The organism is Neokomagataea thailandica NBRC 106555, assembly GCF_001598495.1.
GTDB classification, from domain to species: Bacteria; Pseudomonadota; Alphaproteobacteria; order Acetobacterales; family Acetobacteraceae; genus Gluconobacter; species Gluconobacter thailandicus_A.
Genome location: NZ_BCZB01000007.1, coordinates 57,672 through 109,244, shown reverse-complemented (window position 1 = coordinate 109,244; position 51,573 = coordinate 57,672). Strand labels below are relative to the sequence as shown.

The window sequence follows — 51,573 nt, the reverse complement described above, 5'->3', positions numbered from 1 at the left end:
GTTCTGCGCCCAACCAAACAAGAGTTCTAATGCTCTTTTAAACACTGTCTTTGGGCGGCATCACACCGCCCAAAGACACACCCATTACTTCTTCAAAACACGCCCTGCCACAGCATCCAGCTTCGCCACCAGAGCCGGGTCACGCTTTTCAGGCGCCGTAATCAACGCAAAATCCAACGCACGCTCTGCCGTCAGATCAACTGGGCGCTTTTTACCCAATTCAGGAATAACAGCCTTCACCAAGCGGCGTGCATTCGCAGCATTACCCTGCATCACCTTCACAACCGCTTCCACCGTGACGCTATCATGATCCGTGTGCCAGCAGTCAAAATCGGTCACCATCGCCACCGTCGCATAGTTCATCTCGGCCTCACGGGCGAGCTTCGCTTCCGGCATGTTGGTCATACCAACCACCGAACAACCCCATGAACGGTAGAGTTCACTCTCAGCACGCGTCGAGAATTGTGGCCCTTCCATCACGATATATGTGCCTCCACGCGTCACCGGAATGGACAAGCCCGTTGCAGCCTTTTCCAGAGCATCCAGCAAACGATGCGACACTGGATCTGCCATGCCCACATGCGCCACACAGCCCGTTTCAAAGAAGCTCTTTTCACGCGCAAAGCTACGGTCAATAAACTGATCAACCAGCACAAAACGCCCCGGCTCCAGTTCCTCTTTCAAAGAACCCACAGCAGAAAGTGACAAAATATCCGTCACACCCGCACGCTTCAGCGCATCAATATTCGCGCGGAAGTTCAAACGTGATGGCGGGATTGGATGGCCACGACCATGACGCGGCAAGAAAACGCACTGAACGCCATCTAACGTCCCGAACAACAACTCGTCGGACGTCTCACCCCATGGGCTTTCAACCCGACGCCACTCTTTATTCTCCAACCCGTCGATATCATACAGGCCAGAACCACCAATCACGCCGATTACCGGCTGAACTTCAGACATCCCATTATCCTTCAGCTACAAAAATATCCGTATTGAGGACCACAGCATCAACTGTTCCGCAAGCCTTGATTGATATTCATCAACTCTCGAAAAGATGCTTAACACCATGTTAGCACACACAGCGCCATGCTTTTGCCGTAGAGAGTAGAGACTATACATCCGCTCCATCGGTGCAGCGCACGCTATTCGTCGCCCGTTCATTCTGCTAGGACGTCTCGGGTCAAGGTCATCTCATCCCACGGGGATAGGGAAACGGAACATGGATCAGACTACCGCCGCTTTCAGCCCATTACAGCGCGCCGATGTGCCACATGACGCACTTAAAGACCAAGCACGTGCATGGTTCGAAACCCTACGTGATCGGATTTGCGCCTCCTACGAAGCCCTCGAAGACGAAGCCGCTGCGGGAGACACACAAATTCTCAAAAATGCCAGTACCCCCGGTCGCTTCACCCGCACTGCGTGGACTCGTGAAGAAGGTGGCGGCGGTGTGATGTCCGTCATGCGCGGTCGCGTTTTTGAAAAAGTCGGCGTAAATGTCTCCACCGTATGGGGCGAATTTTCTCCAGAGTTCCGCAAAAACATCCCCGGTGCCTCAGAAGACCCACGTTTCTTCGCCACTGGCGTCTCTCTCGTTGCCCACCCATGCAACCCCCATGTGAGCGCCGCACATTTTAACACCCGTATGATCATCACGACCAAAGGCTGGTTCGGCGGTGGCGGGGACATCACACCCATGTTCCCACAAAGCCAAACAGCACGCAGCGACGCGGATTATTTCCACAAAATGTTCCAAACCGCGTGTGACAAACACGACCCCGAATACTATCCAAAGTTCAAAGAATGGTGTGACCGTTACTTCCACCTTCCCCACCGCAACGAACCACGCGGCTTAGGCGGTATTTTCTACGACCAACACTCTACCGGGAGCCTCGACGCAGACTTCCAGTTCACACAAGATGTCGGCATGGCCTTTCACGATGCCTACCCGGCCATTGTACGCCGCCGTATGTATACACGCTGGAATGACGCAGATCGTGAAGCACAATTGATCCGCCGTGGCCGCTACGTAGAGTTCAACCTCCTGCATGATCGCGGCACATTATTCGGCATCAAAACAGGCGGGAATACAGAAGCCATCCTCATGAGCATGCCGCCGGAAGTACGCTGGCCGTGAAAAACCCTGCCGCGCTTATACTCCCCTGCACACAAACCTCGCCCCGGTCACGCGCACTCTCTCGCCGTCGCTTTGTCGCGTCGGCCCTAACAAGCCTGACCTGCGCCCCCTCACTCCTCCGCGCGGCTACCATCCCCCCCCTACCTAATGCACAATTGCTTATTGGTGGCACATTGCACTCCATCCCCGGCCAATTTGGGGAACTCGCCACCAATGCTCTCACCCACGGATTGGGCCTCAACCTCCCCATCCAACTTTCCCCAGATATTGGCCTTGATGGTGTCAAAGTCGCCAATGAATTCGATAGTAACGTCGCCGCAGACGGGCAAACGGCTTTAGTCGTACCGGGCAGCGCTTTTATCGCTGCCCAAACAGGTGATCCACGCACACATTATGATTTTACACGCTGGATCCCACTCCTTGTCGCTCATACGGCATCCGTTGTTGTCACGCGGACGGATACACACCAAGACTTTGCACACCGCCTCCGCAGCTTTTTCCACGGCCGCTCACTCAAGCTCGCAGTGTCCCGCCCCACGGGCAATGAATTAAGCGCTCTACTCGGCCTGACCTTACTCGACTTACACCCCACCCCAGTCTCTGGCTTCGCAACCGCACAAGATGCGCTCCAGGCCCTCAACGCAGGCCTTGTCGATGCCGTGCAGATATTGCCCACACGAGGCGATGCGCCATTGCTCGAAACCCTCAAAAACCTCCCTGAGGGCGTTGCACCACTCTATCACACAGGTGACCTTTCCGGCACGCCACTCAACGATATTCCAAATTTCCTAGAAGTCAGTGAGCAGATGCGCCGCAGACCACCAGAGGGACAACTCTTTGCCGCGTGGCAGGCTGTCTCCGCCGGGATCTGCACACCTTTTGCGGTGGCCCTTCCAATGCTTACCCCTCCACCACTGGTTGAACATTGGAGAAACGCCTGCGCAGAAGCCGTAGACGATGATGACATGCGCCATTGGGCCGAAACCTACTATTTCTCACTCGCAACAGGTGAGAACGCAGCACCATTCTTTTCACGCATCCGCCCAACACCTGAATCTCAACTCGCCCTGCGTCGCTGGATTGCCATCAACACACCGCGCTGGCGCCTTGGACAAGAAACACGGCTCTAATACGCAGCAATTCGGCCGCTTTACCGGCGCGTTTTCAACAAAATACGGACGGCCCCTTGATTGGCTTTGTGCGTATGCACCACCGCCAAAATCATGCCGCGAATATCCGCACGCTGTAACCATAATGGGAGCTCCCTACGGATAGCACCGCTCTGTTCTCCGCTCCCTAGCCCCGTCACCACTTCAATACATTTCAGGTTATGCGTACGGGCACGCTGCAAAAAATCCAACAAACGCTCAAAAGCATCCTGCACAATATAACCGTGCAAATCCAACTTCGCCTCTACGCGCAATTTACCACGCGTAAGACGCTTCCAACTTGTATCATCCAAACCCGGCGCACGCACACCCACCTTCAAAGCCCCAGCCTTGGGCAGGCGCCTCATTGAACGCGCCATCATATCCGCAAAGCTCGGCTCCGGCACATCCACACGATAGGCCGCCTGTTCATCAGCAAGCGTTGCCTGAATCGGCACCGTGGAGGGTGCAGGCGCTACAATAACCCGGCGCTTTACCTTCGGACTCACGCGTTTTTTGGGCGGCGGCACCTGATCTGCATCTTTTTGCGCAAGTATGGCGCCCTGCACCGCCTCCTTTTCCAGACTCAGCGCATCAGAATGCAAGGGCACAACATCGCGCATGACCAAACGCCACAACGTTGCCTCCTCTTCCCGCACATTCCGTCGCTTCGCCATACGCTCCACAATCCTCAACATCGCCCACCCTCACAGCACCGCACCGTGAAGATGCCTCACTGTTAAAAGCAGAGCACAGATCAAACAACGCCCGAAATACAAAAATGGCCTTGAGAGAACCCTCCCAAGACCATTTTCCGTCTCTAAACACGCGAGGTGTCGTTAATTCGCAGCTTGCCCTGCGGGTTTCAGCTCCGGCTGCTCCGGAACCTGATCCAGCGGAACGCCCTGATACTTACCCGTCAGCGTCTTCAAGAAGGCAGTAATATCATTCACATCCTGATCAGAAATATCATGATCTGGCGTTTGATACTTCGCCATCATCCGCACAGCATCTTCCAGCGTCTTAGCCGAACCATCATGGAACCACGGGCCAGTCAACGCGACGTTACGCAGGTTCGGAACCTTAAAACGATGTTCGTCATTCGGGTTCTTCGTCACCCCAATACGCCCATCATCAGCAGCCGTCAGTGCCGTATGACGATCCGCAAAGTATGGCCCTTCAAGGCCCATCACTTCATACGCATCACCACCCATAGCCACACCACTATGGCACCCTGAGCAACCGATTTCCTTAAAGCGCTCATAACCACGCTTTTCTTGCGCCGTGATTGCGCCAGAAGCACCCTTCAGATATTGATCAAAACGACTATCTGGCGTGATCAACGTCTTTTCGTATTCCGCGATCGCATCCGTCACAGTGTCTTTGCTGATCGTGCTATCTGGCCCATACACAGCACTAAACTGCTCGGCCATGCCCGGTTCATCACGAACATGTGCCGCCGCCTCATCCCAGTTATGCGCCCCCATTTCCTTCGGGTTCGTCACAGGGCCAGCAGCCTGCCCAGCCAGATCCTTCGCACGGCCATCCCAGAACTGCGCCATGTTAAACGTCGCATCATAAACAGACGGCGCGTTGATCGGTCCCTTCTGCCCATGAATGCCAGTAGACGTCACAAGGTTATCAACACCCCCCTTGTTCAAGCCATGGCAGCTTGCACAATTCAGCGTGCCATCACCCGACAAATGCTTATCAAAATACAGCGTCCGGCCAAGCGCTGCTTTCTTCCAATCTACCGAAGCCACTTCCGGAATCGGCTGTACAACTTCCCCACGGAACGCCGGTGTAACATCGGCGCTCGCATAATAGCGTGCGCGCTGCTCACGTACCCATGTGAGAATATCGTTGCGCTGCTTTTCATCCAGATACGCATGTGGGTGCATCGTCAGATACACTTTCGGCGGCATCCGGTTTTGAGAAATCACTTCCTCAATACGTGAAAGTTGCTCAATGGTCGGCGGCTTGCCTTGCTGGAAATCAGCAATAATCGGCGCAAAATTGAAGTGCAACTGCCCTTCCGTCAAATCATGACTCATGATCTGATTAGCCAAAGGCAGTTTGAAGTAGAATGGCAGATCCGCCCCCTTCGTATGGCAGTAATCACAGCGCACTTCTTGGAACGCCGAGAACGCTGCCATAGAAACTGGATCGTGCAGCGTCAGACTGCCTGCTGGCAGCTTTGGTGCCCCAGCATGGTCAAAATGCTCAAGATACGTGACAGTTCCACCCCAAGTGGCAACACCAAGGGCTGCGAGGGCTGCAATGCCTCGTATAATTGTGCTTTGCCGCACTGCACTCACTCCATGTAGCGGTAGATAAGCTCAAAATGAGCAAGACAGTCACAAATGTCCAAGCGATTGAACCTGTCAGAAAAACAGGCCCTGCCGATCAAACGTGATCACCGCCCGCCAGTTCCGTGCACAGCATCAAGATGAAACGAACAGAACCCACAGCATAAGGGCTTACTATTATAGGAGCGGTAAAATGCGCCAGTATGCTCTACCCGCCCCACAGGTAAGCGCCGAAAAGAAAACCTCTATTTATGAATCCCATGCCGCATCACTCTCGCGCCAATTCTCCCCAATACGCCCCCCCGCAGCGCCATAACCGAAACAACGCTCAATACACTCTAAGCGTAAACACGGCCACGCATAGCGGTTCTCATTCCTCTTCTGCCTTTTGCGCGTTGGTCAAAATATCAAACTTAATGCGCTCAAGAATACCAATTACCTGCGAGGCATTGTCGATATCCCCCCGCTCAAATACCCAAGAACCATCACGCAAGAAGATAATACTCATCGCGTTGGTCGCATCATCATGAGTGGCAATATCCATTGCCCGTTGAAGAGCGTCCTGCGCATTCGTATCTTTTTTGCGTTCAATCGTGATAATTTTCGGTCGATCCGTCATTACTACCCCTTATTATTCATAAAGTTCTTCATTCAATATAATCCATATACCAATACTGTTTATTTTAAGTCTGAAATAATTCCCCTCACTTCCTTACGTAAGCATGATCACCGTCAATATGCCGCTAACTGTATAGGTCAAAAGAGAGGGCGGATTAACGGCACATATCCACGCTCTCAAGCACTCTAATACGATGGAACGCCTCGCACTGGCCTACAGGCACTACCCCGTATTACCCCTCCCAATTATCCAAAAAGCTACGCAGACGCTTCCGCGCGTGATTCACATAACGCGTATCCATATCAATCCCCACACCCCGCAACCCCTGCCTCTCCGCCGCAATCAAGCTTGTACCAACACCCATAAACGGATCGAGGAGCACATCCCCTTCCTTCGCACCGTGAAGGCGCAAGCACGCTTCCGGCAATTCCACAGGAAATGTGCCCGGATGGCTAAATTTTTCTTTTTGGCTACGGACCGTCTCATACGGAATAAACCACGTATCACCACGGCATCTCCGGTCCACTGCATGGCGCCTTCGATGTATATTGCTCTTATCCGTAAACGGCACCCCCGCCGCCAAACGGGATACCGGCACCTCTCCCGTCTTCGTTAAATGAAAAACATGCTCGTGGTTTCGGTTCACAAAACGGTGGGAGTTCAAAGGCTTAAAATGCCCATGCGTCTTCTCTCCTACGGAGACAGATTTGATCCATGTAATATGATTTTGCAGCACAAATAATTCACGCAGCCGCACCAAAAGCTCAAACGGCAGCCAAGGCTGCGATGATGAACCTGACATATTGAGAAAGAAGGACCCACCATCCTTCAAAACACGCTTCAAACTCGCACAAATCTCAATCATCCACTCCAGATAACACTCTTCCGGCAGACGGTCCTGATAACTTCGGTAATCAATACCAAGATTATAAGGGGGCGAGGTCACAATCACATCAACACTTTGAGCCGGCATACGCCGCAGAACCGTCGTACAATCCCCTCGGATAAGCGTGTGGGCCCCTAAACGTTCCCGGCGGCTGCGTATCATGGTGTAGCACTCCCCGCAGGAACTGCACGCGGCAGCAAAATCATCACCCGACCAGTCGCATGCAAATGCCCCGCCACGTAAGCGGCTTGCTCACCCGCCCCTGCAAAAAGATCCAAGCGCCCTACCCCGCGAATATCCGTCCCAACATCTTGAGCAAAAACCAAATGCTGCCATTTTTCAGACGTTCCATCCGCCAATGGCAACACCGTCTGCACCCAAAGCGGCGCACCAAACGGCACCACCGCACGATCCACCGCCACAGAGCGCCACGGCATCAAAGGCACACCAAAAGCCCCTTTAGGCCCTACGGCACTGGCCTCACCATCCAAATGGAAAAACACATAATTCGGATTGCGTTCCATCATGGCATTCGCCTGTCCCGGATGCGCCTCCAACCACGCACGAATACTCTCCATGCTGACAGTCCCACTGGCCAATACCCCATCACGCACCATTGCGCGGCCTAATGGCACATAAGGCTGGCCATTACGCCCATCATATCCAACAGCCACACGCCGCCCATCCGGCAACACCAAGACGCCAGAGCCTTGCACTTGTAAGAAAAAACGATCCACCGGGCTTTTCAACCAAGCAATTTCCAAACCACGCCCGCGTAACGCACCATGATCAATCTCGGCCCGATCATAATACGGCACCATATGCCCATCCTGCCAACGGCCAGAAACCGTAACGCTCTTCACCCCCGGCACACTGACCAAATCTGACGGGCGAGCATAAAGCGGCGTTTGATATGCCCCGCCAGGCCGTAACGCTGCCTCAAAAACTGGCTGGAAATACCCCGTCACCTCACCTTGTTCCGCCAAGATGTAAGGACGAAACCACGCTTCAACAAAATGGCGTGCTACAACGGGAGACGCCGCCGTCATATCTTGAAGAGCCGCGCACACAGCCCCCCAATCCCCAGCATACCGCCCTGAAGGTAATTTTTCTGCCCCGCCGAGTAGCGTCTCAGGCGGCAATTGACCAATGCGCCGACATTGAGCCCGCAAAACAGGCAAAACCACCGAGGCCGTTTCCGCCCGCCACCCAGATAGGGCCACATAATGCACCGCCCGCAAAGGCTTGGCCATAATGGCACCATGCCCCCATCCCGTGCAAATAAGAGCGATGCCCCCTAGCACGACAATGCGCGCTCTTCTCCCCCGCAACATGCGGCGCATTTTATGCCGGACGAGAGGCTGCAAGGCGCCAGCGCGTATCATCACTGCCCAAAGATGTCTCAAACAGCCATAAATCATGAAATTCCGTTACGGCTTCCGTCCCCACAACAAGCTGACCATTTTCTCCCATTAGCGCATTGATCTGCCGCGATATAATATTCACTTCAATACGTGCCACAGGCGCGTTGTCCACGCTCACAATCGTAGCATCCTGAATGGAGAGAACATCCACCCCACGCAGTTCACTGCGCTGCGTCTGCTTCGCGGCTTCACGCTCCGTGATGGCGTTATTAAAGACCTGTGCCACGTCATCCGTCATCACCGTTGCCAGAGTTGCACGGTCCCCTTGCGCATAGGCAGAGACAACCTTACGGAAACTCATTTCAACGCCCTGCAAGAATTCCTGCGGATTAAAGCCTGAACGCATCTTCACCAGGTCAACCAAGACACCACCAACCCGGGTGGCCGGCGCTGGGATCTCATAACGCGCGCGCATAGGCTCTGCCCCACTGCCCACGCCTGCGCCTTCCGGCAATGGTGGCGGCACCGTACGCTCAGTCCCCGCCGGTGCAGCCATTGGCCGTGACATAGCCTGTTTCACACCTTGAACACCCACACGGCGGCCCAGAATACGATACAGACGAAATGCCAACGCAGCAGCAATCACGGCAAGAATAACGACATCCCAAGGGAAAGAATGACCGCCTTGGCTCGTCAAGAAACTCGGAAAATGAAAAGTGTCAGAAGACATGCAGGCTTAAGCTTCACAAATGAAGGGGATCACGGAAAAGATTCTCACTAGATAGGTTGAGACAGCCCACAACTCAACCATTTGTCATAGAACCCATGACGTTTCCCCAGAACGACTTGGCGATAAGAGCACATCATGCTACCGCCATGAGGTCGCAATTATTTCATCGCTTGTTGCCCACGGGCGACACCGGAGAGCATTTATGTCCGAAAATTCGACTGCTAATACCACCACCCAAAACGCAGAAGGCGCACCAGCCCCCCTGCCATTGGCCGTTAACCTGCAATACACGAAAGACCTCTCTTTCGAAGTGCCCGCAGGTGCTGCAATTTTTGCATCTCTGCGCAGCGCACCACAAATCGGTGTGAACATTGACGTTCAGGTGAACCGCCTGGAAGAAGAACAACCTGTTTTTGAAGTCGCTCTCGCTGTTCGCGCAGAAGCAACAGAAGCTCCGGAAAAAGAAGGCGACAAGCCAGGCCGCGCTGTCTTCATTGCAGAACTGACCTACGCAGCCATCGTCACCCTCGGCAATGTTCAACAAGAAGTTGTTGAACCACTGCTGCTGGTTGAAGTGCCGCGCCTGATCTTCCCATACGCACGCAGCATCATCAGCGATGTCACCCGTGACGGGGGCTTCCCACCAGTTGTTCTGCAACCGATCGACTTTGTTGCTCTGTGGCAAGCAAAGCGCGCTCAGCAGTTCCCAGAACCCGCTGGCGAAGCCTAAGCTTCCCCTCGGGAGGGCTACCTTCCCGAGACTGGCCCCTCGCCCAACAGGGCGAGCGGGTCACCATACTCCACAGACCTCCAAGCTGCTTCTGACACACGCTCAGCAATCGCCTTGGACAAACATATGGCCCGTACCGTTTTTAAGCGCGCCATCAGCCCCTCGGGCAACGCCGCACAAAAAGCATCCACCGTTCGGCCTGAATAGAATAAAACAGCAGCAACCCGTGCCTCATAGACACTCTGTATCGCGTGCTCAGAAAGCACCCAAACCGGTTGCACATCATACACATCCCGCCGCCGCACCTTCAAAGACCGCGCCAAATCCACACCGTAGCCGCGCCCCGTAACCAGCAACACGCCCGCTCCCATAATGCGCTCAGCACGGCAATAACGCGCCAAAGACCGCGCATCACCCTCGGCAGCCTCAACGCTCTGAAACCCCATTTCCCGCGCACGCTCAGCCGTCTTCTCACCCACGGCAACAATACGCTGCGTCCTCGGCCACGCCACCAATGCAGGCAAAGCCTGCCCACTCGTCACCAAAAGCGCTTGCGCAGGCTCAACCGGTAAGAGCCCTAATCTCTGCACATTCAACATTGGACTGGCCACGCTGCGCCACCCCTGCCGCTCCACGGCCTGCACCGTTTCGGACAAGCCCGGCTCCGGACGCGTCACCACAACTCCATCAGGGTGCGGCGACATCATGCTCAATCACGCGTCATTTCAGCGAAAATATCTGCCGGCGTATCTCTCTTCAACATCGCCCCCACTTCACGGCCAATCGCCGCCGCATCATGCGGCGCACCACGCAATTCACGATGCAGAATGAAAGACCCATCTTCGCTGGCCACTAACCCGCGCAAATACAGCTCATTATTTTCAATCCGCGCATACCCACCAATCGGCGTCCGACATGAACCATCCAGCAGATCCAACAGCGCACGCTCAGCCGTAGACACCCAACGTGCCTCCAGATCTTCAATCGCACCAAGCAATTCACGCAGTTCTTCGTCACTGCGCCGCACCGTCACGCCAACAATTCCTTGGCCCGATGCCGGCAGCATATGCTCTGGCTCCAAAATAATATCAGCCCGATCTTCCAAACCAAGGCGCCGCAACCCCGCCAAGGCCAGCAAAGTCGCGTCACATGCACCATCCGCAAGCTTCGCCAACCGAGTCTGAACATTCCCACGCAATAAGCAGAATCGGAGGTCCGGCCGCCGCGCCAGCATCTGAGCCTGCCGCCGTACTGACGCACACCCAATAACAGCTCCTTCCGTAAGAGCCGCAAATGGATCATTCGGATCGACCTCTACCGAACGATCGCGCCGAATAATCACGTCCCGCGCATCTTCACGCGTCATCGTACACGCCAACACCAGATCATCTGGAAGATGCGTTTCCAAATCCTTCAAACTATGCACGGCGAAATCAATCTGCCCCGCCTGCAACGCCTCGTGAATTTCTTTAGCGAACAGCCCTTTCCCGCCAATTTCCGCCAAACGCTGCGTTAAATTCCGATCCCCCTCCGTACTAATCTGATGCTCCTGAAAAGCCTCAAGATCACGCAAGACCGGGCAGAAATGACTTAATCGATTGAGGAAGTGCCGCGTTTGCACCAGAGCCAATGGAGACGTACGCGTCCCCACACGAAGAGGGAGCGTACGACGAGAAGACCCACTAAGGCCATGGGAGCGACGAGCAGCTTCAGCCGCAACCCGGAGCAGTGCATCGGAAGGAAGGAGCGTGACATTCATGACGAGCAGCCATAAACGATCCTGACGACACTGTCATGATGACTGTATTTAGCATAGTAAAAGGTATGACCGATCAATCACACCTCGTAGCACCACTCTTGGCTATTGAATCGTCTTGTGATGATACCGCCTGCGCGATCCTCGCGCCGAATGGGGACATCCTCGCCGAGAGCGTGCTGTCACAAATGGACCATGCGGCACTTGGTGGCGTCGTGCCGGAAATCGCAGCCCGCGCACATTTAGATGCCCTGCCCGGCATCGTACAGACAACCTTGCAAAAAGCAGAACTCACCTTGCAGGATATTGGCGCCTTTGCCGCTTCAACAGGCCCCGGCCTGATTGGTGGATTGATCGTCGGCAGTTCTTACGCCAAAGGCCTCGCCATGGCCTTGAATCGCCCTTTCATCGCAGTGAACCATATCGAAGCACATATTCTCACCGCACGTCTTCCATCCCTCCCGACGCCACCCGCTTTCCCTTATTTGACCCTTCTCGTCTCCGGCGGGCACTGCCAATGCGTGGCCGTTCATGGTGTCGGGCATTACGAAAAACTCGGCGGCACGATTGATGATGCAGCCGGAGAAGCCTTCGATAAGGTCGCTAAAATGCTGGGGCTTGGCTGGCCGGGCGGCCCCGCTCTTGAACGCCTCGCCCTAGAAGGTAACGATAAAGCCTATGCCCTACCGCGCCCCCTCATGGGCCGTGACGGCTGTGACTTCTCCTTTTCCGGCCTCAAAACAGCCGTTAGCCGCCTGATTGCCCCCCATGGACAAGGCGCACTCCCACGGCAAGTCGCCGCAGATATTGCCGCCAGCTTCCAGCGTGCCGTTGCGGATGTCATGGCAGACCGTACCCGCCATGCGATCAAAGCCTTACCAAACGCTACCGCCATCGTGGTTGCTGGCGGTGTTGCCGCAAACACCCTCCTGCGCAACACCCTCGAAAACATTGCAGCAGACCATAACCTGCCTTTCTTAGCGCCACCTCTGCGCCTCTGCACCGATAACGCCACTATGGTCGGCTGGGTCGCGCTCGAACGCCTCAACGCTGGTGAACACCCCAACGACATCACTCTCGCCGCCCGCCCACGTTGGCCGTTATCCGAACGCAGCCCAGCCGCCCTTTAAGGATCAGACTTTTACCGTGAACTACCGCCACGCCTACCATGCCGGAAACTTCGCAGACTGCATGAAGCACGCCCTGCTCCTGTCTTTGCTGCGCGCCTTAGGCAAAAAGCAAACCGGGTTCTGCGTCCTCGATACCCATGCAGGCCTCGGTCATTACGACCTCCAAGGTATTGAAGCGGAAAAAACCGGGGAATGGCATGACGGTATAGCGCGCCTCCTCGGGCAAGATATTCCCGCCCTGGCCGAATATCAGAGCGCCGTTGAAGCTCTCGGCCTCTACCCTGGCTCCCCCGCCTTCACGCAGCATGTTTTGCGCCCGCAAGACCACCTCATGGCCTGCGAACTCCACCCGGAAGACGTCAAACCCCTACGCCGCCGCTTTCGTGGTCTGCCCAATGTCTCCGTCCATCACCGCGATGGTTACGAAGCCCTCCGCGCACTCTTACCGCCCAAAGATGTACGCCGTGGCTTGGTTCTGATTGACCCACCCTTTGAAAAACCAGATGATTTCACACGCTGCGCCGAGGCGATCTCTTATGTCCGCAACCACTTCCGTGCAGGCATTGTCGCTGTGTGGTTCCCTATCAAACACCGCACGCCTATCCACGCTTTTTACAACAGCTTAAAAGACGCCAAAATCCCCGATCTCATCACCTGTGAGTTCCTGCTGCGCCCACCTCTTGACCCATCACAGCTGAATGGCTGTGGCTTCCTCGTGGCGAATGCGCCATACGGGTTTGAGGCCGAAGCAGGCAGCATTCTTGATGCACTCGCCCAATACCTCACCACAGCGGATAACCCCGCTACTAATGTCCGGATCGAACGGCTGACGGAGGAATAATCATGACCGCGCCAAACGCAACGCACACCCGCCCACATATCGCCGTCATCGGTGCCGGGGCATGGGGCATCGCGCTTGCCTGTGCAGCTGCTCGCAATGATGCCGACGTCACCCTCTGGATGCGCGGCCCCGTCCCAAAAGACACGCGTAACCTTCCCCGCCTGCCGGATATTTCCGTTCCAGACAACATTACCCTCACGAATGACTTCCCGCACACGGCAGATGTCGTGCTGCTCGTCACACCCGTTCAAGCCAGCCGCCATATCTCGGAAAAGCTGGAAAAAGTACTCGCCCCCGGCATCCCCATCATCACATGCTGCAAGGGCATGGAAGCCACAACAGGCCTCCTCCCCCTTGATGTTCTGGCGCAAACCATGCCGGGCCGCCCAAGCGGCGTCCTCTCAGGGCCCAATTTTGCCATCGAAGTCGCGCAAGACCTCCCTGCCGCTGCGACGTTAGCCTGCACAGATTTCGCTCTCGCGCAAAAACTTGCAGCACTGCTCAGCACACCAACACTGCGCCTCTATGCCAGCGATGACGTCACCGGCGTACAACTCGCAGGAGCGACCAAAAACGTCATCGCCATTGGTGCCGGCATTACCATCGGCGCAGGCTTAGGCGAAAATGCCCGCGCAGCCCTCATCACACGCGCCGTCGTCGAAATCGGGCGCTTGGCTGAAGCCATGGGCGGACGCGCCTCAACGCTCACCGGGCTTTCCGGCATGGGAGATCTTATCCTCACCTGCACCGGTCGCGGCTCCCGCAACTACTCCCTCGGGCTGGAACTGGGCACAGGCTTTAAGCTCTCACGCATCCTTGCCGCCCGCACCACCGTTGCAGAAGGCGTGCTCACCGCCCCCACACTGCGCGAGCAAGCCGCAAAGCTGGGCGTAGCAACGCCTATTATTGATACCGTAGCCCAACTGCTCTCCGGCGAGATCACACCGGATCAAGCCCGCACGCTCCTACTAGACCGCCCGCCCACTGTCGAATAACCTAACTTTGAAATAGCCGAAGGTCTTTTGCGCATGTGGATGAGAAATGAAACGATGCGTCGCTTCTTGGGTGGAAACCGCATCGCCCGTGCCCTGACCTTCGGCGTACAAAATCGCCTCCAAATGGCCCTACTCAAAGGCCATAAATCTCCACAAACCCTCAAACGCCTCGCCCAGTGCGCCCGCACAGCACATTCGCTGCTCAGCACAGACGAAGCCTTCACGCTGCATGAAATCGCGCACGCCCAAACCGCGCTCCCCGGTGATTTCGCAGAGTTCGGCGTATATCGCGGCGCCTCCGCAGCTCTCATCGCCAGCGTCAAAAAGAGCAAACATCTCCATCTTTTTGATACGTTTGAAGGCTTGCCCGAAGGCACACACGCCGCAGAACGTAAGGTCTTCCAAGAAGGTCAGTTCACAGGCTCACTCCCCGCCGTTCAACATGCCCTACGCCACTTTAACGGCCTGTCCTTCCACAAAGGCTTCTTCCCCAGCACAACAGCAGGGTTAGAAGATCATCGCTTCGCCTTCGTCCATCTCGACGTTGATTTGCATGACGCCACCCGCGATGCCCTCGCCTTTTTCTACCCACGCATGGTCTCAGGCGGCATCATTCTCACACATGATTATTCCATCATCCCCGGCGTCGCGAAGGCCTTTCAAGACTTCTTCACAAAACGCCCGGAACACATCATCGAACTGACTACCACACAGGCGATGGTCATCATTCATCCGCGCTAACACCCCCACCCGAAGCACACGCACATGAGCCTTCAAGAAAAACGGACACTCCACATCGCATCCGCCATCTTAGATGATGGCAATGGACGCCTACTTCTCGTCCGCAAAACTGGAACACCATGGTTCATGCAAGCTGGTGGGAAAATTGAACCCTCAGAAAGTGCCGTGCAAGCACTCTGCCGGGAGTTAAACGAGGAATTAGGGCTAAACATCGCTGAGACTCAACCCGAAGCTCTTGGTACATTTCACGCAATCGCAGCAAATGAAGAACAAACCCTTCTCAAGGCCGAACTCTTCTTTCTACGCATCGCCCCCTCCATCTCTATCGCTGCTGAAATTGATCAAGCCATTTGGCTCACGCCCGATGAAGCTGAAACTTTTCCTCTCGCACCACTCACACGCGATCACGTCTTGCCCATCACTCGGAAAAGATTCGGTGCATCAACGTAAAAACGTGACACTCGCTTTTATGAGCACAGCATTTTGATCAAAATATAGGGTTTACCATGTCTATTTTTAACGGCCTCTCAGCCTTTCCCATCACACCAACCAACGAACAGGGCATTGTCGATACTGATGGCGTTTCACGCCTCTCAGCCCACCTTTCCTCTCACGGCGTCCATTCCATTGGTTTGCTCGGCAGCACCGGAGGCTACGCTTATCTAAACCGAACAGAGCGCCGCCGCGCTGTACATGCTGCCGCCACAATACTAAAAGGTAGAACGCCTCTCATCGTCGGGATCGGCGCCTTACGCACCGATGATGCACAGAATCTTGCGCGTGATGCCGCCGAAGAAGGCGCTGATGGCCTATTATTGGCCCCGATGTCTTACGCCCCTCTGACCGAAGAGGAAGTGTACCAACACTACGCCGCTGTTGCCAAAACGACATCTCTACCACTCTGCGTTTACAACAACCCCGGCACAACACATTTCACATTCCAGCACACCCTTCTCGAGCGCCTCGCCGATATCCCCACTATCGCAGCGCTCAAGATGCCCACCCCTATGAAAGAAAACATCGCTCAGGAACTCGCGCATCTAAAACAGAGCGCTACGGGGCGACTTACTATCGGATACAGCCGCGACTGGCTCGCCCCCGAAGCTTTACTTGCCGGTGCAGATGGCTGGTTTAGTGTTTTAGGCGGCTTTCTACCACAAGTCGCCTTAGCACTAACAACCGCTGCTCAGGCTGGAAACAGCCGCAGTGTAGAACAATACCAACGCTATCTCGCCCCTATTTGGGCATTATTTCAAAAGCATGGCAGCCTGAAAATCGCATATGCTGCGGCCAATATTTTAGGCCTCACACATGCCCAGCCGCCTCTACCTATTCTGCCACTACCCCAACAAGATCGACAAAATTTAACTCATGCCCTCCAGAACGTGGCGATTTTTCACGATTCTGTCAGTAAATCATAAATAAAAATGAAGGGGGCCACGTCATATGACCCCTTCCAAAACATCCAAAGTTAGTAAAAATATATTCAATCAAACATACCAAAATAAATATATTATCTTAATCTATATAATACACTCAACACATCAACACTTGAGAATAACTCCCTCCCTCACACCAACAACCCCGCAATTACAGCGCTCATAGCGTTCGACAACGTACCCGCAATCACAGCGCGCCCAGCCAATACAGCAACATCACTCCGTCGCTCTGGCGCAGCACTGCCAAACGCTCCAATCAAAATACCAATCGTCGATAAATTCGCAAAACCACACAGCGCAAACGACAAGATCGTCACCGTATGCGTCGAGAGCGCATGCTCATGAATCATCGGGGAAAGACTCGCATAAGCGACAAATTCATTAAACACGATCTTCTGACCAAACAGCCCCCCCGCCGTCACAGCCTCATGCCAAGGAACCCCCATCAACCAAACAACCGGCGCTAAAACCACACCCAATATCCGCGTCAATGTCAGGCCCATCCCCCCCAAAAGACCATCGACCAGCGCAATCAACCCAACGAACGCCACCAGCACCGCCCCCACAGCCACAGCAATCCGGGCACCATTCATCGCGCCATCTGCCAGCGCCTCAAAAATCGTACTATGACGCCGCACCATATTCTCTAAGGCAGCCTCATCTTCCCGCTCACCGGGGAATAAAATCCGTGAAAACAGCAACCCGCCCGGAATAGCCATCACAGACGCCGCCAAAAGGTCCGTCATCGGCACCCCTAATGAGGCATAACCCGCCAGAACAGACCCCGCGACAGACGCCGTACCGCTGCACAGCACCGTCGCTAGAACCCGGCGTGGCAAACGATCCAACGTGTGCTGCAACGCCACAGGCATCTCCGTCTGGCCCAAGAAAATGGTCAACACTGCGGAGAAGCCCTCCATAGCAGTCGTGCCCAAAATTTTAGACACCACACCACCAATCCCACGCGCCAATAAACGCAGAACTCCAAAATGTTCCAGCAACGCTAATAAAGCCGCGACATAAACAATTTGCGGCAGCACGCGCAGAGCAAAAACGAACGCTCCGCCGCCAAAAATATCCCCCATCTTGGGGCCAACCAAACCACCGAAGAGGAAGGAACTACCTGCCCCACCGAAGGACAACACCCAGCCCACCGCATCCGAAAGATGCCGCAATAACGCAGCCCCCGGGGGGCTCCAAAGGATCAAGACCCCCAAGCCCGCCTGCATGATCAAGGCCTTAGTCACAAAACGCCAATCAATCGCCCGCCGATGAGTGGAGCACAAAACACCCACCACCATTAAAGCGACAATCGCCACCACAGCGCGAAGGCAAGACACAAGGGCTTCTGACACAGCGGGGACTTCCCTTTCACATTCAAAACATGGCGAAACTGTTCGCAGATGCAGCAGATGTCCAGCCCTCTCGTCATCTCCGCTCAAGAAGACTACACTCAGCCCATCATCCGAGGAGGAACTATGCCCAGTATTTATGACTTCAGCATTCCCGCTCTCGAAGGCGGCATGATTGATTTATCTACCTATCGCGGCCGCCCTCTTCTCATCGTCAATACCGCCTCAAAATGTGGCTTCACCCCACAATATGAAGGCTTACAACATCTATGGTCCCTCTACGGGCGAGACCGCGATAACGGGCTGGCCATTATCGGCATCCCCTCCAACCAATTTGGCAACCAAGAACCCGGCTCGTCCGAAGAGATTGGTGCGTTCTGCCACCGCAATTATGGCGTGAGCTTCCCAATGGCTGCGAAAGCTGATGTGCGTGGCCCAGAGGCGATTCCCCTTTTCCAATGGCTCCGTAGTGAAGGCGGCGTGTTGTCTATTCCGCGCTGGAATTTTTACAAATATCTGATCACCCCCCAAGGGCACCTGTACAAATGGTTTACCCCCCTCACCAAACCCGAAGGGCAACGCGTTGAGAACGCGGTACAGCGCCTTTTGCTCTCATGTACCAACGGCGCATAAAGCCTCCAAAACGCTTTTTCCTTGACGGATCGTATCGAAACACGCCAGCTTCATGACAGTTGAATGACATGGAGCACCCCATGACCACCCCTTCGCAGAGCGCTACGCTCAAACCTCTCCTGCCCCTGCTGCTCGTCGCAGCACTCGGAGCGCTCTGCCCGGTCGTCGCCCAAAATGTGGACCACTTCCTCTCCGCATCCGGCACATTCTGGGCCAGTGTCATGAGCATAGCGCAAGTCGCCCTCTTGATTATTAGCCTCGGCACGCTCTCATCCCTGCGCCTCACACCACAGCGCGTGCACCGCCCCCAATACACACGCCACTAATCCAAACTTCACCCGATTCCCTCGGTATCGTCTGACCGCGTGTTAAGCTAAAGACGATTCCATGATTCGTAATTTTCTGACTGTCGGCGGCTGGACCATGCTTTCGCGGGTTCTCGGCCTCATCCGTGACCAGCTGCTGTATAATTTCTTGGGCGCAGGCCCGGCGCTTGATGCGTATTTGGTAGCTCTACGCCTGCCCAATATGTTCCGCCGCCTGTTCGGTGAAGGCGCGCTCAATGCCGCTTTCGTGCCCATGTTCACAGGAAAATACGAAACAGAAGGCCATGACAAAGCCCTACGCTTTGCCAGTCAGGCCCTTTCAGCGCTGGTCGCATGGCTCGTTATTCTGACGGTAATCTGTGAAATCTTCACCCCCATCGTCATCTCCCTCACATCCGATTTTCAACCCAGCGGAGATCGATTCTCCCTCGCGGTCGCTCTGACACGCATCACCTTCCCCTACATGGTGCTCATCTGCGCCGCCGCACTCGTCGCCGGGATTTTGAACGGACGCGGCTATTACAGTGCAGCTTCAGCAGCCTATCTGGCCTTTAACGTTATCGGCATTGCCTCAACCTATATTGGCTATTGGGGCTGGCATGATGTGGTCTTCGCCTCGGCATGGGGCGTCACCATTTCAGGGGCCGTGCAACTTGGCGCCTTACTCTGGGCAACCAAACGTGCCGGTATTCTACCGTTCCTTTTACGCCCAACACTCTCCCCCGATATTCGCCAAATGCTCCGGCGCATGGGACCGGGATTGCTCGGCTCCGGCGTGACGCAAATCAACCTCACGGTCGATACCATCATCGCCACGAAACTCCCCGTCGGGGGCGTATCCATTCTGTACGCGGCTGATCGACTAAACCAACTACCGCTCGGCGTTTTGGGAGCTGCGGCAGCCACAACACTCATGCCAGTCCTCTCCAAACACGCCGCCACGAAGGACGCCGAAGGCGGGCGCGCCAGCTTAAACCGTGCCCTCAATTACGCATTATTGCTGACCCTTCCCGCTACAGCAGGCCTCATCGCCCTCGCCCCGATCCTGATGACAGGGCTCTTCGCTTATGGGCATTTCTCCACGCAAGATGCCCTCCTCGCTGCCGAATGTCTGCGCGCTTATGCTGCGGGCCTGCCGGCTTTTATCCTCATTAAAGTCCTCTCCCCCGGCTTTTTCGCCCATGGCGATACGAAAACCCCCGTCCGCATTGGCTTCTTCACCCTCGCCATCAATCTCGGCCTGAACCTCGCTCTCTTCCACCCGCTAGGATATCTCGGGCCACCACTTGCCAGCACCTTAGCCGCCATTGCGAATGTGCTCTGCTTGGCCTTTATCCTCTACCGCCGTGAGGTCTTCCAGCCAGATGCCGCCCTCATCAAACACGCAACCCGGACCTTTGGCGCAGCACTTCTGATGGCCCTCTGGGTTGCCGCAGGGCAAAAGCTACTCGCCCCCTATGTCATCTATCAACACGGCCTCTTACGCGTGATCGTAATGGCGTTCCTCGTCCTACTCGGTGCTGTCATTTATGGCGGTGCACTGGATGCACTCGGTATTGTCAAAATCAAAGATGCTGTTGCAGCGTTGCAAAAACGCATCGCCCGGCGGCGTAGTCGCTAAAACATCCATGACAACCGGTTCACACCTCTCACGGGAAACGGTATTGAGGCCCTTTTCTATGCTCAACCGGAGATAGGACCCATCGGTTCCCTCAAGCCCCCGTCATCCGCCGCCAAGGCCACCCCGGCCATGGCACAGTGGTTCGCCCTTAAAGAACAGGAGCCAGAAGCGCTTCTGTTCTTCCGTATGGGTGATTTCTATGAGCTATTCTTTGCCGACGCACAGGCTGCTGCCCATGCGCTCGACATTGCACTCACCACGCGCGGCTCCCACGCGGGCGACCCTATCCCCATGTGCGGTGTCCCCGTTTCGGCCGCTCCGGCTTATCTCGCACGCTTAATCCGCCGCGGCTTTCGCGTCGCGGTTGCTGAACAAACACAAGCACCACAAAAGGGTCAAAAAGGCCCCCTGCCACGCGCCATTGTCCGCGTTGTCTCCCCCGGCACCCTGACCGAGGACGAATTGCTCGAAGCAGGCCGCGCGAACCTCCTCTTCGCGGTTGCCCCCTCGCCCATGCGTGGTCAAAGCCAGACACTAGGCGCAGCATGGATCGATATTTCCACAGGCGCATTTGAAACGGCAACCACATCACAAGATGCCCTGCCAGAACTGCTGGCCCGGCTCGACCCGACCGAAATCCTCTCTATCCCAGACCTCTTACCGCCCGAACACGCTCAGCGCTTAGCTCCCGTTCCCAGCATTCCCTCACTCGATAGCGCACGCACACAAATCTCACGCGCCTTCAACGTCGCCCAGATTGAAGCGCTCGGGGATTTCGCCCCCGAACATATCATCGCGTGCGCCATGGTGCTCGGTTACGTCCAGCGCAGCCAAGCCGGTGCACTACCCCGCATTTCACGCCCAACCACACAAGGGCTCGACGGTGTACTCGGCATTGACCCCGCAACCCGGCACAGCCTCGACATTTTGCGCACCCGCGACGGCGAAACCAAATACAGTCTTTTTGGTACCGTCTCCCGCACCACCACAGCCGCAGGCTCACGCCTTCTCGCCGAGTGGCTGTCCTCACCCCTCACAGATGCCGCCGCTATCACCGCCCGCCAGCAGGCATGGCTCTGGCTCAATGAACAATCCGGCCTCAATGATGGCCTCGCCACCATTTTACGCCGCACCCCCGATGTCGCACGCGCCCTTGGCCGCCTATCTGCCCAACGTGGCCAACCACGTGACCTCGCCGCCCTGCGTGATGCGCTCATTGCAGCAGATGACACCACAGCACTCCTTCAGCCTCTCTGCACGGATGCCACACCACATCACATCCGCACTCTTTTCGCCGCGCTCTATGGCCGTGCAGAAGGGCTACTCGCGCGCTTACAAGCTGCTCTAGCAGAAGAACTCCCCGCACGACTGGATGATGGCGGCGTCATTGCCAAAGGCTATGATGAGGAACTCGACCGCCACCGCAGCCTGCGCGATAATAGCCGCCGCGTTATTGCTGGCATGCAAGGTGACCTCAGCGCGCGCTTCGGCATCAATAGCCTGAAAATCAAACATCACGCGCAGCTCGGTTACGTCATTGAAGTCCCCGCCACACATGGCACCAAACTGCGTGACAACCCCGAACTCTCCTTCCGCCAAGGCACAGCCAGCCTCGCACGTTTCACCACAGAAGACCTCGCAACCTTAGACCAAGCGATACTTGAAGCCGCCGATAAAGCCTCCCGTCGGGAGCGCGCACTGTTTGACGGCCTCTGCACACAAGCCCTCGAAACACCCGCGCTCGAAGATGTCGCCCAAGCCCTCGCCACGCTCGACGTCCTGCGTGCCTGTGCACTCTTGGCACAAGGTGGCAATTGGTGCTGCCCACAGATCACCAACGGTACAGATTTCACGCTCACCGCCTGTCGTCACCCCGTCGTTGAAGCGGCCATTGCTGAATCTGGCTCCGCCGATGCACGCTTCATTCCTAATAATTGCTCGCTAGAACCTGACCGGCGCGTAATGCTCCTCACCGGGCCGAACATGGCTGGTAAATCCACCTTCCTGCGGCAAACAGCCCTTGCGGTTATTCTGGCGCAAGCTGGCCTGCCTATACCGGCAAAAAGCGCCACCATCGGCGTAGTAGACCGCCTTTTCTCCCGCGTAGGTGGCGCAGATGACCTCGCACGCGGCCGTTCCACCTTTATGGTAGAAATGACCGAAGCTGCGGCCATTCTGAACCAAGCAGGACCACGCTCTTTGGTCGTCGTCGATGAAATTGGGCGCGGTACGTCAACGCTAGATGGCCTCGCTATTGCATGGGCCACACTTGAGGCCCTTCACGGCCATCTCGGCGCCCGCACCATCTTCGCCACACATTTCCACGAACTCAATGCCCTGACCGATGCTCTGCCACGCCTGCAAGCCTGCACCATGGCCGTGCGGGAATGGCGCGATAAAGTCGTCTTCCAGCATGAAGTGCGTCCCGGCGCTGCGCGCAAAAGCTGGGGCCTACACGTCGCACGCCTTGCGGGCGTTCCTGCTGCTGTTATTGACCGCGCCTCACGCCTACTGGCCACGTTAGAGCAACAACACGCCCAAAGCCGCCCGTCTTTGCCATTATTTGATGCAGCCTTAGAGGCTCCCGCACCCGATAATCCACCCGCGGCCCCGTCCGAACCTGATACGCTGCGTGAAACCTTGAAGACCTTCGACCCAGATTCCATGTCTCCTAGGGAGGCCTTATCAGCCCTCTATGCGCTTAAAGAACTCGTCACGACCGGAGAGAACACTTGAAAAACGTGACACAATCGGGCGAAGATCAGATTCTTCCCGCTGCTAAGCTTACGGAAAAAACCCTGTCCGACTCGCGCTCTCATCGCCTCGCTGGCGACACTCAGCCCCTCTCCCCGCTCCATGCCTTGCTGGAGCAGCTTGACGCGCCGCAGCAGACTGCCACCGCCCCCCACTCCGGTGGTGAGATCCCGCGTGACGAGATTTTGATGGCTTTGCGCCGTCACCTCGGTGCTGGACAGGCTGAAATCCGTGAACATTTCGAAAAACGTCGCCTCAGTGGCGTTGCCGCAGCCCATGCCCTTGCTGCCCTGACGGATGAAGCCATCCGCGCCCTTGTACTATTTTCCAAGGCCCGCATAAATACAGCCGATAGTTCAGGACAAAGCCGCCTTTGCCTTTGTGCAACAGGCGGTTACGGTGCAGGGCTTCTGGCGCCCTTTAGCGACATTGATGTCCTTTTCCTCACGGATGAAACCCCTTCCCCAGCAGCAACCGCCCGTATTGAGTTTATTCTCTACGCTTTGTGGGATTTAGGCTTGCGCGTTGGCCATGCCACACGCTCCCTCTCCGACTGTATTCATGACGTCACCACTGACATCACCATTCGCACAGCTTTACTCGACCTGCGTCCCATTTGCGGTGACCTTGCTCTCGCCGCACATCTGCGCGGCCGACTGAGCGAAGACTTACAAGAGCGAACACTCGCCAACTTTATTGACGGTAAAATCCAAGAGCGCGGTCGCCGCCATAAACGCCTAGGCGATACGCTCTCCATGGTCGAGCCCAACCTTAAAGAAGGCCGCGGCGGCTTACGTGACCTCCAAACGCTGAACTGGCTAGGACGCGCCGCCCTCGGCTGCCCCGTACCCCTCACGGGCACGGAAGAAGAGACGACATCCCAAGCCGCACATGGCCCGTCTTTCGTTTCTTTAGGCTTCCTGACAGACCGGGAAGCCCACCGCGCACGCCGCGCATGGAACTTCTTTTGGACCGTACGACTGCATCTACACTACATCACAGGCCGTGCTGAAGAACGCTTAACCTTTGATGTCCAACCCATCATTGGGGGCCGCATGGGTTACGCCACCCATGGCCGCCAGCGTGGGGTTGAGCGCTTTATGCGCCATTACTTCCTCACCGCACGCGATGTCCTGCGCCTTACCTATCTGCTTGAGCCCATTGTGCTCACACATCTCGAAACGCGCCAATCTGGCACCACCGCCCTCACAGCCCCCGGCCCTGAAGGCTTCCAAATGATCGCCGGGAAACTCTTCCCCGGCCACCATATGGACTTTGCCGATAATCCGCGTCTGATGTTCCAAATGCTGGACTGCGCACGCCGCCATGAATGCGAAATCCATCCATTGGCGTTGCAACAGCTCATCCGGCACGAACGCTATGCCGTCTCCCTGCGGGACGACCCTGAAACCGCTCATTTATTCCTAGAACTGCTCCGCGCACCGAGCCACCAGCCAGACAGCCCAGCACCATTTTGGCTTCCCATTCTCAACGATACGGGGCTTCTCGGGCATCTTTTGCCCGATTGGTCACGCGTTGTCGGGCAAATGCAGTTCGACAGCTACCATATCTATACCGTCGACGAGCACATCATTGAGGCCGTTCGTATCCTCGGTGAAATTGAAGCCGGGCGTATGGCGGACGAGATCCCGCTAGCGTACGAACTCACGCGTGATTTATGGTCCCGCAAAGCCCTCTATGTGTCCGTTTTACTGCATGACATTGCCAAAGGGCGCGGCGGTGATCACTCTGAAATTGGCGCAGAGCTAGCACTCGATATCTGTCCACGCCTTGGCCTCGATCTTGAAGAAACAGACACCGTTTCTTGGCTCGTCCTGCACCATCTTTTGCTGTCACACACCGCTTTCACGCGCGACATTGATGACCCGCGTACCATTCTGGACTTGGCCGATACCATCCAGTCCCCTGAGCGCCTCAGACTGCTGCTCCTGCTCACTATTGCGGATATGCGCGCCGTAAGCCCCAAAGTCTGGAATGCGTGGAAAGCGACCCTCCTCCGAGAGCTTTATTCTCGCGTAGCCGAAGTCCTTGAAGGCGGCATGGCCGCCTCCGAACAAGATGGACGCGTAGCCCATTCCCGCCAATTAGCCCGCGAAAACCTCGCCGAATTACTCCCAGAAGAAAGCATCCAGCAGTTCCTCGAATTGGGCTACCCCAGCTATTGGCTCGGCTTTGACACAGACACCCATATCCGCCACGCCCGCATGGTCCATGATTCAGACCGCTACCATGCCCCTATTACCGTAGAAGCCACACCCATCCCTGACCGTGGCGTCACAGAAATGACCATTCTCTGCGCGGATCATCCCGGTCTTTTCGCCCATATTGCAGGTGCTCTCGCCGTGGCCGGTGCGTCTATCGTAGATGCCCGTATTCACACATTAAGCGATGGCATGGCCCTCGACACATTTTGGGTCCAAGACAATCAAGGCTGCGCTTTTGAAGAGCCGCACCAACTGGGCCGCCTGAATAGCCTTATCGAACAAGCACTGTCAGGCCGTCTCAACATCCCTAAAGGCCTAGCGGAAACACAACGCTTGGGCATCTCCCGACGCATGCGGGCCATTCACGTTCCCCCACGTGTTGTCATCGACAACGCCGCCTCTGACCGCCATACGATCATCGAAGTCAATGGCCGTGACCGCCCCGGCCTGCTCTATGACATCACCACAGCACTCAGCACAGAAGCCTTACAAATTGCCTCTGCACATATCACCACATACGGTATGCGCGCTGTAGACGTGTTCTATGTCAAAGACCTGCACGGCCAAAAGTTACGTGAGCCAGAGCGCATTCGCCATATTAGGGACGTATTGCTGACATCCCTCAAAACGGCCCCAACCGTAGAGAGTGCAATCCCCGTACCTTTCTAGCTCTGTTCTCGCCCCCACTGCTCCAACGCGACCAGCAATTCCTCCATCACTGGCCCCCAGCAGTCTGGAGGTGGGGCTGCGGAATGCGGCTGAAAAACCTTTTCACATGAGGCATACCACGCATCTGGTTTACGCCAGCGCCAATCCCCCCCATACCGGTTCAGCAGCCATAAAGGCCGCCCCACCGCTCCTGCCAGATGCGCCACCAACGTATCCACCGATATCACCAGCGCACAACGGCTGACCTCACGGGCTATATCCTCCAATGTCTCCAGCCTTGGTTGTTCTATCCCGCTCACCATCGCATCTTTCTGCAACGATACGAGACGCACACCCGCCACGCGCTGTAACGCAGCCATCATACCCCACGAAACCGAGCGCCTACGGTCAAAACGGTATGTCGCACGCCCTGCCCAACACACCCCCACCCGTAATGGTTCGGCCTTCGCTAAGCTGCGCAAATACGGCGCTGAAGACGGTGCCCCCGCACGCAATACTGCCGGCAAACTCAACAAGCTCACATAAGCCTCAATAGGACCATCCTCGGCCAAAAGGCGCTCAGCCGGAACATTCAGAACATGCCTGGCCAAAGCAGCCATCGGCCCACACATGCGAACAGGCCGGCGCAAGGCAACATCCTGCACATAGCGCAAAAATTGGACCTGATCCCCCAACCCTTGTTCCGCAGTCACCGCAATAGGCCCCAAACCCGCCTGCCCATCCCATAGCGGCACAGCAGAAGAAACAGGAACCAAATCACGCCGCGCTTCATAGTCAGCCCAGCCTTCCTCATAACGCCCCTGCCCCAACCGTAATGCCCCACGATTAAAACGGCTCTGCGCCCGAAGCGCCCCCGTTTCACGGAGCATGACGGCGTCATAAACTGCCTCCGCACGCCCTGCTTCGCCCAACTCCTCCAAAAGCGTCGCGAGATTATTCACAATCACGCTGTTCTGAGGTGCCTTGGTCAGCGCCGCCTCCATATCACCCCGCGCGGCCTCTAAGGCACCGCATGCCATACGCACCAAACCACGTGTATTCAGCGTCTCAGCCGTGTCCGCGCCCAACGCCACAGCACGCTCTAGGGCAAAAGCAGCATCATCAAGATAAGCAGCCTTAACCAAACTGGCCTGATAAAATGCCACGCCCAGATTAGCCCATGCCCGTCCATCTGCTGGCATACGCTCCACCACACGCCTGAAGCAGGTGATCGCCGTTTCCAAGGCACCGGCCTCTAAATGAAGCTCCGCTAAACGCGTCAAGATCGGTGCCTCATCCGTCGCCAGTGTCACCGCCCGCTCCAAAACAGCGCGCGCTTCATGAGCCCGACCCAGTGCAACCAACGCTTCTGCTAACCCACTCAATGCCCGTGGATCGCAGGCATTCAATGCTTGTGCTACCGTAAAGGCCGCACGTGAGGCTTCGGCCTGCCCGCGCGCCAATAAGGCCGCACCTAGTGTAATATGAAAACGCGCACGTTGCTCATCCGTCACCGCTACACAGCGCAAAGCACGCCCTACCAGAGCAACAGCCGGGGCATCATGCCCCTGATGCCGCGCATGGCATGCTAATCCATGCCATGCCTCAGCGTGATCTTGGTCTCGCTCCAAGACAGCCCGAAAAATCTGTTGCGCTTCTGCAACTTGTCCTGCGGCTAATAATGCAAGCCCATCATGCGGCTGAGCCCGTGCTATTTTATCATTCATCGCCAAGAACTGTCGGTTTTTAAACGACAAAGCTAGCCCTTCCCTCGCCGCAGAACCAAAGGTTAACAATTTGTTTACTAAATACTGCGCACTCTATAAATACAAAGAAACTTACCCCGGAGAGAACCCTGTGTTTCTTGAACAAAAAACCGGCTCAGCACCTGGCCTGATTTATGCCACCATCCGTCACAGCGCAACGACCCGCACCTTCGCGATCGAAGTCCGCAAAACAGATACCGGCCACTTCACAGCCCTCATGCCCGATAAACGCTGGTCTATTGAATGTCACACAGAAGACGCCGCTTTGATGATGCACGCGGCCACCCTCTTCCCGACTGAGCACACGCACGCACCATGGCTCTCCACCCCCTACGCCCCTTCTCGCATTCTAACCCGCGCAAAAGATAACAATTCGGCAGAAACACACTTTACCGATGAGTTCACACCCGCATAAAAATCCCGCAGATTAAAAACGATCCTCTTTTTACTTGCCAAAGCACACAGAGGAGACAATCTCTTTCAGCATGAGATATGCCTCCCATCTACGCCGCGTAATAGCCCTTTCCTTTTCAGCTACAGCACTCGCTGTAACCCCACTTGCCCCATCCCACGCGGCGACCTCGCCACCGCCAGCATCCATCACGGCAGATACGGCCCTATCTGCCTTGTCTGCTGGCACATTACTGTCTTTCGATGATGCTACACTCATCGGCCTCACCCCGCAGGGACAAGCCGCACACACAGATGGCACCAACGTAACCCCCATCACGCTGACAGAACACAACACCCCCATTTCGCCCGTATTCACCGCGCTAGCCATCTCTGGCAATACAATCTGGGGCCTCACGGCCACTCCGCAGCCAGAACTTTACGCCTTTGCCCTCAACGGCACTGTCAGAGCGCATATTACGCTGAAAGGCGCAACCCGCCCCACAAGCCACCTCATGGCCTTTCAAATACACGGCACCACAGCATTCCTCGTTGATGAAGGTGACCCGGCACTCATCACTGCATCACTACAAACAGGGCAATCTCAGCGTTTTTTAGCGAATGACGCTTCCTTAATTGGCCGCACACCCTTACGGCAAAATGGGCACATACAGCGTAACCCCCAAGGTATCCCCAGCACAGGCGGGAATGTTCGGTTTCTCTTTCAAAACCAGACGCAGCAGTGGCTTTTTTATGGGCCTGCCTGCGGGCCGCTTTACCGTATTGACCCCACCCTCTTTACCGACCCGAATTTTACACCCGTAGAACAGGTGGAAAGCATTACAGAATGGTGGAAGCCCCCCAGCCTCGGCGGCATTACCCTTCTGCCAGACGAAACCTTCCTCATGGCGGATATTGATCATGGTGCCCTCATCGCCTTTGGGCCGAGTCGCATTCCCAGCACGCTCTTACGTGACCCACGCCTCACACAGGCAACGGCCATAACCGTGCTCAACCCCACACCACAGCACAACACCCCTTTGAAAATTGCCGTTCAAACCATAGAAAACGGCGTGCCGCATATTCTGCGCATCGCCTTGCCCTAACTCTGCGTGATACAGTCCTGACATGCGTTACCGATCGACACGGGGAGGCCTCGCCGCCAACGCCCCGAACTTCGCCGATATCCTCCTCGCTGGCCTCGCCCCTGATGGTGGGTTGTTCATGCCTAAGAGCTGGCCCCAGATTGACGCCGATACCCTGCGTGAATGGCGCGCCCTGCCATACGCAGACCTCGCAGCCGAAGTCATGGCCCCGTTCACCGCTGGTGCGATTGAACGTGACACGCTCCGCAGCATGGCGCGGGACGCTTACGGCCGCTTTGCCCATAAAGCCGTCGTACCACTCACCGAAGTGGAACAAGACCTTTACGCGCTCGAACTTTTCCACGGCCCGACCCTCGCCTTCAAAGATATGGCGATGCAAATGCTCGGCCGCCTCTTTGATCATGTCCTGACAGAGCGTGACCAACGTGTCACGATCGTCGGCGCAACCTCAGGCGATACGGGTTCCGCCGCTATTGAGGCTTGCCGTGGCCGTGAGCGCCTGCAAGTCGTCATTCTCCACCCCAAGGGACGCACGTCTGACGTGCAGCGCCGCCAAATGACCACCGTGCAGGATGACAACATCCTAAACATCGCGGTCGAAGGGGATTTTGACACCTGCCAAGACATCGTCAAAGCGATGTTCGCAGACACAGCATTCCGTGATGAAGTTTCGCTTTCAGCCGTAAACTCCATCAACTGGGCGCGTATCGCTGCACAAATTCCCTATTATGTACGCTCCGCCCTAGCGCTTGGCGCACCGGACCGCGAAGTCTCTTTCGCTGTCCCAACGGGCAATTTCGGCAATGTGCTCGCAGCATGGGCCGCAAAGCAAATGGGCCTACCCATTCGCCAGCTTTGCGTCGGGTCCAACCGTAACGATATCCTCACGCGCTTCCTGCTTTCCAAGGATATGAGCGTGCGTGGCGTTGAGCCAAGCCTCTCACCATCAATGGACATTCAAGTCTCCTCCAATTTCGAGCGCCTCTTGTTCGAAATGCTTGATCGTGACCCAGAGCGCTGCGGCACAATCATGAAAGAGTTCCGCAGCACGGGCCGCATGAACGTCCCTCAAGATGCGTGGCAGCGTATTCGTACCCTCTTCAACGGTAAAACCCTGAATGATGACGAAACCAGCGCCGCCATGCGTAGCTTCTATGCTGAAAGCCAATATCTGGCAGACCCACATACTGCCATTGGCCTTGCGGCGGGGCGCGCGTTCCAAGAACCGGGCATCCCGATGATTGCCGCAGCCACGGCACATCCTGCCAAGTTCCCTGCGGCTGTCCATGCCGCCACCGGCCTTGATGCAGCACTCCCCCCTCATCTGGCGGACCTGCACAGCCGCCCTGAGCGGTATGAGAGCCTCAGCAGCGAACTCGCCACGATTCAAAACGCTGTTCGCGCTCACATCAACCGCTAATCCATTCCCTGCACGGGTTTAACCCCTAACCCGTGCAGGGTTCTCTTCCCCTCGGTTACAAGTACACTAAATGCCTCATACCCTCCCCGACACCATCAACGTCACAACACTCGATAACGGCCTGACCATCGTCACCGAACGGATGGAGCGGGTTGAAACCGTCTCCTTCGGTGCATATGTCTCCATCGGTACACGTGACGAAACCGCCGATAATAACGGCGTGTCGCATTTCCTTGAGCATATGGCCTTTAAAGGCACAGAACGCCGTTCTGCTGCGCGTATTGCCGAAGAAATTGAGAATGTCGGTGGATACATCAACGCCTATACCGCCCGTGAAACAACGGCTTACTATGTCAAGCTTCTGAAAGAAGATCTCGCGCTCGGCGTTGATATTATCGGTGATATCCTCACCCACAGCACCTTCCTTGATGCTGAAATTGAGCGCGAACGCGGCGTTATTTTGCAGGAAATCGGTCAGGCGAATGACACGCCGGATGATATCATCTTTGACCACTTCCAAGAGCGTGCCTTCGCCGACCAGCCCATGGGCCGCCCAACACTCGGCACGGAAGACCTCGTCGCCAATATGACGCGCGAGACCCTAATGGGCTACATGCGTGAACACTACACCACGCACAACATCACGATTGCTGCCGCTGGCAATCTGCACCATGAAGACGTTGTCGCACTGGTGAAGACCCATTTCGCGGATCTCCCAACCCATAAAGCACCTCAACCCCGCCATGCGGATTACACAGGCGGCGATCACCGCACGGTCAAAACACTGGATCAGGCACATCTGCTCCTCGGCTTCCCGTCCGTAAGCTATAAAGACCCTGATCATTACCCGGTTATGATCCTCTCCACCCTCTTGGGGGGTGGAATGTCTTCGCGTCTCTTCCAAGAAATCCGTGAAAAACGCGGCCTTGTGTATAGCGTTTACTCCTTCGCGTCCCCCTTCAATGACAGCGGTATTTTCGGCATTTACGCAGGCACGGGGGAAAGCGAAGCAGCCGAACTCGTACCCGTCATGATCCATGAACTCCGCCGCCTGCAAGACGGACTTTCAGTTGAAGAACTCGGCCGCGCCCGCGCACAACTAAAGTCTTCTTTGCTGATGTCTTTGGAAAGCACCAGCAGCCGCTGTGAACAACTAGCTCGCCAACTCCAAATCCATGGCCGCGCCATTGCTACCAATGAAACCATTGAGCGCATTGATGCCGTCACGGAACAGGACATCTTACGCGTTGCAAAAACCCTCTTCGCGGGCAAACCAACCTTCACCGCTATGGGGCCCATCAGTAAGGTCCCATCCATCGAAGACATCGCCGCAAAGTTAGCCGCATGATCGACACCAATCCCGTTGAAGCGCTCCTTCAAGCCGCAAAACGCCACGGTGCAGATGCCGCAGATGCCCTTCTCATCCGTGATGAGTCGACCTCTGCCCTGATCCGTTGTGGCACCCCCGAAGGCATTGAGCGCTCTGAAAGCGTGCGCCTTGGGTTGCGTGTTTTCCGTGGTCAACGTTCAGCCAGCGTCTCCACAACGCTGCTGGACCAGTCCGCCTTTGAGCAACTCGCTGAACAAGCCTGTGCTATGGCGCAATTCGTGCCGGAAGACCGCTTCGGTGGATTGGCCGATAATGCCCTGACTGGGCGCTTTGATGCTTCGGCGTTGGATTTAGATGACCCCACGACGCTGGATATGGACACATTGCTGGACCGTGCCCGTGAAACAGAGAGCATCGCCCTCTCTCACACGGGTATCACCAATTCCAGCGGGGCTTCCGCCGAACAAGGGCGCAGCACAATTGTCCTCGGCACGAGTGCTGGCTTCATCGGTGCTTACACACGCACCAACCACTCACTCAGCACCAGTGTCCTCGCCGGAAGTGGTGCCACCATGCAGCGCGACTACGCGTTCCACAGCGCCACCCATCTGAGTGACCTCGAAAACCCCACAACCATCGGCAATCGCGCAGCAGAACAGGCTATAGCGCGCCTCAACCCCACGCGCCCACGCACTGGGACGTATGACGTCATCTATCACCCGCGCGTCGCTGCCTCTCTTATCGGGCATCTCATTTCAGGGATTAATGGTGCATCCATCGCACGTGGCACGTCCTTCTTAAAGGATGCGCTGCATCAGAAAATCTTGCCGAATGGCATGACCCTGCGCGATGATCCGTTCCTCCTGCGAGGCCGCGCTTCACGCCCCTTCGATGCTGAAGCCTGCCTGCCCGCAGCCCTCAACCTTGTCGAAGATGGCCTCTTGCAGCATTGGCTCCTCGATAGCCGCAGCGCACGCCAGCTTGACCTACCAAGCAATGCCCGTGCCAGCCGCGGCACATCCGGCCCACCATCGCCCAGCACAACAAACTGCTTTCTCTCTCCCGGTACACTCTCACCAGAAGACCTACGTGCCGACATCAAAGAGGGCTTCATGGTCACTGAATTAATGGGCTCCTCCATTAATATGCTGACCGGTGACTATAGCCGTGGCGCTTCCGGTTTTATGATCCGTAATGGTGATATTGCTGAACCTGTTGCGGAAGTCACGATCGCTGGCAATCTGCGGAATATACTCGCCAACCTCATTGCGGCGAATGACCTTGAGTTCCGCTCCAGCCTCAATGCCCCAAGTGTACGCGTCAATGGCATGAGCTTAGCAGGCGCCTAATCAAGTATTCAAAGGGCCTTTCCTGTTTCAAGCAGGGAAGGCCAGATCGCAAAAGACTTAAGATCTATAGGGCCACCCGAATTTATTAGCTCCTTGTGTCCCCGGAAGGCACATAAAGACGAGTACGATGAGCCCCCCAACAAAAGGTATAAACTGCAGAAGTACTAAAAAACCGCTTAAATCTTGATCATGGAAACGACGCACCGTTAATGCCAAATGCGGTATAATAGAGATTAATCCCCAAAACCCTAAAACGATGTAAAATAAGATGGCCGCATCACCATTGTTGCCCATATCCATGGCGAAAGAAATCGCCACAATAATCATGGAAACAACAAAAATAGCTATAATAGTAGATAAGATATATAACCAGTACTCACTGCGCGAAGAGCGCCCTGAAAAGTCAAAATACCGCTTATACGGCGCAAGAAACCACTTCATATAATACAATCCTTAATTTAATTTTGAGTGTAAACTCTTTTCATAAAGATCCCCACTGTCAAGAAAATTATCTTATTTGCTCATTATTTTTTCATCTCATCTCCCGTGTTATAATGTCATGATCCTATAATAATTCTTCATGAACACCTTTCCTTCTGCCATAATTTTCCTACATGCTAAGATCGTAGTGAGACCCCTTGGTAGGAAAATATGTCCCGTCTTCGCTTTATTGCGCTAACCACTGCCCTTCTTTGCGCCTTTGGCACGGCTGACGCCCGGCCCGGCGGCGGGGCCTCGCTCGGGAGCCGTGGCTCTCATACATGGAGCGCACCTCCGCGCACCAGCATCACACCGGGCTGGAGCCGCCCGATGGACCGCTCCATGACACCAGCGCCAAGCCCCAATACGTTTGGCGCGCCCAATCCCGCTTTCAACACACCACGCCCAACGGTCACCCCACCCCTTAGTAACTACGGCGCACGCCCTTCCTTTGCCTCGCGTCATCCCTTTATGACAGGCCTTGCAGGCGGCTTCTTAGGAGCCGGACTTTTTGGCATGTTGAGCGGACACGGCTTTTTTGGCGGCTTCGGCGGCGGCACGTCTTTCTTTGGCTTCCTACTGCAAGCCCTCCTGCTGGGTTGGTTGATTATGTTCCTGATCCGTCGTTTCTCCAAAACGACACGAACAGCACCAAACACCACAGCGTTTACATCATCATCCAATAGCGGCCCTTATACGCCGACGAATGATGACTACACCGCCTTCCAACAACTCCTTCTGGATGTTCAATCCGCATGGAGTGCGCAAAATATGCGCGCATTGTCCAACCGGACAACGCCTGAAATGGCAGGGTATTTTAACGAACAACTCTCTGAACTCGCCAGCCGTGGCGCACGCAACATCGTCTCCAATGTGCAATTCCAACGCGGTGACCTTTCTGAAGCATGGCGTGAAAATGGCCTGACCTATGCCACCGTCGCTATGCGTTACAGCCTGACGGACGTCACCACAGACAGCTTTGGCAATGTGATTGATGGTAGCTCCACAGAGCTTCAAACCGTAACGGAATTATGGACGTTTGTCCGTGCTGATGGGCGTGGAAACTGGATCCTGTCGGCCATTCAACAAGGGGGCTAACATAACCCCATAGCAGATGGGCTTCCTCAGCATATTACCGGGAAGCCCAAACACACACTGTCTCACAACGCAGTTCGCGTTATTCAAAAACGCATCAACGTAATCACGTAAATAATAATAGCCAAAAGCCCAACACCACCGACCAAACCAATAACCCGGCTTTTATGGCGTGCTTGAGCAGACAGAACGCGGGAATTATCACTTTTCATCATGCCAACAGCACCCGATCAACCAATAATCCACAAAATAATAAAAACAAATACGCCAACGAATAGCGGAAGGCAAAGCGTGCCGGGGCGTCCTTCGTCAAGCTCACACCATGCTCGTCTTGCTGATCACGCAAAACCCGTACTGCACAGGCGATAAATCCCGCATCAAGCAAAGACGTCGTCACGGTATAAAACCACCCGCATTCATGCGTCACAGACGGTGCCAAAGAACAAGCAGTAAGAATAAACGTATATAGCAGGATCTGCCAGCGTGTATGGCGCGCTCCACGTATAACGGGCAACATCGGTATCCCGGCCGCATCATAATCCTTGCACGCATACAGCGAGAGGGACCAAAAATGCGGCGGTGTCCACAAAAAAACAATCGCAAACATCGCCACCGGCAAAACGGACAAACTATCCATAGATGCCGCCCAGCCGATCATCGGCGGGAAAGCACCTGCCGCACCGCCAATAACAATATTCTGCGGCGTACGGCGCTTCAGCCACATTGTATAAACGACGCTGTAGAAAAAAATTGAAAATGCCAAAATACCAGCAGCCAGCGCATTCGTCGCCAAACCCAGCACCACAACAGACAATACAGAGAGCACAATCCCGTACAGCAAGGCCCCCTCAGCACCCATACGCCCATCTGGAATAGGACGTGTGGCAGTCCGCCGCATGACGGCATCAATATCCCGATCATACCACATATTAATGGCACCGGCGGCACCGGCACCAATACAGATGCACAAAATGGTGATCAGACCCAAAGGAATAGAAGGCCATTGAGGCGCCACAGCCATACCTGCGGCCCCCGTAAAGACCACCAAAGAAATCACACGCGGTTTCAGCAAGGCCAGCCATTCCCGCAGCGAAGACTCCCCACCAGCCCCGGGTTCCGTCAATACAGCCACAAAGGGCTGCGCCCTTAACGCCGCAAGAGCACTCGCGGCACTCATGACGAAACACCCACGTGCGGCTCAACTTGCGCCCGCACACCCTGCCAACTCAGCACAATACCCACAGCCACAAAGCCCAGCAAACTTACCCCCATGACAGCACCACCAATAACCCCCAAAGACGGCGTTAAAGAGCATAGCGCCCCCAATAGAGTGACAACAGCATGCCCACGGCACAGCCAGCCCGGCACACAACCACCAGAAAAGCTGTTCAACCATGCATACAACCCGCCACAAACAGCCATCAAACTACCAAAAGCTGCTGCGGAATGCCCGCCAGCCACCACCAGTAATGACGGCCCCCAACCGGCGGTCAGCAGTAACAACGCCCCAAGCCCCCACAAGGCCATTTCATCCAGCGCGCCCCGCTCAGCCCATACATCCCGCAAAAGCGCGCCAAGCATCACGACGGCCGGCAGAATTTGCGTCACCCATATAAACACTTGGACAACGCTCAGTGGATAAGACGTAAAAACGCTATCAAGCCAAAGAAGAGGCCCCAACACACCAGCACATGCAAACACATATGGAGCAATACGCGCACTCAATGCACCCCGCCCAACAGGCAGCAGTGAACATATCAGCCCCAAGGCAGGCACCAGCATCAATGATGCCTCTGGCACTTGGAGCAAATGCGCAAAAGATGCCGCGGACATAACAGCCGCACGCCCTATCCCCGCCAAAACGGTACGGGTTATCATCGCAGCCAAGGCTGGCGCCACAACGATCACCCCACAGGCCGTTGCCAAGAGCGACCAGACAAACGGCGGCAATTCCCGAAAAGATTGCGTACGCCCTTCTAAAACCGTCACGATAATATCCATCGCTACCGTCACAGCACCCAACGCCCATAACAGTAGAGACATCAAAGGCAGCAGAGGCAACAACACCACGCCAGAAGAAAGAAGACCAAAACCGGCAAATGACAGCCCAGAAAGCACGGTGCGCTCTACACCCAACGCTTTAGGAAGTTGAAGCTGCGCAAACCCGCCCAAACAGGCTGGGATCACCACAAAAAAGGCCATTAATATACCATGGCACAGCACTAACCCGGGCGTTGCAGCGAAGCCGCCTCCCGGAAGGGCGAGTACACCACCCAGCACCCCCGCGAAGAGCGCTAATAACAAATAAGCAAGGCCCAGCTTTCGTACGGAAAAAGCTGGGCGTGACGTAATGGCCGGAAACAACATGATCGCGCAGTCTGTCCTTCTTCAAGGCGCCTCGAACAATGAGGCTTTATGACAGCGAGCGTCGGAAGTCTCGGCGCCGACTCTTGTGAGACATCAGTGCCAAACGCCGATCAGGCGACCAGGGCTGCAAAATGTTATTTAGAACCCTCATGCGGCAATGTCACGAGCGTAAAGAACCCCATAGGCGGAACAGGGCGAATACTTGCCCGCGCCAAGTCCTCTGGTGGCAACAAAGTTTCAATCGCGAAATCCGTATTCCAGCCCAAAGACCGGGACGCACGAGCCGTTCCGCGCTCAATCGCCAAGCGCAGGCCGCCCTGTGCTAAAAAATGATTCACAAACAAAATATGCCCACCCGGACGCACAATACGCTTCAATTCTGCCAACAAACGGTCCGGATGTGGCACCACAGAGGCCACGAACATCGCCACCGCAATATCAAAACTATTATCTTCGAAGCGCGTGGCTTCCGCATCCATCTCCACAAGGTCATCAATGTTTGTCAGACCTTTCTGCAACACACGCATCCGCGCACGCTCCAGCATATCTTCTGACAAATCAATGCCTGTAATACGCTTATTTTGGTTATAAAATGGCAGGGCCAAACCCGTACCAACACCCACTTCAAGCACACGCTCACCGGGCAAAGCGTTGACTTCAGCTACCGCGCGCTTACGGCCCATTCCCGAAACACGGCCAAACACAGTGTCATAAACACGTGCCCAACGGCGATACGCCGCTTTTACGGCTTCAGCATCAAGCGCTGATTGGGGCGATGAAGGTGAGGACATACGTGATGAAACCTTCTGTCTCCGCTCTCTGTCACATCGACAAAGAGACTATAGGCGGATAGTTGGCCTCTTCTTGCCCTTGTCAGGGGGCTTCTGGCAAGACATGGTATGTCTTAGTTTGTTGTGTTCGTGCAAAAAATCTCAGTATGGAGGCCTATCCACGATGCTTAACATCTTGCTCATCTGCTTCGTGGTGATCATTTGGCCAACAGCTTATCTCCTGTTCTTCAAGGATAAATTACGTCCTTGGCTTGATAATAAACTGACCAAAGACGAACTCCCTAAAACAACACCTGAAGAGTTTGCTGCCGCTTACCCTTTTAAAGACCACCAACCACCACAATCACCGCAGGATAAAAAGGGTGCTTAAACACCCAACCGACGCTCAATCGCATCCCATATCAAGCCAGCGCTATTGATCCCATCAAAGCGATCTAACTCCTGCAAGCCTGTTGGTGACGTCACATTAATTTCCGTCAGCCAATTCCCGATCACATCAATACCCGTGAAGATCAACCCATTGTCACGCAGATAAGGGCCAATTGCTTCACAAATCTCCCGGTCACGCTCGGTCAGATCCACACGCACTGCGCGTCCACCAACATGCATGTTCGACCGCGCTTCACCCTCCGCAGGCACACGATTAATCGCACCAATCGGTTGACCATCCACCAGAATGATCCGCTTATCCCCTTGCCGCACGGCAGGTTCATAACGCTGGATCATCAAAGGCTCACGTGAGCGTGCAAAATGCATTTCCAGCAGGGACTTTAGGTTTTCATCACCCGGCTTAATACGGAAGATACCCGCCCCACCATTCCCGAAAAGCGGCTTCACGATGATATCTTTATGAACATCACGGAATGCTTCAATCTCCTTCGGGCTCCATGCAATCAAAGTCGGCGGCATCAAATGCGGAAAATGAGTCACTAGGAGTTTTTCAGGAGCATTACGCACAGCAGCCGGGTCATTCACCACCAAAGAGCGCCCTTCCCCCACACCATGCACGTGCTCCAGCAGATGCGTCGCCGTAATATAGCCCATATCAAATGGCGGATCCTGACGCATCAGAACCACATCCGTATCCGCTAATGATAACGTTTCTTCCTCACCAAACGTCGCATGGTCCCCCTTCTGGCGGCGCACCTCAACCGGACGTGCCCGCGCGCGCAAACGCCCGCCAACATCTGCCGCCCCCCCCTCTGCCAAGCTCAATTCCGTCACTGGATAAACCCAGAGCTTGTGCCCCCGCGCCTGCGCTTCCAACATCAAAGCAAACGTGGAATCTCCATTAATATCGACCTGCTCAAGCGGGTCCATCTGCACGGCGACGCGAAGGGAGGATGCCATTTGTCTTATCCTTAAAAACCATCATCAGTACGGTTAAACCGTGCCATTTTTAAACACTCTAAAACAGAACTGCCGCCACCGTAATTGCCTAAAATGCGCAAAACACTCTTTCACGCCGGAGCAAGAAGAAAAGCGCCATACGTTTACGAGCACGCTTATGACCAATGACGGCGCTGAAAGCGATATGTGGTTTTCTACCCTCATATGTAACTGACGCGCCCCCCCCCCCGCATAGACACAGAGAAACCCCCTTTCATCCCTCTGGATATTGAATACGTAGGACCTCAATCTCAACCGGCCCACGCGGCGTTTGCAGCATCACCACATCGCCTACACGCGTGCGCATCAAAGCCCGTGCAATAGGTGACACTAAACTCACCTCACCCCGCGCAAGCTCGGCTTCATCCACCCCTAAAATCGTGACGGTATGCTCGGTATCATCCTCGTCCACATACGTCACCATCGCACCGAAAAACACGCGATCACGCACCGTTTGCGCAGCCGGGTCCACAATAACCGCACGCTCCAAACGCTTACCGAGAAAACGCAAACGCCGATCAATCTCTCTCAAACGGCGCTTGCCATATTGGTAATCCGCATTTTCTGAGCGATCACCGTTACTAGCCGCCCATGACACGATCTCAACCACACGAGGCCGCTCTTCCTGAGCTAACATTTTAAGCTCAGCCCGCATTGTGGCCGCTCCTTGCGGCGAAAGATAATCGGACAGCGCCGTCTTCTCTGCCATTATGCTCCCCATTCACCAATCACATACGCAAAACACAAACGGCGCCTCCCCGCATATGCCGGAAGACGCCGCCGTCTGTTCGTTTCATCATGAGCCTATCGCGAGAAGACGTAAAGCCCGCTCTTCTCCGATACGCTCACCTAGCCCCTCTTAAGGCAATGATACCTTTTAGAAAGACTATAACGCTCCTTCAAAAATAGCCTCGACTTCTGCCTGCGTCCCTTGCCGCGGGTTCGTTAACGCACAAGCATCTTTCAAAGCATTGGCAGCCAATGTCGGAATGTCGCCACGCTTCACACCCAAAGCCGTCAAACCGGATGGGATCTCCAGATCACCCGCAAGCTTACGGATTGCATTCAAACACGTCTGAGCGGCCTGCTCAGCAGTTTGTCCATCCACATTCTCGCCCATTGCTTCGGCAATCTCGCCCAGACGAGCAGCACAGCTCGGTGCATTATAGCTTTGAACGAAAGGCAGAAGCACAGCATTACACACGCCGTGTGGTAAGTTATAAAACCCACCCAACTGGTGAGCCATCGCATGCACGTAACCTAAAGAAGCATTGTTAAAGGCCATACCTGCCAAAAACTGTGCATAAGCCATGGCTTCACGAGCGGGCATATTGCTGCCCTCACGGAAGGCGGTCCGTAAATTCGCTGAAATCAGCTTCACGGCTTGCAACGCACACGCATCGGTAATGGGCGTTGCCGCTGTCGAGACATAGGCTTCAACAGCATGTGTCAACGCGTCCATACCCGTTGCCGCCGTTAATTTTGGCGGCATACCCGCCATCAATTCGGGGTCATTAACCGACAACATTGGCGTGACGTTACGGTCTACAATTGCCATTTTAATATGGCGCACTTCATCCGTAATAATACAAAAGCGCGTCATTTCACTGGCGGTACCCGCCGTCGTGTTAATCGCAACCAAGGGTAATTGCGGCTTCGTCGAGCGATCTACGCCCTCATAATCCGCAATTTTTCCACCATTTGTTGCCAATAATGCAATGCCCTTGGCACAGTCATGAGGTGACCCGCCCCCCGCAGAAATAACGAAATCACACTGCGCTTTTTGAACCAACGCCAAGCCTTCATTAACGCTTGCAACGGTCGGGTTCGGCATGACTCCGTCATACACAGCACTATCAATCTGTTCCCCCTGAAGCAGGGTCGCAATCCGTGCGACGACACCGCTCTTCACAAGGAAAGCATCACTCACAATCAGGGCGCGCTTAAAGCCATAGCTCTTGATGGTTTTAACAGCGTCAGCCAAACAGCCTGCGCCTGAAATGTTGACGGAAGGAATATAAAATGTTGTCGCGGCCATGGTCTGGCTCCTGCGCTGACAAAAACAGTCCGATCAGCGAAGGAAAGCATCACCCCCGGGGCACGACACCACTCTCTAAGGGGGGCAACATGCTGCCGGGCGGTTTTCATCAGCTCTCCCCGCCGGACAACGTCACCCTATGCCTTCCCTTTCAGCACAGCTTGACTTGCATCAAGCTATGATGGCCCAGAAGCATACCTCTTAAGCAGAACGGGCAATACGAAAGCGCATAGCCCCACCAATGCGCGCACCCGGCTTCAACACATGCAAACCACGCCCGGCAATGTCTGGGCGGTTAATCGCATCCGTCATATTCGTTACAGGCTCTAACGCGACAAATGGCCCATCCGGTGCTGTAAAAACGACCGCATGCTGAAAGATCGGATCGGCTTCAACACGAACCGTCAATCCAACCTCTGGCCGCACCAACTCTGCCGCCCCCTTGAACCCGGCAAAGCAATTATCAATAAACCGCGCATGTGCATCAACGGGCTGCGCAAAAGACCACTCACCATCCGTCTTTTCATGGCGAATAGGCAAACCTTGCGCATCCGTAATCCACACAGAATCTGCTTCAAAACGCAGCGTCGCTGGTCCTTGGGCGGCTAAAAAGGGATGAAACCCAAACCCGACAGGCTGTTCTACATCGTCCAAATTCTCGACGACCATCTCAACGGCGAGGCCATCATTATGCAGTTGATACACGAGCACTGCACGATACGCGAATGGCCATTGCCGCTCATCTTGCCGCGCTTCAACATTCGGGCGGTGTTCCAAGGTGAGCACAACATGGCTCTCTGTCTTATGCGCTACTACCCACGGCAATTCCCAACTATTGCCGTGAATCGTATGCGGATGATCCCCCATATTGCGGTCAAGCTGATACGCGGTCCCATCCACTTCAAAGCGGCCATCCGCAATCCGGTTTGAATACGGCACCAGCGGATACGCGCCAACGGCCTCGCCCTTCTGCGCCTTCAAATCCGCATTCGCCACAGGCAAGAACACCTCTTGCCCATCAAAACACCATGCGCCCAGCGCGCCGCCCAACTCTGGAAAAACCGTGACGGTGTTTTGCCCTTTGGTCAGTTCGATCATGGGGTCTATCTGCCTTTTACGCTATAGGTTGTACTCTTTCCCGCAGGGATTAACGCTTCTTACGACCTTGTCCACCCCGCTTTTTCGCAGGATCGTACCCGCCACCGCCCGGCCCTAATGGCACCGGACCAGAGGCTTTAGCCGTTTTCTGAATACCGGGGCGACCCGCTGTTGATGTCGGGAGTGGTGGCGGTTCCAGCCCCATATCAAGAGCCTCCAAGCGCCGGATTTCATCACGCAAGCGCGCGGCCTGCTCAAAGTCCAGATTCGCAGCAGCATCACGCATCTGCTTCTCCAGTTCTTTCACCGTCTCCGGCAGAGACTTACCCACAAATTGCTGCGTATCCTGCGCCTGATCTGGCGCCACCGTCACATAATCTTGCTCAAAGACAGACGACATCGCATCGCCAATGCGTGACCTTACCGTCTGCGGCGTAATGCCATGCTCTTCATTAAAGGCCATTTGCCGCGCACGCCGCCGCGCTGTTTCTTCAATGGCATAGGTCAGACTATCCGTCATTTTATCCGCATAAAGCAGCACACGGCCATCCACATTACGCGCAGCACGGCCAATCGTCTGGATCAGAGACGTCCGAGACCGCAGGAACCCTTCTTTATCCGCGTCTAAAATCGCGACCAACGAACATTCCGGGATATCCAAGCCTTCCCGCAGCAAGTTGATCCCAACCAACACATCAAACGCGCCGAGGCGCAAATCACGGATAATCTCAATCCGCTCCAGCGTGTCTACATCCGAATGTAAGTAGCGAACCTTGACCCCGGCCTCCCCCAAATACTCCGTTAGATCTTCAGACATCCGCTTGGTCAGGGTCGTCACCAACACACGGCCACCCTTCGCAACCGTGGCGCGGATTTCGTGCAGAACATCATCAACCTGCCCTTCAACCGGGCGCACATCCGTAATAGGGTCAATCAACCCCGTTGGGCGAATAATCTGTTCGGCAAACACACCTCCGGTTTGCTCCATTTCCCACGGGCCGGGCGTGGCAGACACACACACCGTCTGCGGCCGAAACATATTCCACTCTTCAAAGGAAAGCGGACGGTTGTCCATGCACGATGGCAGCCGGAAACCAAAATCTGACAAGACCGTTTTCCGTGCCCTATCACCCCGCTCCATCCCGCCAATTTGCGGCACGGTGACATGGCTTTCATCCACAATCAGCAGTGCATCTTCTGGCAAATACTCAAACAATGTCGGTGGTGGATCGCCCGGCCCACGGCCAGACAAATAACGGGAGTAGTTTTCAATCCCCTTACACACACCCGTCGTTTCGATCATTTCCAGATCAAACGCCGTACGCTGGGACAAACGCTCTGCCTCAAGCACTTTGCCCTCCGCCTGGAACTGCTCCAAACGGGTCTTCAGCTCTTTCTTAATGCCAATCATCGCCTGATTAAGCGTTGGGCGTGGCGTTACATAATGGGAATTTGCGTACACGCTGATCTCAGCCAGATCGGCTGTTTTATTGCCCGTCAGCGGATCAAACTCAATGATCTGATCAATCTCATCCCCAAACAAAGACACACGCCAAGCCCGGTCCTCATTTTGTACCGGGAAAATATCAACTTGTTCCCCACGCACACGGAACGTCCCACGCTCGAAGGCAGCATCATTACGCCGATATTGGAGCTCCACTAACGCTTTAATCAGCTTTTCGCGGTCAATCTCACCCCCGTGCTCCAAACGCACCACCATTTTGGAGTAGGTTTCAACAGAGCCAATACCGTAAATACAAGAGACAGACGCCACGATCACAACATCATTGCGCTCCAAAAGAGCCTGCGTCGCGGCATGGCGCATACGGTCAATTTGTTCGTTAATTTGGCTGTCTTTTTCAATATACGTATCAGAACGCGGTACATAGGCTTCTGGCTGATAATAATCGTAATACGACACAAAATACTCGACGGCGTTTTCCGGAAAAAACTGCTTCATTTCTCCATAAAGCTGCGCTGCCAGCGTCTTATTCGGGGCCAAAATCAGCGTTGGTTTCTGCGTCGCTTCAATCACCTTGGCCATGGTGAAGGTTTTGCCGGACCCTGTAACACCCAATAACACCTGATCACGCTCATCACGTTCAACACCCGCGACCAACTCCGCAATCGCCGTTGGTTGATCTCCCGCAGGCTCATACTCCGAATGCACCACAAGCCGACGTGTTTTCGGTTTTGCTGCCTGTTTCTCCGGCCGGAAAGATGTCATCGGCATAGAGGCTGGGCGCTGACGCGCTGAGGTTTTCTTGGCCATTTTACCTTACACCACCACATACACAGGCGATCACGCCCTAAAGGAAACATATTAGCCTACCATACGTTTTCCCAAGCGTTATCAACCATATTGCCCATGACGGGCACGATAGCGCCAGACACTGAACATCATAAAAGGATTACGGCCATGGACGTCCAAACTATCGAACAGGCCTACAACCAACTTCAACAACAATCACAACAATCCGCACAGGCTCTTCAAACACTCGGCTCTAAGATGCAGCTCGCCGCACAAAGCGGTGACCAACAAGCCCGCGAATGGGCCTTGGACCTGCGTGAACTCGCACTGGCCTTCCAAGCTGAACAGCAGCAAGTTGCCACCCTGCTGCAACAACTCCATGCTGCCCTGTCCAACGCATCACAAAATCAAAATTACGCCCCACAAGGGTTTGTCCAGCAGAGCGCGCCCGTGCAGCCACCGATTGCCCCGGCACCACAAGCGGCCAATGGCGGCTTTTTCTCGAACATCCTCAACTCAGGCTTTGCGCGCTCCGTTGAGGCTGGCGCTGGCTTTGCCATTGGCGATGACCTGATCAAAGATATTTTCTAAAACACAGCATGCCTCGGTTGTGGCCATCGCTGCCGGGGCTCACCATGTAACCCTTCATGCCAGAACCATTAGACGCGATTGCGCGCGTACTCACGCGCTTACAACGTTCTCCATTCAGGGCACGTTTTACCTTGTCTGCACCGGACCAGCGCTACCTGTCCACGCGCGACATGACGACTATCACACAACACGCCCAGCACTTTATACAAACCCGCTTAGCACCAGCATTTCCACACCATGACGGCAAACAAACCCCCATGCGTGGGCATCCGGTGTTCACCGCTCAACATGCCACTGCGTCTTGCTGCCGCGGTTGCTTAGCCAAATGGCATAACATCCCTAAAGGCCGTCCTCTTTCAAAAAGCGAGCAACATTTTATCAGCGCCCTCATAGGCGCGTGGCTGGAGCAACAGCCACGTCAGGTTACAATGACACGCAAGCAGCTTGAACTTTTCTAAATACCAACCGGCACATTTCACTCATAAAATTAGTAAAAATGTGTCTAATAAATCACTTTTTATAAAAAGATCGCTTTTTGTAACGTTATCTCTAGAAAATATTTTACATTCCTGCAAAACACGACATTAACTTTGCGCAACGTAACGCATGTTTCTTCCGCAAAAAATAACATTCATACTAATCTGTAGGCTGTATATGACCGAACGAGCACAAAAGTATTTTACAAAACGCCATCTCAAAAGCGCAGCATTGCTCTCGTTTTCAGCCCTCACAGGCATCATGAGCTGCAATGCCTATGCCACTGATAAAACTAAAAAAATTCATCACCCAAAGCCCCATAGCTCTGCTGCACACACAATTCCCGTGCACAGCAACGTTGCTGTGCCAGTAACACCAGCTACATCACAGCACCAAAAGGCATCTATCGCAGCCGCGTCACAGCCCGAACACATTGAGGCATCTGGCTCGGAGCACATGATCGTTACAGGGACACTCCTGCATGATCCCAACCTGCGCAATGCCTCTCCCATTACGCGCCTGAACACGAAAGACATGCAGCGCCGCGGCCTCAAAACCGTTACGCAAATGCTACAATCTATTTCGTCCAACGGATCTGGCAACCTTACCTCCGCTTTCTCGGCGAATGGTGCTTTTGCTCAAGGTGCCTCCGCACCATCCATGCATGGCCTTACGGTTGATTCCACACTGGTTTTGATGGACGGCCAACGCCTTTCCTACTATCCGCTCTCCGATGACGGTGAACGTAACTTCGTCGATACAAACTGGATCCCAATGTCCTTGATCCAGACTGTCGACGTTAAAAAAGATGGTGGCTCCGCAACCTACGGCGCCGACGCTGTTGCTGGCGTCATCAACATGATCACCCGCAAAGAAATTCAAGGCTTTGAAGGCAATGCCGAAGGTGGCCTAAACCAGCGCGGAGATGGTGGACACCAACGCCTCTACGCCACATATGGCCACGGCTCCTTAGCCCGTGACGGTTACAACTTTTACGTTAACGCTGAATATCAAAACGACGATGCCCTTTACAATCGTCAGCTTGGTTACCCCTTCAAAACCAGCGATCTGACCGGCATCGGTGGTACAAACGGCCAAACCAATATCCTTGCATCAGACGGCAGTATCGCAAATTTCAGCGCAACGCCTGCCGCTATGGTACGCCCGAGCAACGGCAAAGGTGGCGGCGTTGGTGGTTGGAATTTACTCAATCCATCAAATTGCAAAACCCAAATTGTGCGTGGATATGCCGCCGGCACACCCGCCGGTTCTGTTAGTTCCGCATGTACGCAAGACACTGTGAACAACTACAGCCTCATCACGCCCGAAGACCGGCGTATCGAAGCCACAGGCCACCTAACCGTCAATGTAGGACCACGCGCTGAGTGGACATCTATGTTCACCTATTCGCAGAATTTGTCCTATTCTACCGGCTCTCCTGCCTCTGTCCGTAGCCAAACTCAGGCTCGATTAGCCGATACGCGTAACATCGTTCTGCCGGTTTACTTGTCCAATGGCCAGTTGAACCCGAACAACCCCTATGCTGCACAAGGCACTCCGGCACAAATCTATTATACTTTCGGTGACATGGTCCCAACCACCACGGAGTTCAGCCAAAACTTCCGTGGCTCAACCCGTCTCAGCGGCTGGCAGCCCTCCCATTGGGGTGGCAACTGGAACTATGACGTCAACTTCGTTGGCATGAACACAAAACTCCAGCAAACCATCACAGGCGTGCCCACCATCAATGGCATCCGCCAAGCTGTTGCAAACGGCACCTATAACTTCATTGAACCATGGCTGAACACGGATGCCGTGCGCCAATCCATCGCGCCAACCAATGTCATGAATGCACTCACTCAGATGTATTCTGGCGAAGCTGTGTTGAGCAAAGGCCTGTTCCACCTCCCCGGCGGTATGGTGAACCTCGCTGTCGGTGCCAATGTTCGCTATGAATCTCTCAATGACCCAAGCGCAAACCCTGTAAACTTCTCTGACCTTGGCGCTCAATACACAGGTAAGATTAACCCGTTCAATGCTGTCGGCAGCCGCTGGGTTGAATCTGGCTTTTACGAAGTGGGTATTCCTGTCGTCAAAATGTTGAGCATCGATACGTCAGGCCGCTTTGACCATTACTCTGAAGGGTTCAGCCACTTCTCACCAAAGGTCGGCGTAAACTTCCGCCCTCTGCATGAACTGACCCTGCGCGGCACCTACACAAATGGCTTCCGTGTTCCAAGCTTTGCTGAAACTGGCGGTTCACAGGTGGGGTATGTTCCATACGCCATCACAGACAAAGCGTGGCTGGCACAGCACCAAAACCCAAATGGCACCCCAAACAACTACGCACAATCTTACAGCATCGGCCTAAACACGGCAGGAAACCCAAACCTCAAGCCCGAAATTTCGTCGAACTTCACCGGCGGCATGGTACTCACTCCTGCCAGCAACGTCACTTTGTCTGTTGACTATTACTATATCAAAAAATCCAACTACATCGCGCCGAACCCTGTATCCTACAAGTCAGTGGCGAATGCGTATATCACAGGACAAGCACTCCCAGCCGGCGTCTCCGTACAGCCGGATATTCCAGACGTACAAAACCCAACTGCACCAGTACGCCCGGCTCAAATCAACCTCGGCTACATCAACACCAGCTACGTCATGACCGATGGTGTGGAAGCTGAATTCTCTGCCAATGTTCCGCTACGCGGCTTCCTGCGTGACGTGACTTGGTACAGCAAAGGCGAAGCCACGTGGACACACCGCTACAACATGTCCATGCCGGGCCTTGGTATTGAGCGCTTTGCCGGGACATTGGGCCCATACAACACCACTTCCGGGTCCGGCACCCCTCAATGGCGCGCCAACTGGGCGAATACTGTCATCTATAAAAAGCTCACCGCCACAGCCACAGTTTACTACACAAGCGGCTATAAAACGACGGCTGAAGACGCCAATGGCCCGAACACAGCCAATGATTGCTCAACATCTGTCATACCAAGCAACAGCTCCTTCGTGCCGCAAAACCAGTGCAGTGTGAAAAGCTTCTGGGATGTAGACTTGACGCTAAACTACCAGTTGAACAAGCGCGTCGGCCTGTACACAAACGTGTACAATATCTTTGGCTTCAAATCCCCATATGACTTCGGAACATATGGCGCCTACTTGTACAACTCATCATGGTCACAAGCCGGCGTCATTGGTCGTAGCTTCCAGTTTGGCGTGAACGTCAGCCTGTAAGCCTTTTGGGATCATGCACGTAAAAAAGGGAGGCCATTTGGCCTCCCTTTTCGTTTAGAACCCGTAGCGAGCGCGTAAGGAAAATGTTCTCGGCGCACCGGGGTAAACCCATAATGCCGCGTAACTATTGGCATACCATGTACGGTTCGTCAGATTATCAATCTGCCCACTCATAACCAAGCGCTTGGTTACGTTAAAGGATCCCATAAGACGTACCAACGTGTAACTCGGCAGATGAAACTGCGTCCCGGTTTCACCCATACGCTGCCCAACATAATTAACACCTGCCCCCAACATCGCCGCATGTCCGGCCACCTCAAAGTCCCGGAACAGCAATACATTCGCGCTCCATGCCGGAATGTTCAACAACCGATCACCTTTCGCAACAACACGCCCAAAATCTGGGTCCAGCGTGGTCGAGGCTGAATGCGCGTCAATATAAGAGGCACTCGCTATTGTGCGGAAACCGTAAGGTAACGCTGCATGAATATCCGTTTCCACCCCTTGGCTTACGGCAGATCCCATCGCCAGAGAATAACCGGTCCGCACCGGGTCTGACGTCAGAATATTATCCTTCGTCATACGGAAGGCATCCATAGACACCTCAACCCGTCGGTCCAGCGAGCTATACTTCGCACCGATTTCCACATCACGCGTCCGCTCCGGCCGGAACGGCGTTCCGGCATAATTCGTCCCCGAATTAGGACGAAAACCACGGCCATAACTCACATAGAGAGAAACCGTGCGGATCGGCTCATAAACAGCGCCAACTTGTGGACTAAATGCCGTCTGATGCTGCCCCGACGTCAGACCATTCGTATGGAAATTGATCGTCTGGCGATAATCATCATAACGTCCCCCAAGGCGGATCTTTACCTTCCTCGTGACATCAATCTGATCTTGCACATACCCACCAGCAGTACGGCTTTTTTCCCTTTGATTAAAAACGAATGCACTCGGCGCTGGCAAAGTGCCGCTCACGTTATAAGCTGGCGCAAAAATATCAATGGCATTTTGCGCAGCAAAAGAAGGCTTGCTGACAAGTGCGGGCGGACGATAACGCTTCTGCGTGTTGTCATAGTCAAACACATCATAATCCGCCCCCACCAGAATATGATGCTTCATACCCCATGTCTTAAACAGACCACTCACTTCCAGCCGCCCGACACGATCTTCCGTCTGAAAATCAATATAACGCCGTTGCCGCGCAAGCGTCCGCCCATCGCGGAAAAACGGCTGCCGCGCCGCCGCTAATTCCGGTGTTTCGCCATACCCTTTCAGCCCCGTCAGGCGATCACCAAACCCAGCTTGCAGCCCCCAATCTTGCGAAAAATCATGCTGCAACTGAACCTGATGTCCTTGGTCGCTCACCTTATTAGGGCCATCCGCAGGCTCCCCTAAGAAGCGGCTAACAGGCACCACCCCTAACTGCCCATTGCGGGCAATAACACCACGGTCAAACGGAATATTCTGCCGCGTATACGACATTTGATAAGACAGGCTGGTCTTATCCGTGATTTTCCAAAGAACAGAGGGGGCGATCGTCGCTTTACGCGTATGCACCGTATTACGAAAACTATCGCTATCTTCAAATGCACCATTCAAACGAACAGCAATGTTCTGCGTAATTGGTGCGGTATAATCGCCCTCAACCCGCACATCATGATAGCTACCCCCCTGTAGGCCAAAGCTACCATGCTGCTCAAATTGCGGCTTCTTCGTAATAATATCAACTGTACCGCCTGGCTCACCACGCCCGAACAAAGCAGAACTCGGCCCCTTGAGCACATCAATGCGCTCAACCCCAGACATATCCCGTGGTCCACCAAAACCACGACCATAATTGAATCCATTCACCAAAAAGCCGCTTGGCACATTGATGTCACCCGCAAAACCACGCACAGCGAAGCTGTCCCATAACCCACCGAAACTGTTTTGATGCGCTATACCACTCACCATATCCAGTGCATTGGCCAATGTGGTCGTGCCAGTTTCTTGTAACGTC

Annotated in this window: 46 protein-coding genes (1 of these 46 cut by a window edge); 24 read left to right on the top strand and 22 right to left on the bottom strand. The window is 54.8% G+C overall.

Going from position 1 to position 51,573, the window contains the following annotated elements:
• Positions 1 to 84 precede the first annotated feature (84 nt).
• The gene (locus NTH01S_RS03635) at positions 85 to 963 is read right to left on the bottom strand and encodes an S-methyl-5'-thioadenosine phosphorylase (protein WP_068169569.1); all 879 of its coding nucleotides are present in this window, start codon (positions 961 to 963) and stop codon (positions 85 to 87) included.
• A gap of 259 nt (positions 964 to 1,222) precedes the next feature.
• On the opposite strand from NTH01S_RS03635, the gene hemF reads away from it, so the two are divergent.
• Together hemF and NTH01S_RS03625 are read left to right on the top strand one after the other, a co-directional pair.
• On the top strand, positions 1,223 to 2,140 hold the full coding sequence (gene hemF / locus NTH01S_RS03630; protein ID WP_068169566.1) for an oxygen-dependent coproporphyrinogen oxidase: 918 nt from the start codon (positions 1,223 to 1,225) through the stop codon (positions 2,138 to 2,140).
• Positions 2,137 to 3,270, top strand: a complete 1,134-nt coding sequence (locus NTH01S_RS03625; protein ID WP_174523600.1) for a hypothetical protein — start codon at positions 2,137 to 2,139, stop codon at positions 3,268 to 3,270. The genes hemF and NTH01S_RS03625 overlap by 4 nt, the downstream gene beginning before the upstream one ends.
• 20 nt (positions 3,271 to 3,290) lie before the next feature.
• On the opposite strand, the gene NTH01S_RS11725 is transcribed toward NTH01S_RS03625, so the two are convergent.
• The 6 genes from NTH01S_RS11725 to NTH01S_RS03595 all read right to left on the bottom strand — a co-directional run bounded on the left by NTH01S_RS11725 (position 3,291) and on the right by NTH01S_RS03595 (position 9,196).
• Entirely contained in the window at positions 3,291 to 3,986 is a 696-nt protein-coding gene (locus tag NTH01S_RS11725; protein ID WP_245642126.1) for a Smr/MutS family protein, read from the bottom strand.
• Positions 3,987 to 4,127: 141 nt separating this feature from the next.
• Entirely contained in the window at positions 4,128 to 5,597 is a 1,470-nt protein-coding gene (locus tag NTH01S_RS03615; RefSeq protein ID WP_084366933.1) for a cytochrome-c peroxidase, read from the bottom strand.
• Between the two features lie 370 nt (positions 5,598 to 5,967).
• On the bottom strand, positions 5,968 to 6,216 hold the full coding sequence (locus NTH01S_RS03610) for a hypothetical protein (protein ID WP_068169560.1): 249 nt from the start codon (positions 6,214 to 6,216) through the stop codon (positions 5,968 to 5,970).
• 232 nt (positions 6,217 to 6,448) lie between these two features.
• The gene (locus NTH01S_RS03605; RefSeq protein ID WP_068169558.1) at positions 6,449 to 7,264 is read right to left on the bottom strand and encodes a DNA-methyltransferase; all 816 of its coding nucleotides are present in this window, start codon (positions 7,262 to 7,264) and stop codon (positions 6,449 to 6,451) included.
• Entirely contained in the window at positions 7,261 to 8,487 is a 1,227-nt protein-coding gene (gene mltA, locus NTH01S_RS03600; protein WP_245642125.1) for a murein transglycosylase A, read from the bottom strand. Before mltA ends, NTH01S_RS03605 begins: the two co-directional genes overlap by 4 nt.
• A complete protein-coding gene (locus tag NTH01S_RS03595; RefSeq protein WP_068169556.1) occupies positions 8,447 to 9,196 on the bottom strand; it encodes a Tim44/TimA family putative adaptor protein in 750 nt (249 codons plus the stop codon). Before NTH01S_RS03595 ends, mltA begins: the two co-directional genes overlap by 41 nt.
• A gap of 202 nt (positions 9,197 to 9,398) precedes the next feature.
• On the opposite strand from NTH01S_RS03595, the gene secB reads away from it, so the two are divergent.
• Positions 9,399 to 9,926: a protein-export chaperone SecB gene (gene secB, locus NTH01S_RS03590; protein WP_068169552.1), complete on the top strand. Its 528-nt coding sequence runs from the start codon at positions 9,399 to 9,401 to the stop codon at positions 9,924 to 9,926.
• Between the two features lie 17 nt (positions 9,927 to 9,943).
• Here secB and NTH01S_RS03585 read toward each other — a convergent pair whose 3' ends face one another.
• Both NTH01S_RS03585 and hemC read right to left on the bottom strand, forming a co-directional pair.
• Positions 9,944 to 10,633 carry a uroporphyrinogen-III synthase gene (locus tag NTH01S_RS03585; protein ID WP_245642124.1) on the bottom strand — a complete coding sequence of 230 codons (690 nt, stop codon included), beginning with the start codon at positions 10,631 to 10,633 and terminating at the stop codon, positions 9,944 to 9,946.
• Positions 10,634 to 10,635: 2 nt separating this feature from the next.
• On the bottom strand, positions 10,636 to 11,685 hold the full coding sequence (gene hemC / locus NTH01S_RS03580; protein WP_068169549.1) for a hydroxymethylbilane synthase: 1,050 nt from the start codon (positions 11,683 to 11,685) through the stop codon (positions 10,636 to 10,638).
• 65 nt (positions 11,686 to 11,750) lie between these two features.
• On the opposite strand from hemC, the gene tsaD reads away from it, so the two are divergent.
• The 6 genes from tsaD to NTH01S_RS03550 are packed head-to-tail and all read left to right on the top strand — an operon-like array spanning position 11,751 to position 16,810.
• Positions 11,751 to 12,812: a tRNA (adenosine(37)-N6)-threonylcarbamoyltransferase complex transferase subunit TsaD gene (gene tsaD, locus NTH01S_RS03575; RefSeq protein ID WP_245642113.1), complete on the top strand. Its 1,062-nt coding sequence runs from the start codon at positions 11,751 to 11,753 to the stop codon at positions 12,810 to 12,812.
• Positions 12,813 to 12,828: 16 nt separating this feature from the next.
• Positions 12,829 to 13,653 carry a 23S rRNA (adenine(2030)-N(6))-methyltransferase RlmJ gene (locus NTH01S_RS03570; RefSeq protein ID WP_068169542.1) on the top strand — a complete coding sequence of 275 codons (825 nt, stop codon included), beginning with the start codon at positions 12,829 to 12,831 and terminating at the stop codon, positions 13,651 to 13,653.
• Between the two features lie 2 nt (positions 13,654 to 13,655).
• Entirely contained in the window at positions 13,656 to 14,648 is a 993-nt protein-coding gene (locus NTH01S_RS03565) for an NAD(P)H-dependent glycerol-3-phosphate dehydrogenase (protein ID WP_068169538.1), read from the top strand.
• A 54-nt stretch (positions 14,649 to 14,702) separates the two neighbouring features.
• Positions 14,703 to 15,389, top strand: coding sequence for a TylF/MycF/NovP-related O-methyltransferase (locus NTH01S_RS03560; protein ID WP_068169535.1), 687 nt, complete (start codon positions 14,703 to 14,705; stop codon positions 15,387 to 15,389).
• A gap of 24 nt (positions 15,390 to 15,413) precedes the next feature.
• The gene (locus NTH01S_RS03555) at positions 15,414 to 15,839 is read left to right on the top strand and encodes an NUDIX hydrolase (protein WP_068169532.1); all 426 of its coding nucleotides are present in this window, start codon (positions 15,414 to 15,416) and stop codon (positions 15,837 to 15,839) included.
• Between the two features lie 56 nt (positions 15,840 to 15,895).
• Positions 15,896 to 16,810 carry a dihydrodipicolinate synthase family protein gene (locus NTH01S_RS03550; RefSeq protein WP_068169529.1) on the top strand — a complete coding sequence of 305 codons (915 nt, stop codon included), beginning with the start codon at positions 15,896 to 15,898 and terminating at the stop codon, positions 16,808 to 16,810.
• A 149-nt stretch (positions 16,811 to 16,959) separates the two neighbouring features.
• Here NTH01S_RS03550 and NTH01S_RS03545 read toward each other — a convergent pair whose 3' ends face one another.
• Positions 16,960 to 18,183, bottom strand: a complete 1,224-nt coding sequence (locus NTH01S_RS03545; protein WP_245642111.1) for a NupC/NupG family nucleoside CNT transporter — start codon at positions 18,181 to 18,183, stop codon at positions 16,960 to 16,962.
• A gap of 123 nt (positions 18,184 to 18,306) precedes the next feature.
• Between NTH01S_RS03545 and NTH01S_RS03540 the strand changes: the two genes are divergently transcribed.
• From NTH01S_RS03540 to NTH01S_RS03520, 5 genes are all read left to right on the top strand, one after another.
• Positions 18,307 to 18,813: a glutathione peroxidase gene (locus NTH01S_RS03540; RefSeq protein WP_068169527.1), complete on the top strand. Its 507-nt coding sequence runs from the start codon at positions 18,307 to 18,309 to the stop codon at positions 18,811 to 18,813.
• 80 nt (positions 18,814 to 18,893) lie between these two features.
• Entirely contained in the window at positions 18,894 to 19,139 is a 246-nt protein-coding gene (locus NTH01S_RS03535) for a hypothetical protein (protein WP_157070852.1), read from the top strand.
• A 61-nt stretch (positions 19,140 to 19,200) separates the two neighbouring features.
• Positions 19,201 to 20,760 carry a murein biosynthesis integral membrane protein MurJ gene (gene murJ / locus NTH01S_RS03530; protein WP_068169522.1) on the top strand — a complete coding sequence of 520 codons (1,560 nt, stop codon included), beginning with the start codon at positions 19,201 to 19,203 and terminating at the stop codon, positions 20,758 to 20,760.
• A gap of 129 nt (positions 20,761 to 20,889) precedes the next feature.
• Positions 20,890 to 23,496: a DNA mismatch repair protein MutS gene (gene mutS / locus NTH01S_RS03525; RefSeq protein WP_068169519.1), complete on the top strand. Its 2,607-nt coding sequence runs from the start codon at positions 20,890 to 20,892 to the stop codon at positions 23,494 to 23,496.
• Positions 23,493 to 26,408, top strand: coding sequence for a [protein-PII] uridylyltransferase (locus tag NTH01S_RS03520; protein WP_370664296.1), 2,916 nt, complete (start codon positions 23,493 to 23,495; stop codon positions 26,406 to 26,408). Before mutS ends, NTH01S_RS03520 begins: the two co-directional genes overlap by 4 nt.
• On the opposite strand, the gene NTH01S_RS03515 is transcribed toward NTH01S_RS03520, so the two are convergent.
• On the bottom strand, positions 26,405 to 28,144 hold the full coding sequence (locus NTH01S_RS03515) for a tetratricopeptide repeat protein (protein ID WP_157070851.1): 1,740 nt from the start codon (positions 28,142 to 28,144) through the stop codon (positions 26,405 to 26,407). The two genes, NTH01S_RS03520 and NTH01S_RS03515, sit on opposite strands and share 4 nt — an antisense overlap.
• Before the next feature lie 100 nt (positions 28,145 to 28,244).
• Here NTH01S_RS03515 and NTH01S_RS03510 point away from each other — a divergent pair, with 100 nt between their 5' ends.
• The 5 genes from NTH01S_RS03510 to NTH01S_RS03490 all read left to right on the top strand — a co-directional run bounded on the left by NTH01S_RS03510 (position 28,245) and on the right by NTH01S_RS03490 (position 33,748).
• On the top strand, positions 28,245 to 28,568 hold the full coding sequence (locus NTH01S_RS03510) for a hypothetical protein (protein ID WP_068169513.1): 324 nt from the start codon (positions 28,245 to 28,247) through the stop codon (positions 28,566 to 28,568).
• Positions 28,569 to 28,638: 70 nt separating this feature from the next.
• The gene (locus NTH01S_RS03505) at positions 28,639 to 29,649 is read left to right on the top strand and encodes a hypothetical protein (protein WP_068169511.1); all 1,011 of its coding nucleotides are present in this window, start codon (positions 28,639 to 28,641) and stop codon (positions 29,647 to 29,649) included.
• Positions 29,650 to 29,671: 22 nt separating this feature from the next.
• Complete coding sequence (gene thrC / locus NTH01S_RS03500) at positions 29,672 to 31,069, top strand: threonine synthase (RefSeq protein ID WP_068169509.1); 1,398 nt, start codon at positions 29,672 to 29,674, stop codon at positions 31,067 to 31,069.
• Between the two features lie 70 nt (positions 31,070 to 31,139).
• Complete coding sequence (locus tag NTH01S_RS03495) at positions 31,140 to 32,417, top strand: M16 family metallopeptidase (RefSeq protein WP_068169505.1); 1,278 nt, start codon at positions 31,140 to 31,142, stop codon at positions 32,415 to 32,417.
• Complete coding sequence (locus NTH01S_RS03490; protein WP_068169502.1) at positions 32,414 to 33,748, top strand: TldD/PmbA family protein; 1,335 nt, start codon at positions 32,414 to 32,416, stop codon at positions 33,746 to 33,748. Before NTH01S_RS03495 ends, NTH01S_RS03490 begins: the two co-directional genes overlap by 4 nt.
• 57 nt (positions 33,749 to 33,805) lie before the next feature.
• Here the strand turns inward: NTH01S_RS03490 and NTH01S_RS03485 are convergent, their stop codons facing one another.
• Positions 33,806 to 34,189 carry a DUF805 domain-containing protein gene (locus tag NTH01S_RS03485; RefSeq protein ID WP_068169499.1) on the bottom strand — a complete coding sequence of 128 codons (384 nt, stop codon included), beginning with the start codon at positions 34,187 to 34,189 and terminating at the stop codon, positions 33,806 to 33,808.
• A gap of 210 nt (positions 34,190 to 34,399) precedes the next feature.
• Between NTH01S_RS03485 and NTH01S_RS03480 the strand changes: the two genes are divergently transcribed.
• Complete coding sequence (locus NTH01S_RS03480) at positions 34,400 to 35,326, top strand: Tim44 domain-containing protein (RefSeq protein WP_068169498.1); 927 nt, start codon at positions 34,400 to 34,402, stop codon at positions 35,324 to 35,326.
• An 83-nt stretch (positions 35,327 to 35,409) separates the two neighbouring features.
• On the opposite strand, the gene NTH01S_RS12150 is transcribed toward NTH01S_RS03480, so the two are convergent.
• From NTH01S_RS12150 to NTH01S_RS03465, 4 genes are all read right to left on the bottom strand, one after another.
• Entirely contained in the window at positions 35,410 to 35,538 is a 129-nt protein-coding gene (locus NTH01S_RS12150; protein WP_267288050.1) for a hypothetical protein, read from the bottom strand.
• Positions 35,535 to 36,500, bottom strand: a complete 966-nt coding sequence (locus tag NTH01S_RS03475; RefSeq protein WP_084366929.1) for a heme o synthase — start codon at positions 36,498 to 36,500, stop codon at positions 35,535 to 35,537. The genes NTH01S_RS12150 and NTH01S_RS03475 overlap by 4 nt, the downstream gene beginning before the upstream one ends.
• Positions 36,497 to 37,690 (bottom strand): cbb3-type cytochrome c oxidase subunit I, encoded by a 1,194-nt coding sequence (locus NTH01S_RS03470; RefSeq protein WP_068169495.1) that lies wholly within the window; start codon positions 37,688 to 37,690, stop codon positions 36,497 to 36,499. Before NTH01S_RS03470 ends, NTH01S_RS03475 begins: the two co-directional genes overlap by 4 nt.
• Positions 37,691 to 37,824: 134 nt before the next feature.
• Complete coding sequence (locus NTH01S_RS03465; protein ID WP_068169492.1) at positions 37,825 to 38,481, bottom strand: class I SAM-dependent methyltransferase; 657 nt, start codon at positions 38,479 to 38,481, stop codon at positions 37,825 to 37,827.
• A gap of 163 nt (positions 38,482 to 38,644) precedes the next feature.
• On the opposite strand from NTH01S_RS03465, the gene NTH01S_RS03460 reads away from it, so the two are divergent.
• Positions 38,645 to 38,851 (top strand): hypothetical protein, encoded by a 207-nt coding sequence (locus NTH01S_RS03460; RefSeq protein ID WP_068169490.1) that lies wholly within the window; start codon positions 38,645 to 38,647, stop codon positions 38,849 to 38,851.
• Here NTH01S_RS03460 and gshB read toward each other — a convergent pair.
• From gshB to uvrB, 5 genes are all read right to left on the bottom strand, one after another.
• Positions 38,848 to 39,831 carry a glutathione synthase gene (gshB, locus tag NTH01S_RS03455; protein WP_068169487.1) on the bottom strand — a complete coding sequence of 328 codons (984 nt, stop codon included), beginning with the start codon at positions 39,829 to 39,831 and terminating at the stop codon, positions 38,848 to 38,850. The two genes, NTH01S_RS03460 and gshB, sit on opposite strands and share 4 nt — an antisense overlap.
• A gap of 253 nt (positions 39,832 to 40,084) precedes the next feature.
• Positions 40,085 to 40,579: a transcription elongation factor GreB gene (gene greB / locus NTH01S_RS03450; protein ID WP_068169485.1), complete on the bottom strand. Its 495-nt coding sequence runs from the start codon at positions 40,577 to 40,579 to the stop codon at positions 40,085 to 40,087.
• Positions 40,580 to 40,756: 177 nt separating this feature from the next.
• Complete coding sequence (gene yiaY / locus NTH01S_RS03445; RefSeq protein WP_068169481.1) at positions 40,757 to 41,908, bottom strand: L-threonine dehydrogenase; 1,152 nt, start codon at positions 41,906 to 41,908, stop codon at positions 40,757 to 40,759.
• Between the two features lie 201 nt (positions 41,909 to 42,109).
• The gene (locus NTH01S_RS03440) at positions 42,110 to 43,006 is read right to left on the bottom strand and encodes an aldose 1-epimerase (RefSeq protein WP_068169479.1); all 897 of its coding nucleotides are present in this window, start codon (positions 43,004 to 43,006) and stop codon (positions 42,110 to 42,112) included.
• A gap of 49 nt (positions 43,007 to 43,055) precedes the next feature.
• Positions 43,056 to 45,278, bottom strand: a complete 2,223-nt coding sequence (uvrB, locus tag NTH01S_RS03435) for an excinuclease ABC subunit UvrB (protein WP_068169476.1) — start codon at positions 45,276 to 45,278, stop codon at positions 43,056 to 43,058.
• A gap of 147 nt (positions 45,279 to 45,425) precedes the next feature.
• On the opposite strand from uvrB, the gene NTH01S_RS03430 reads away from it, so the two are divergent.
• The 3 genes from NTH01S_RS03430 (at position 45,426) to NTH01S_RS03420 (ending at position 49,568) form a co-directional block, all read left to right on the top strand.
• Positions 45,426 to 45,848: a hypothetical protein gene (locus tag NTH01S_RS03430; RefSeq protein WP_068169473.1), complete on the top strand. Its 423-nt coding sequence runs from the start codon at positions 45,426 to 45,428 to the stop codon at positions 45,846 to 45,848.
• 56 nt (positions 45,849 to 45,904) lie between these two features.
• A complete protein-coding gene (locus tag NTH01S_RS03425; protein ID WP_068169470.1) occupies positions 45,905 to 46,306 on the top strand; it encodes a DUF4186 domain-containing protein in 402 nt (133 codons plus the stop codon).
• A 196-nt stretch (positions 46,307 to 46,502) separates the two neighbouring features.
• On the top strand, positions 46,503 to 49,568 hold the full coding sequence (locus NTH01S_RS03420; protein WP_084366927.1) for a TonB-dependent receptor plug domain-containing protein: 3,066 nt from the start codon (positions 46,503 to 46,505) through the stop codon (positions 49,566 to 49,568).
• Between the two features lie 54 nt (positions 49,569 to 49,622).
• On the opposite strand, the gene NTH01S_RS03415 is transcribed toward NTH01S_RS03420, so the two are convergent.
• Positions 49,623 to 51,573, bottom strand: the 3' portion of a protein-coding gene (locus NTH01S_RS03415; RefSeq protein ID WP_068169467.1) for a TonB-dependent siderophore receptor. The gene runs 203 nt beyond the window's last position; 1,951 of the gene's 2,154 nt are visible here — the last part of the coding sequence; the start codon falls outside the window, past its right edge — the gene reads right to left on this strand; it ends in the stop codon at positions 49,623 to 49,625.

What these genes read in the sequence shown, in the direction of transcription:
- NTH01S_RS03635 (WP_068169569.1), bottom strand. Translation starts at nt 963, where the DNA reads ATGTCTGAAGTTCAGCCGGTAATCGGCGTGATTGGTGGTTCTGGCCTG.
- hemF (WP_068169566.1), top strand. Translation starts at nt 1,223, where the DNA reads ATGGATCAGACTACCGCCGCTTTCAGCCCATTACAGCGCGCCGATGTG.
- NTH01S_RS11725 (WP_245642126.1), bottom strand. Translation starts at nt 3,986, where the DNA reads ATGTTGAGGATTGTGGAGCGTATGGCGAAGCGACGGAATGTGCGGGAA.
- NTH01S_RS03610 (WP_068169560.1), bottom strand. Translation starts at nt 6,216, where the DNA reads ATGACGGATCGACCGAAAATTATCACGATTGAACGCAAAAAAGATACG.
- NTH01S_RS03605 (WP_068169558.1), bottom strand. Translation starts at nt 7,264, where the DNA reads ATGATACGCAGCCGCCGGGAACGTTTAGGGGCCCACACGCTTATCCGA.
- mltA (WP_245642125.1), bottom strand. Translation starts at nt 8,487, where the DNA reads ATGATACGCGCTGGCGCCTTGCAGCCTCTCGTCCGGCATAAAATGCGC.
- NTH01S_RS03595 (WP_068169556.1), bottom strand. Translation starts at nt 9,196, where the DNA reads ATGTCTTCTGACACTTTTCATTTTCCGAGTTTCTTGACGAGCCAAGGC.
- secB (WP_068169552.1), top strand. Translation starts at nt 9,399, where the DNA reads ATGTCCGAAAATTCGACTGCTAATACCACCACCCAAAACGCAGAAGGC.
- NTH01S_RS03585 (WP_245642124.1), bottom strand. Translation starts at nt 10,633, where the DNA reads ATGATGTCGCCGCACCCTGATGGAGTTGTGGTGACGCGTCCGGAGCCG.
- hemC (WP_068169549.1), bottom strand. Translation starts at nt 11,685, where the DNA reads ATGAATGTCACGCTCCTTCCTTCCGATGCACTGCTCCGGGTTGCGGCT.
- tsaD (WP_245642113.1), top strand. Translation starts at nt 11,751, where the DNA reads ATGACCGATCAATCACACCTCGTAGCACCACTCTTGGCTATTGAATCG.
- NTH01S_RS03565 (WP_068169538.1), top strand. Translation starts at nt 13,656, where the DNA reads ATGACCGCGCCAAACGCAACGCACACCCGCCCACATATCGCCGTCATC.
- NTH01S_RS03560 (WP_068169535.1), top strand. Translation starts at nt 14,703, where the DNA reads ATGCGTCGCTTCTTGGGTGGAAACCGCATCGCCCGTGCCCTGACCTTC.
- NTH01S_RS03555 (WP_068169532.1), top strand. Translation starts at nt 15,414, where the DNA reads ATGAGCCTTCAAGAAAAACGGACACTCCACATCGCATCCGCCATCTTA.
- NTH01S_RS03550 (WP_068169529.1), top strand. Translation starts at nt 15,896, where the DNA reads ATGTCTATTTTTAACGGCCTCTCAGCCTTTCCCATCACACCAACCAAC.
- NTH01S_RS03540 (WP_068169527.1), top strand. Translation starts at nt 18,307, where the DNA reads ATGCCCAGTATTTATGACTTCAGCATTCCCGCTCTCGAAGGCGGCATG.
- NTH01S_RS03535 (WP_157070852.1), top strand. Translation starts at nt 18,894, where the DNA reads ATGACCACCCCTTCGCAGAGCGCTACGCTCAAACCTCTCCTGCCCCTG.
- murJ (WP_068169522.1), top strand. Translation starts at nt 19,201, where the DNA reads ATGATTCGTAATTTTCTGACTGTCGGCGGCTGGACCATGCTTTCGCGG.
- mutS (WP_068169519.1), top strand. Translation starts at nt 20,890, where the DNA reads ATGGCACAGTGGTTCGCCCTTAAAGAACAGGAGCCAGAAGCGCTTCTG.
- NTH01S_RS03505 (WP_068169511.1), top strand. Translation starts at nt 28,639, where the DNA reads ATGAGATATGCCTCCCATCTACGCCGCGTAATAGCCCTTTCCTTTTCA.
- thrC (WP_068169509.1), top strand. Translation starts at nt 29,672, where the DNA reads ATGCGTTACCGATCGACACGGGGAGGCCTCGCCGCCAACGCCCCGAAC.
- NTH01S_RS03495 (WP_068169505.1), top strand. Translation starts at nt 31,140, where the DNA reads ATGCCTCATACCCTCCCCGACACCATCAACGTCACAACACTCGATAAC.
- NTH01S_RS03490 (WP_068169502.1), top strand. Translation starts at nt 32,414, where the DNA reads ATGATCGACACCAATCCCGTTGAAGCGCTCCTTCAAGCCGCAAAACGC.
- NTH01S_RS03485 (WP_068169499.1), bottom strand. Translation starts at nt 34,189, where the DNA reads ATGAAGTGGTTTCTTGCGCCGTATAAGCGGTATTTTGACTTTTCAGGG.
- NTH01S_RS03480 (WP_068169498.1), top strand. Translation starts at nt 34,400, where the DNA reads ATGTCCCGTCTTCGCTTTATTGCGCTAACCACTGCCCTTCTTTGCGCC.
- NTH01S_RS12150 (WP_267288050.1), bottom strand. Translation starts at nt 35,538, where the DNA reads ATGATGAAAAGTGATAATTCCCGCGTTCTGTCTGCTCAAGCACGCCAT.
- NTH01S_RS03475 (WP_084366929.1), bottom strand. Translation starts at nt 36,500, where the DNA reads ATGAGTGCCGCGAGTGCTCTTGCGGCGTTAAGGGCGCAGCCCTTTGTG.
- NTH01S_RS03470 (WP_068169495.1), bottom strand. Translation starts at nt 37,690, where the DNA reads ATGTTGTTTCCGGCCATTACGTCACGCCCAGCTTTTTCCGTACGAAAG.
- NTH01S_RS03465 (WP_068169492.1), bottom strand. Translation starts at nt 38,481, where the DNA reads ATGTCCTCACCTTCATCGCCCCAATCAGCGCTTGATGCTGAAGCCGTA.
- NTH01S_RS03460 (WP_068169490.1), top strand. Translation starts at nt 38,645, where the DNA reads ATGCTTAACATCTTGCTCATCTGCTTCGTGGTGATCATTTGGCCAACA.
- gshB (WP_068169487.1), bottom strand. Translation starts at nt 39,831, where the DNA reads ATGGCATCCTCCCTTCGCGTCGCCGTGCAGATGGACCCGCTTGAGCAG.
- greB (WP_068169485.1), bottom strand. Translation starts at nt 40,579, where the DNA reads ATGGCAGAGAAGACGGCGCTGTCCGATTATCTTTCGCCGCAAGGAGCG.
- yiaY (WP_068169481.1), bottom strand. Translation starts at nt 41,908, where the DNA reads ATGGCCGCGACAACATTTTATATTCCTTCCGTCAACATTTCAGGCGCA.
- NTH01S_RS03440 (WP_068169479.1), bottom strand. Translation starts at nt 43,006, where the DNA reads ATGATCGAACTGACCAAAGGGCAAAACACCGTCACGGTTTTTCCAGAG.
- uvrB (WP_068169476.1), bottom strand. Translation starts at nt 45,278, where the DNA reads ATGGCCAAGAAAACCTCAGCGCGTCAGCGCCCAGCCTCTATGCCGATG.
- NTH01S_RS03430 (WP_068169473.1), top strand. Translation starts at nt 45,426, where the DNA reads ATGGACGTCCAAACTATCGAACAGGCCTACAACCAACTTCAACAACAA.
- NTH01S_RS03425 (WP_068169470.1), top strand. Translation starts at nt 45,905, where the DNA reads ATGCCAGAACCATTAGACGCGATTGCGCGCGTACTCACGCGCTTACAA.
- NTH01S_RS03420 (WP_084366927.1), top strand. Translation starts at nt 46,503, where the DNA reads ATGACCGAACGAGCACAAAAGTATTTTACAAAACGCCATCTCAAAAGC.